The 57,671-nt window shown below is 38.2% G+C and carries 46 protein-coding genes and 1 tRNA gene (1 of these 47 running past the window's edge); 28 read left to right on the forward strand and 19 right to left on the reverse strand.

The window, feature by feature from the left end:
* Nucleotides 1-59: 59 nt before the first annotated feature.
* A tRNA-Ser gene (locus RMO03_RS05400) sits at nt 60-146 on the reverse strand.
* Nucleotides 147-426: 280 nt separating this feature from the next.
* Between RMO03_RS05400 and RMO03_RS05405 the strand changes: the two genes are divergently transcribed.
* Both RMO03_RS05405 and RMO03_RS05410 read left to right on the forward strand, forming a co-directional pair.
* On the forward strand, nt 427-1,605 hold the full coding sequence (locus tag RMO03_RS05405; protein ID WP_309641070.1) for an acetyl-CoA C-acyltransferase: 1,179 nt from the start codon (nt 427-429) through the stop codon (nt 1,603-1,605).
* A 177-nt stretch (nt 1,606-1,782) separates the two neighbouring features.
* Nucleotides 1,783-2,544, forward strand: coding sequence for a C40 family peptidase (locus tag RMO03_RS05410; protein WP_309641071.1), 762 nt, complete (start codon nt 1,783-1,785; stop codon nt 2,542-2,544).
* A gap of 123 nt (nt 2,545-2,667) precedes the next feature.
* On the opposite strand, the gene RMO03_RS05415 is transcribed toward RMO03_RS05410, so the two are convergent.
* The gene (locus RMO03_RS05415) at nt 2,668-3,951 is read right to left on the reverse strand and encodes a tetratricopeptide repeat protein (RefSeq protein WP_309641072.1); all 1,284 of its coding nucleotides are present in this window, start codon (nt 3,949-3,951) and stop codon (nt 2,668-2,670) included.
* A gap of 18 nt (nt 3,952-3,969) precedes the next feature.
* Nucleotides 3,970-6,597, reverse strand: coding sequence for a DNA gyrase subunit A (gene gyrA / locus RMO03_RS05420; RefSeq protein WP_309641073.1), 2,628 nt, complete (start codon nt 6,595-6,597; stop codon nt 3,970-3,972).
* 261 nt (nt 6,598-6,858) lie between these two features.
* Here gyrA and RMO03_RS05425 point away from each other — a divergent pair, with 261 nt between their 5' ends.
* The 4 genes from RMO03_RS05425 (at nt 6,859) to RMO03_RS05440 (ending at nt 12,246) form a co-directional block, all read left to right on the forward strand.
* A complete protein-coding gene (locus RMO03_RS05425) occupies nt 6,859-9,402 on the forward strand; it encodes an ATP-dependent Clp protease ATP-binding subunit (RefSeq protein ID WP_309641074.1) in 2,544 nt (847 codons plus the stop codon).
* A gap of 74 nt (nt 9,403-9,476) precedes the next feature.
* Nucleotides 9,477-10,859, forward strand: a complete 1,383-nt coding sequence (gene rimK, locus RMO03_RS05430) for a 30S ribosomal protein S6--L-glutamate ligase (protein WP_309641075.1) — start codon at nt 9,477-9,479, stop codon at nt 10,857-10,859.
* Between the two features lie 35 nt (nt 10,860-10,894).
* On the forward strand, nt 10,895-11,710 hold the full coding sequence (locus RMO03_RS05435; protein WP_309641076.1) for a class I SAM-dependent methyltransferase: 816 nt from the start codon (nt 10,895-10,897) through the stop codon (nt 11,708-11,710).
* On the forward strand, nt 11,710-12,246 hold the full coding sequence (locus tag RMO03_RS05440; RefSeq protein WP_309641077.1) for a YetF domain-containing protein: 537 nt from the start codon (nt 11,710-11,712) through the stop codon (nt 12,244-12,246). The genes RMO03_RS05435 and RMO03_RS05440 overlap by 1 nt, the downstream gene beginning before the upstream one ends.
* On the opposite strand, the gene hutH is transcribed toward RMO03_RS05440, so the two are convergent.
* Nucleotides 12,247-13,755 (reverse strand): histidine ammonia-lyase, encoded by a 1,509-nt coding sequence (hutH, locus tag RMO03_RS05445; protein ID WP_309641078.1) that lies wholly within the window; start codon nt 13,753-13,755, stop codon nt 12,247-12,249. It lies immediately after the preceding gene.
* Nucleotides 13,756-13,905: 150 nt separating this feature from the next.
* Here hutH and RMO03_RS05450 point away from each other — a divergent pair, with 150 nt between their 5' ends.
* From RMO03_RS05450 to thrC, 4 genes are all read left to right on the forward strand, one after another.
* A complete protein-coding gene (locus RMO03_RS05450) occupies nt 13,906-14,082 on the forward strand; it encodes a hypothetical protein (RefSeq protein ID WP_309641079.1) in 177 nt (58 codons plus the stop codon).
* A gap of 87 nt (nt 14,083-14,169) precedes the next feature.
* Entirely contained in the window at nt 14,170-16,617 is a 2,448-nt protein-coding gene (gene thrA, locus RMO03_RS05455; RefSeq protein ID WP_309641080.1) for a bifunctional aspartate kinase/homoserine dehydrogenase I, read from the forward strand.
* Between the two features lie 79 nt (nt 16,618-16,696).
* A complete protein-coding gene (locus tag RMO03_RS05460) occupies nt 16,697-17,614 on the forward strand; it encodes a homoserine kinase (RefSeq protein ID WP_309641081.1) in 918 nt (305 codons plus the stop codon).
* A 73-nt stretch (nt 17,615-17,687) separates the two neighbouring features.
* The gene (gene thrC, locus RMO03_RS05465; protein ID WP_309641082.1) at nt 17,688-18,983 is read left to right on the forward strand and encodes a threonine synthase; all 1,296 of its coding nucleotides are present in this window, start codon (nt 17,688-17,690) and stop codon (nt 18,981-18,983) included.
* Here the strand turns inward: thrC and RMO03_RS05470 are convergent.
* The gene (locus RMO03_RS05470) at nt 18,969-19,820 is read right to left on the reverse strand and encodes an NAD(P)H-hydrate dehydratase (protein WP_309641083.1); all 852 of its coding nucleotides are present in this window, start codon (nt 19,818-19,820) and stop codon (nt 18,969-18,971) included. The two genes, thrC and RMO03_RS05470, sit on opposite strands and share 15 nt — an antisense overlap.
* Nucleotides 19,821-20,120: 300 nt before the next feature.
* Between RMO03_RS05470 and gcvT the strand changes: the two genes are divergently transcribed.
* The gene (gene gcvT, locus RMO03_RS05475) at nt 20,121-21,203 is read left to right on the forward strand and encodes a glycine cleavage system aminomethyltransferase GcvT (protein ID WP_309641084.1); all 1,083 of its coding nucleotides are present in this window, start codon (nt 20,121-20,123) and stop codon (nt 21,201-21,203) included.
* Between the two features lie 174 nt (nt 21,204-21,377).
* Nucleotides 21,378-22,091 (forward strand): YebC/PmpR family DNA-binding transcriptional regulator, encoded by a 714-nt coding sequence (locus tag RMO03_RS05480; RefSeq protein ID WP_309641085.1) that lies wholly within the window; start codon nt 21,378-21,380, stop codon nt 22,089-22,091.
* Between the two features lie 120 nt (nt 22,092-22,211).
* Here RMO03_RS05480 and RMO03_RS05485 read toward each other — a convergent pair whose 3' ends face one another.
* Entirely contained in the window at nt 22,212-23,252 is a 1,041-nt protein-coding gene (locus RMO03_RS05485; RefSeq protein ID WP_309641086.1) for a cysteine synthase family protein, read from the reverse strand.
* 78 nt (nt 23,253-23,330) lie between these two features.
* Nucleotides 23,331-25,466: a S9 family peptidase gene (locus RMO03_RS05490; RefSeq protein WP_309641087.1), complete on the reverse strand. Its 2,136-nt coding sequence runs from the start codon at nt 25,464-25,466 to the stop codon at nt 23,331-23,333.
* A 73-nt stretch (nt 25,467-25,539) separates the two neighbouring features.
* Here RMO03_RS05490 and RMO03_RS05495 point away from each other — a divergent pair, with 73 nt between their 5' ends.
* Nucleotides 25,540-26,547 carry a hypothetical protein gene (locus RMO03_RS05495; protein WP_309641088.1) on the forward strand — a complete coding sequence of 336 codons (1,008 nt, stop codon included), beginning with the start codon at nt 25,540-25,542 and terminating at the stop codon, nt 26,545-26,547.
* On the opposite strand, the gene RMO03_RS05500 is transcribed toward RMO03_RS05495, so the two are convergent.
* Nucleotides 26,548-27,573 (reverse strand): GntG family PLP-dependent aldolase, encoded by a 1,026-nt coding sequence (locus tag RMO03_RS05500; RefSeq protein ID WP_309641089.1) that lies wholly within the window; start codon nt 27,571-27,573, stop codon nt 26,548-26,550. It abuts the gene before it with no gap.
* Nucleotides 27,574-27,735: 162 nt separating this feature from the next.
* Here RMO03_RS05500 and prfB point away from each other — a divergent pair.
* The 3 genes from prfB (at nt 27,736) to lpxD (ending at nt 30,526) form a co-directional block, all read left to right on the forward strand.
* Nucleotides 27,736-28,834 (forward strand): peptide chain release factor 2 gene (prfB, locus tag RMO03_RS05505; protein ID WP_309641090.1). Its coding sequence is split into 2 segments (ribosomal slippage): nt 27,736-27,798 and nt 27,800-28,834, totalling 1,098 coding nucleotides; the frame shifts between segments, so codons are not numbered across the junction.
* Nucleotides 28,835-28,876: 42 nt separating this feature from the next.
* Nucleotides 28,877-29,422, forward strand: coding sequence for a DUF1697 domain-containing protein (locus RMO03_RS05510; protein ID WP_309641091.1), 546 nt, complete (start codon nt 28,877-28,879; stop codon nt 29,420-29,422).
* Nucleotides 29,423-29,539: 117 nt separating this feature from the next.
* Entirely contained in the window at nt 29,540-30,526 is a 987-nt protein-coding gene (lpxD, locus tag RMO03_RS05515) for a UDP-3-O-(3-hydroxymyristoyl)glucosamine N-acyltransferase (RefSeq protein WP_309641092.1), read from the forward strand.
* 300 nt (nt 30,527-30,826) lie between these two features.
* Here lpxD and RMO03_RS05520 read toward each other — a convergent pair whose 3' ends face one another.
* The gene (locus RMO03_RS05520; RefSeq protein ID WP_309641093.1) at nt 30,827-32,158 is read right to left on the reverse strand and encodes an inorganic phosphate transporter; all 1,332 of its coding nucleotides are present in this window, start codon (nt 32,156-32,158) and stop codon (nt 30,827-30,829) included.
* Nucleotides 32,159-32,181: 23 nt separating this feature from the next.
* The gene (locus RMO03_RS05525) at nt 32,182-32,823 is read right to left on the reverse strand and encodes a DUF47 family protein (protein WP_309641094.1); all 642 of its coding nucleotides are present in this window, start codon (nt 32,821-32,823) and stop codon (nt 32,182-32,184) included.
* A 183-nt stretch (nt 32,824-33,006) separates the two neighbouring features.
* On the opposite strand from RMO03_RS05525, the gene RMO03_RS05530 reads away from it, so the two are divergent.
* The 3 genes from RMO03_RS05530 (at nt 33,007) to RMO03_RS05540 (ending at nt 36,910) form a co-directional block, all read left to right on the forward strand.
* Nucleotides 33,007-34,635, forward strand: a complete 1,629-nt coding sequence (locus RMO03_RS05530; protein WP_309641095.1) for a carboxyl transferase domain-containing protein — start codon at nt 33,007-33,009, stop codon at nt 34,633-34,635.
* Nucleotides 34,636-34,734: 99 nt separating this feature from the next.
* Entirely contained in the window at nt 34,735-36,387 is a 1,653-nt protein-coding gene (locus tag RMO03_RS05535) for a M1 family metallopeptidase (protein ID WP_309641096.1), read from the forward strand.
* Nucleotides 36,388-36,484: 97 nt separating this feature from the next.
* The gene (locus RMO03_RS05540; RefSeq protein ID WP_309641097.1) at nt 36,485-36,910 is read left to right on the forward strand and encodes a DoxX family protein; all 426 of its coding nucleotides are present in this window, start codon (nt 36,485-36,487) and stop codon (nt 36,908-36,910) included.
* Nucleotides 36,911-36,972: 62 nt separating this feature from the next.
* Here RMO03_RS05540 and RMO03_RS05545 read toward each other — a convergent pair whose 3' ends face one another.
* The 6 genes from RMO03_RS05545 to RMO03_RS05570 form a co-directional block, all read right to left on the reverse strand.
* Entirely contained in the window at nt 36,973-38,154 is a 1,182-nt protein-coding gene (locus RMO03_RS05545; RefSeq protein ID WP_309641098.1) for a DUF3570 domain-containing protein, read from the reverse strand.
* 21 nt (nt 38,155-38,175) lie between these two features.
* Nucleotides 38,176-38,397, reverse strand: a complete 222-nt coding sequence (locus RMO03_RS05550; RefSeq protein WP_309641099.1) for a DUF4266 domain-containing protein — start codon at nt 38,395-38,397, stop codon at nt 38,176-38,178.
* Entirely contained in the window at nt 38,394-39,341 is a 948-nt protein-coding gene (locus tag RMO03_RS05555; RefSeq protein ID WP_309641100.1) for an FAD:protein FMN transferase, read from the reverse strand. The genes RMO03_RS05550 and RMO03_RS05555 overlap by 4 nt, the downstream gene beginning before the upstream one ends.
* Nucleotides 39,328-39,759: a thioredoxin family protein gene (locus RMO03_RS05560; RefSeq protein WP_309641101.1), complete on the reverse strand. Its 432-nt coding sequence runs from the start codon at nt 39,757-39,759 to the stop codon at nt 39,328-39,330. Before RMO03_RS05560 ends, RMO03_RS05555 begins: the two co-directional genes overlap by 14 nt.
* Before the next feature lie 102 nt (nt 39,760-39,861).
* Nucleotides 39,862-40,911 carry an AMP-binding protein gene (locus tag RMO03_RS05565; RefSeq protein WP_309641102.1) on the reverse strand — a complete coding sequence of 350 codons (1,050 nt, stop codon included), beginning with the start codon at nt 40,909-40,911 and terminating at the stop codon, nt 39,862-39,864.
* Nucleotides 40,904-41,842 carry a CPBP family intramembrane glutamic endopeptidase gene (locus tag RMO03_RS05570; RefSeq protein WP_309641103.1) on the reverse strand — a complete coding sequence of 313 codons (939 nt, stop codon included), beginning with the start codon at nt 41,840-41,842 and terminating at the stop codon, nt 40,904-40,906. The genes RMO03_RS05565 and RMO03_RS05570 overlap by 8 nt, the downstream gene beginning before the upstream one ends.
* 74 nt (nt 41,843-41,916) lie before the next feature.
* On the opposite strand from RMO03_RS05570, the gene arsC reads away from it, so the two are divergent.
* The 3 genes from arsC to fumC all read left to right on the forward strand — a co-directional run bounded on the left by arsC (nt 41,917) and on the right by fumC (nt 46,855).
* A complete protein-coding gene (gene arsC, locus RMO03_RS05575) occupies nt 41,917-42,258 on the forward strand; it encodes an arsenate reductase (glutaredoxin) (protein WP_309641104.1) in 342 nt (113 codons plus the stop codon).
* A gap of 70 nt (nt 42,259-42,328) precedes the next feature.
* The gene (locus RMO03_RS05580; protein WP_309641105.1) at nt 42,329-44,788 is read left to right on the forward strand and encodes an outer membrane beta-barrel family protein; all 2,460 of its coding nucleotides are present in this window, start codon (nt 42,329-42,331) and stop codon (nt 44,786-44,788) included.
* A gap of 669 nt (nt 44,789-45,457) precedes the next feature.
* Nucleotides 45,458-46,855 (forward strand): class II fumarate hydratase, encoded by a 1,398-nt coding sequence (gene fumC, locus RMO03_RS05585; protein ID WP_309641106.1) that lies wholly within the window; start codon nt 45,458-45,460, stop codon nt 46,853-46,855.
* Between the two features lie 80 nt (nt 46,856-46,935).
* On the opposite strand, the gene RMO03_RS05590 is transcribed toward fumC, so the two are convergent.
* Together RMO03_RS05590 and RMO03_RS05595 are read right to left on the reverse strand one after the other, a co-directional pair.
* Entirely contained in the window at nt 46,936-48,114 is a 1,179-nt protein-coding gene (locus RMO03_RS05590; RefSeq protein WP_309641107.1) for a PAS domain-containing sensor histidine kinase, read from the reverse strand.
* Nucleotides 48,115-48,396: 282 nt separating this feature from the next.
* The gene (locus tag RMO03_RS05595; protein WP_309641108.1) at nt 48,397-51,822 is read right to left on the reverse strand and encodes a methylmalonyl-CoA mutase family protein; all 3,426 of its coding nucleotides are present in this window, start codon (nt 51,820-51,822) and stop codon (nt 48,397-48,399) included.
* A gap of 369 nt (nt 51,823-52,191) precedes the next feature.
* Here RMO03_RS05595 and kdsA point away from each other — a divergent pair, with 369 nt between their 5' ends.
* From kdsA to RMO03_RS05610, 3 genes are all read left to right on the forward strand, one after another.
* Nucleotides 52,192-53,010: a 3-deoxy-8-phosphooctulonate synthase gene (gene kdsA, locus RMO03_RS05600; RefSeq protein ID WP_309641109.1), complete on the forward strand. Its 819-nt coding sequence runs from the start codon at nt 52,192-52,194 to the stop codon at nt 53,008-53,010.
* 60 nt (nt 53,011-53,070) lie between these two features.
* Nucleotides 53,071-53,859, forward strand: a complete 789-nt coding sequence (locus RMO03_RS05605) for a hypothetical protein (RefSeq protein WP_309641182.1) — start codon at nt 53,071-53,073, stop codon at nt 53,857-53,859.
* 77 nt (nt 53,860-53,936) lie between these two features.
* On the forward strand, nt 53,937-54,182 hold the full coding sequence (locus tag RMO03_RS05610) for a hypothetical protein (protein ID WP_309641110.1): 246 nt from the start codon (nt 53,937-53,939) through the stop codon (nt 54,180-54,182).
* 49 nt (nt 54,183-54,231) lie between these two features.
* Here RMO03_RS05610 and RMO03_RS05615 read toward each other — a convergent pair whose 3' ends face one another.
* Complete coding sequence (locus RMO03_RS05615) at nt 54,232-55,590, reverse strand: M28 family peptidase (protein WP_309641111.1); 1,359 nt, start codon at nt 55,588-55,590, stop codon at nt 54,232-54,234.
* A gap of 216 nt (nt 55,591-55,806) precedes the next feature.
* On the opposite strand from RMO03_RS05615, the gene RMO03_RS05620 reads away from it, so the two are divergent.
* The 3 genes from RMO03_RS05620 to creD form a co-directional block, all read left to right on the forward strand.
* Nucleotides 55,807-56,415: a hypothetical protein gene (locus tag RMO03_RS05620; RefSeq protein WP_309641112.1), complete on the forward strand. Its 609-nt coding sequence runs from the start codon at nt 55,807-55,809 to the stop codon at nt 56,413-56,415.
* Between the two features lie 4 nt (nt 56,416-56,419).
* Entirely contained in the window at nt 56,420-56,716 is a 297-nt protein-coding gene (locus RMO03_RS05625; protein ID WP_309641113.1) for a transcriptional regulator, read from the forward strand.
* Between the two features lie 80 nt (nt 56,717-56,796).
* On the forward strand, nt 56,797-57,671 hold the 5' portion of the coding sequence (gene creD, locus RMO03_RS05630) for a cell envelope integrity protein CreD (RefSeq protein ID WP_309641114.1). 472 nt of this gene lie beyond the right edge of the window; the window shows 875 of its 1,347 coding nt (coding positions 1-875); its start codon is at nt 56,797-56,799; the stop codon falls past the right edge of the window.

Genomic DNA, 57,671 nt, shown 5'->3' on the forward strand with positions numbered 1-57,671 from the left:
CCTCCTGCTCCCAAAGCAGGCGCGATAACCGGGCTACGCTACACCCCGAAAGCGTAAAGCGGAGAGTAAGGGATTCGAACCCTTGGTACAGTTTCCCATACGCATGTTTAGCAAACATGTCCTTTCGGCCACTCAGGCAACTCTCCAAACTTAAAGAACGTGTGATTATTTAAGCGGTTGCAAATGTAACTTTCTATTCTATATTTTACAAATTATTCTGCACGTTTTTTTTGAGGTTAAATTAAAATCGTTAGCAATCAAATGTATAGCGTTTTGAAATGAAAAATAAAGCTATAAATTGATGTTTGAATTGGTATTGATACGATACTTTTTAGGCTTAATTTCAATAATATTATCAAAAATGTAATTTAGTATTTCTTGAAAATGATTAAATTCGCAACCAAATAAGATAAACCATTCCACGTCATGAATAAAAAAGTAGTTATCGTTTCAGCAGCAAGAACACCAATCGGAAGTTTTATGGGTGCTTTATCAACAGTCTCGGCGCCACATTTGGGTGCAGCTGCGATTAAAGGAGCATTAGAAAAAATCAATTTAGATCCGAATTTGGTTGATGAAGTGATTATGGGCAATGTGATTCAAGCTGGTGTTGGACAAGCTCCGGCACGTCAGGCAGCTTTGTATGCGGGTTTGCCTAATACTGTGATTGCAACGACTGTCAATAAAGTTTGTGCTTCAGGAATGAAAGCTGTCATGCAAGGCGCGCAAGCGATTATGGCCGGTGATGCTGAAATCGTTGTGGCCGGTGGTATGGAAAACATGAGTTTGATTCCACATTATATGCATTTGAGAAATGGCGTGAAATTCGGACCAACTGCAATGGTTGACGGCATGCAGCGCGACGGATTGCAAGACGCTTACGACAACAATGCTATGGGCGTTTCTGCTGACTTATGTGCTACAGAATATAAAATTACAAGAGAACAACAAGATGCTTTCGCTATTCAATCGTATGAGCGTTCTGCCAAAGCTTGGGAAGCCGGGAAGTTTGATAAAGAAGTAGTTCCTGTTGCAGTTCCTCAACGTCGTGGTGAACCGATTATGGTGACTAAAGATGAAGAATATACGAATGTGAAACTCGATAAGATTCCAACTTTGGGTGCTGTGTTTACTAAAGAAGGAACAGTTACGGCAGCAAATGCCTCGACTATTAATGATGGTGCGGGTGCGGTGATTTTGATGAGTGAAGAAAAAGCAAAAGCGATGGGATTGAAACCATTGGCTACCTTAGTGAGTTATGCTGATGCGGCACAAGAACCGAAATGGTTTACAACTTCACCGGCGAAAGCGTTACCAAAAGCTTTAGACAAAGCGGGTTTGCAATTGAGCGATGTTGATTTCTTTGAATTCAATGAAGCCTTTGCTGTGGTTGGTTTGGCGAATGCGCAGATTTTAGGATTGGATAATGATAAGATCAATGTGAATGGCGGTGCGGTTTCTTTAGGACATCCGTTGGGTTGTTCTGGTGTTAGAATTATCATTACTTTGATTAACGTATTGGAGCAAAACAATGCGAAGATTGGTGCAGCTGCGATTTGCAATGGCGGCGGAGGTGCTTCGGCGATTGTGATTCAGAGAAATTAAAAGTATTATAAATTGAATTTTAAAGGATTCGTAATTTGGAATTTAATGCCCTAGCCCTGATTGGAGGGAAAATCCTTGACATTGCGCCGTAAATATCAACAGATTGCTTCACTTCGTTCGCAATGACAAGATTGGAAGGAAAGCAGGAAATAGCTTCTAAAAAAGAAAAATATATTCATGTTTGGGATTTGTAATTTAGCCATTATTCCTTTGCGGGCGGAAGCTAGCGACCGAAGTGAAATTGTTTCACAAGTGTTGTTTGGCGAGCACTTTAAGGTTTTGGAAACATTGAAACAATGGGCTAAAGTTACGTTGCAATATGATGGCTATGAAGGTTGGATTGATGTGAAGCAGTTTCAAGCGATTTCTGAAGACCAATACAACCAGCTCAGTGAGGATGCCATTATTTTGAATTCTGATTTGGTCGAATATATTACTTCCACTAATAACTTATTGATGCCGATTCCGTTGGGTGCTTCGTTGTCGTTTTTGAATCACACTGATATTAATGTGTCGGGTTTTGATTTTGAGGGGATGCGTATTAGTGGTGTGAAACCAAAATCGAATTTGATTAATACGTCGTTTATGTATTTGAACGCTCCTTATTTGTGGGGTGGAAAAACGCCGTTTGGTATTGATTGTTCGGGTTTTACGCAAATGGTTTATAAACTGAACGGGTATCATTTGTTGCGCGATGCGTCACAGCAGGCTAAGGAAGGCGAAGCATTGAGTTTCATTGAGGAAAGTGAGCCAGGTGATTTGGCGTTTTTTGATAATGAGGAAGGAAAAATCATTCATGTGGGAATTATCATGGATGACAATTATATTATTCACTCTAGTGGTAAAGTACGGATTGATCGGTTGGATCATTTGGGAATTTACAATGCGGAAACGAATCGGCATACGCATAAGTTGAGAGTGATTAAGAAGATGATATAAAAAAGGTTATCACGGATTTCACGGATTAGCACAGATAAAATCCGTGTGAATTTGTGAAATCCGTGTCAAACAAAAAAGCCTGTCAATTATGACAGGCTTTTTCTTTGGAATTTATTGCGGAAATTATTTTCCCATTTTGGCTTTTAACGCTTTTTTCTTATCGGTCATTTCTAATGCACCGTATACGTTGAGCAATGTGGCAGCTACATCGGCATTGCCAGGTTCTAATTCGTATGCTTTTTCTAAATATGGAAGTGCGGAATTGAACATATCGTTTCTTTGTTTTTTCAATACTTCGTAGCGTTTGGTGTCTTTTTCGGAAGTTCCTAATTTATTCATTTCATCGATGATTTTTTTATCGGCATCGAGTTTCATAATCGCTAAATTGAGATAAGCACTGATGTAATCCGGTTTAATTTCGATCGCTCTTTTATAGTATTTCTCTGCTTCAACTACATCCGTTTTAGAAGCGATAACCCCTAAGTTATAGACCAAATCAGCATCGTTAGGATTTTTAGCCAAAACATCGGTAATCAATCTTTTATACGTCACAAAATCATTGAGTTCTAAATACACATTGGCCTCTGTCAACGTAATTGAAGTATCGTCTGGATTGGCTTCTCTAGCTTCCGCGAGTGCTTTTTTAGCTTCTTCGGTTTTGCCTTGTTGTACTAAAATTAATGCAATGTTTTTGTATATCTCGCCTCTTTTAGATGGAACTTTCTCATCTCTTGGATTGGTATACAATTTCAAACGCACTTTAGTATCACGATCCGCTTTTGCGGCAGCATTCGAACCGAAAAATTCTTCTTGATCATTTAAGGCATTTTTCGCAAAATAGCTCGTACCTTCTCCTGAAAAGTTTTGCTTTTTAAGATCCGCATATAAAGACAATGCTCTATCATAATCTTCAGCGTTGACCGCATAATTGGCGGCATAATACAATTTCTCCAGATCGGTTTTATCGAGTTCGTAAGCTTGATAAAGTAAATCTGAAGCTACTTTGTAATTTTTAGCAGTTCCTGCATCAACAGCAGCGTTAATCAACTGGCTTTTCATATCGGCTAATGCGGTTTTCGCATCGGCAGTATATTTCGATTTACCGGAAGTTTTTTCAACAGTCAACACTTCTTGATAGGCTTTTGCAGCACCTGAGAGGTTTTTGCCTGTTTCTACTTTTTTGTTGGCTAAATCTGCTAAAGCATTTCCTTTTACAAAATAGTATTGCGCTTTTTCAGCATCTGTAGCGCTACCAATGGTGGATTCCGCTTGAGTTAACGCAGCTATTGCTTCTGCAGAATTACCACTTTTCATTGCTTTTTCAGCAGCTTTGATCTGGTCTTTTTGAGCAAAGTTGCTAACTGATATCAGTAAGGCTGATGCGAGTATTACATATTTACTTTTCATGAAATTATATTTAATTAATTATTCGTCGTTATCTTCATCTGAATCATCAGCTTCTTCTTCGTCGTCAATTTCTACATCATCATCATCATCGTCATCGTCGTCAGCACCGTCGTCTTCGAGAATTTCCAATACCGGTTTTACTCTTTCGATGGTATCAGCAGGAATGATTTCTCCATCTTCACCAATGATTGGTTCCTCTTCAACAACATCATCTTTCATGACTTTGGCAACCGCGGCAATAGAATCATTTCCTTTGATGTTGATTAATTTGACACCTTGAGTAGCTCTACCCATGACGCGCAAATCTTCAACAGCCATTCTGATGGTTAATCCTGATTTGTTGATAATCATCAAATCATCATTGTCTGTTACCGAATTAATCGAAATTAATTTACCTGTTTTCTCAGTGATGTTAAGTGTTTTTACACCTTTTCCACCACGATTCGTAATTCTGTATTCATCCAAGCTCGAACGTTTTCCATAACCGTTTTCTGCCACCACTAAGATTTCACTACTCATGTCGTTTACGGTAACCATTCCGATGACTTCATCCGATTCGTCTTTTAAGGTAATGCCACGTACTCCTGAAGCGGTTCTTCCCATTGGACGGGTTTTGGTTTCTTCAAAACGCACTAATTTACCTGATTTTACGGCCATAATGATTTGACTTTCACCATTGGTTAATTGTGCGCCTAACAATTCATCGCCTTCTTTGATAGTAATCGCAGCAACTCCATTGACACGTGGTTTAGAATATTTTGCCAACGATGTTTTCTTCACTTGACCTTTTTTAGTCACCATTACCAAATTATGGCTATTGATATACTCTTGATCTTTGAGGTCTTGTGTACAAATGAATGCTTTTACTTTATCATCGCTTTCGATGTTGATTAAGTTCTGTAATGCTCTTCCTTTGGCCGTTTTGCTACCTTCTGGAATTTCATAAACACGCATCCAGAAACATTTTCCTTTTTGCGTGAAGAACATCATATATTGGTGGTTCGTGGCTACGAACATTTGCTCTAAGAAATCTTGGTCTCGAGTTCCTGCACTTTTCTGACCTACTCCGCCTCTATTTTGGGTTTTGTATTCTGTTAGATTTGTACGCTTAATGTAACCTGCGTGAGAAACGGTAATCACTACATTTTCATCGGCAATCAAATCTTCGATGCTTACATCACCACCTGAATATTCAATCGTCGAACGACGTTCGTCACCGTATTTGTCTTTGATTTCAAGCAATTCCGTTTTGATTAATTCCATACGAAGCTCTTTACTGGCTAATAAAGCTTTCAATTCTTCGATTAATTTCATAATATCTTCGTATTCCGCTCTTAACTTGTCTTGCTCTAAACCTGTCAATTGACGCAAACGCATTTCAACAATCGCTCTCGATTGAATATCGGAAAGTTTGAAACGTTCCATCAATTTTTCACGCGCTTCTTCGGTGTTTTTCGAACCACGAATTAATGCAATTACTTCGTCGATATTATCAGAAGCGATAATCAAACCTTCTAAGATGTGCGCTCTTTCTTCGGCTTTACGCAAATCGAATTGGGTTCTGCGCACCACTACATCGTGACGGTGCTCCACAAAATAGTGAATCAAATCTTTCAGATTCAACATTTGCGGACGACCTTTAACCAATGCAATATTGTTGACGCTGAATGAAGATTGCAATTGTGTGAATTTATATAAAGTATTCAACACGACGTTTGGAACTGCATCACGTTTTAATATGTAAACGATACGCATTCCGTTTCTGTCCGATTCGTCACGGATGTTGGCAATACCATCGATTTTTTTGTCATTCACCAAATCGGCAGTTTTCTTGATCATTTCTGCCTTATTCACTTGGTATGGAATTTCGCTAACGATGATTGATTCTCTACCATCAACTTCCTCGAAGCTCACTTTAGCGCGCATGACGATTCTTCCTCTACCGGTTTTGAAAGCTTCTTTGACACCTTCATAACCATAAATTACACCACCAGTAGGAAAATCAGGTGCTTTGATATAATTGATTAATTCATCAATCTCGATGTCATTATTATCGATGTAAGCCATCGTTCCGTTGATGACTTCGGTTAAGTTGTGTGGCGCCATATTGGTTGCCATACCTACTGCGATTCCAGAAGCACCATTAATCAATAAATTAGGAACACGCGTTGGCATTACTTTCGGCTCGTATAAAGTATCATCGAAATTCAATTGAAAATCAACCGTTTCTTTATCGATATCTGCCATAATGTCTTCCGACATCTTTTTCATTCTGGCTTCAGTATAACGCATTGCAGCCGGACTATCGCCATCAACTGAACCGAAATTCCCTTGTCCGTCAATTAATAAATAACGTAAACTCCATTCCTGGGCCATACGAACCATGGCGTCATATACGGAAGTATCTCCGTGTGGATGGTATTTACCCAAAACTTCTCCGACAATTCTTGCGGATTTTTTGTGAGCTCTATTTGAAAAAACTCCTAAATCATACATTCCATAAAGTACTCTACGATGTACAGGTTTCAAGCCGTCTCTAACATCTGGAAGTGCTCTTGATACAATTACCGACATCGAATAATCGATGTACGCTGATTTCATTTCATCTTCGATGTTAATAGGGATTAACTTTTCTCCGTCAGACATATTCTAGTTATTTTAAAAATTATATTGTGTAAAAAAATCTTGCTAATATAACCTTTCTCGAATATTTTTCGTATATAAATAAGCGGAAATTTCCTTGATTTATTAACAAAATGAGCGCGATTTTCAGTTGATAAGTTAATTTCAACAGCCTATTTTTTTTTAAATATTTTTTGTCTATTAGCTGACAGTAGTTTTATGAGGAATAGTTTTTGAAATGACTGTTTAGAATCATTAAATTTACAATACCAAACCTTAATAAATATGGATGATAATTTTTCACCAAGAGTCAAAGATGTAATTACGTACAGTAAAGAAGAAGCCTTACGTCTAGGCCACGATTTTATTGGTACGGAACATCTAATGCTAGGGATTTTAAGAGATGGAAACGGCAAAGCAATCACGATTTTAAATAATCTATCGATTGATTTAGATCATTTGCGCAGAAAAGTGGAGATATTAAGCCCAGCCAATCCTAACGTAATCGTTAGTAACGAAAAGAAAAACTTACATTTAACAAGACAAGCTGAACGCGCTTTAAAGACTACTTTTTTAGAAGCAAAAGTATTCCAAAGTACTTCTATCAGTACGGCCCACTTGTTACTTTGCATTTTAAGAAACGAAAACGACCCAACAACCAAGCTATTGAATAAACTCAAAATCGATTATGATGTAGCTAAAGAACAGTACCTCAATATGACACCAAACGAAGATAATTTTTTAGAAAACTTGCCAAAAAACGAATCGTTTAATGATGATTCTGGACAAGATGACAGTTTAAAAGAAAGCAATTTTAATAATCCTGCCAACAAATCGAATAAAAAATCTAAAACACCGGTTTTGGATAATTTTGGTAGAGATTTAACTGAAATGGCCGAAGAAGGAAAACTCGATCCAGTAGTTGGTCGTGAAAAAGAAATTGAAAGGGTTTCTCAAATCCTTAGTCGACGTAAAAAAAACAATCCTTTATTGATTGGTGAACCGGGCGTTGGTAAATCCGCAATTGCAGAAGGTTTGGCATTGCGTATTACACAAAAGAAAGTTTCCAGAATCTTATTCAATAAAAGAGTTGTAACACTTGATTTGGCTAGCCTTGTGGCCGGAACTAAATACAGAGGACAGTTTGAAGAACGTATGAAAGCGGTGATGAATGAACTCGAGAAAAACGACGACATCATTCTCTTCATTGATGAAATTCACACGATTGTTGGTGCCGGTGGTGCAACAGGTTCTTTGGATGCATCGAATATGTTCAAACCCGCTTTAGCACGTGGCGAGATACAATGTATTGGTGCTACAACTTTAGATGAGTATCGTCAATACATAGAAAAAGATGGTGCTCTCGAAAGACGTTTTCAAAAAATTATTGTAGAGCCAACTTCTGTTGAGGAAACCATCACCATTTTGAACAACATCAAAAACAAATACGAAGACCATCATAATGTAACGTATACTCAAGAAGCCATTGAAGCTTGTGTAAAGTTGACCAATCGTTATATGTCAGAACGTTTCCTTCCGGACAAAGCCATTGATGCTTTAGACGAAGCGGGATCACGTGTTCACATCACCAACATTGAAGTGCCTAAACAAATTTTAGAGTTAGAACGTCAGCTCGAAGAAGTGCGTGAATCGAAAAACTCAGTCGTTAAAAAACAGAAATATGAAGAAGCCGCTAAACTTCGTGATGATGAAAAACGCATCGAAAAAGATTTAGCTATTGCTCAAGAACAATGGGAAGAAGATTCGAAAAGCAACCGTATTGTTGTGACCGAAGACAACGTCGCTGATGTGGTTTCGATGATGACAGGAATTCCCGTAAATCGTATTGCACAAACGGAAAGCAATAAATTAGCTAAACTTCCTGAACTTATTGAAGGTAAGGTTATTGGTCAAAAAGATGCTGTTTTGAAAATCGCACGTTCGATTCAAAGAAACCGCGCCGGATTGAAAGACCCGAACAAACCCATTGGCTCGTTTATTTTCCTCGGACAAACCGGAGTTGGTAAAACACAATTGGCGAAAGTTTTAGCGAAAGAACTATTCGATTCTGAAGATGCATTAATCCGTATCGACATGAGCGAATACATGGAAAAATTCTCCATCTCAAGATTGGTCGGTGCGCCTCCGGGATACGTAGGTTACGAAGAAGGCGGACAATTAACCGAAAAAGTTAGAAGAAAACCATATTGTGTTGTGTTATTAGATGAAATCGAAAAAGCGCATCCCGATGTTTTCAATATGTTATTGCAAGTCTTGGATGACGGTTATTTAACTGATAGTTTGGGTCGAAAAATCGATTTTAAAAACACGATTGTAATTATGACTTCGAATGTCGGAGCACGTCAACTCAAAGATTTCGGTCAAGGTGTTGGTTTCGGAACTGCAGCGAAAACGGCTCAAGCCGACGAGAATTCGAAAAGCATTATCGAAAATGCCTTGAAAAAAACTTTTGCTCCGGAATTCTTAAACAGAATCGATGATGTGATTGTTTTCAACGCTTTAGAGAAAGAACACATCGATTTAATTATCGAAATTGAACTCAAAAAACTGTACGCTCGCGTAGCGGAATTGGGCTATCAATTGAATCTTTCCGACCAAGCCAAAGCGTTTATCGCAGAAAAAGGTTTCGACCGTCAGTTCGGTGCCAGACCTTTAAAAAGAGCCATTCAAAAATATGTTGAAGATACTTTAGCCGAAGAAATTATCACATCAAAAATTGGTGCCGGCGACGAGATTTTCATGGATATCGAAGAAGGCGCACAAGAACTCACCGTTAAGGTTCAAAAAGCAGAAAAGCCTGCTAAATAAATATTTCTTAGCCACGAATTTTCCAAAATTATATACTGTATAATTTTTGAATTTGTGGCTAAAATTTTATAATCATGACACAAAACAAAGTTGTCTTCGGAAGCGAAGAATGGTTTTCCTTTCCTGAATTAGGCATTCCAACCATCAAAGCGCGTGTCGATTCTGGTGCAAAAACTTCTGCATTGCACGCTATCAATATCACTCCGTTTTTGAAAGACGGTGCCAATTGGGTAAAATTTGATATCAACCCGATTCAAAACAATTTAAAAACAGTACTGCATTGCGAAGCACCACTCGTAGATAAACGCATCGTCAAAAGTTCGAGTGGTTTCAGGGAACAGCGTTATGTCATTCAAACCACTTTAGATATCGGCGATGACCGTTGGCCTATTGAAATGACATTAACGAACCGTGACTCGATGGGTTTCAGAATGCTGTTAGGTCGTGAAGCCATGAGCGGTCGTGTTCTAGTTGATCCTGAGCAAATTTATATGTTAGGTCAATCGACAACCGATAGCTTAAAAGAAATTTATAAAGACGCAGAGAAAGCAGCCACAGGACTTCGGATAGGTGTTTTAGCCAGCAATCCCGAATTGTATAGCAACAAACGCATTATGGAAGCCGGTGAAATGCGCGGGCATGAAATGCATTTTTTGAACATCAAAGAATGTTATATGAAATTGGATGCTACCAAACCAGAAATTCACTATCGTGGCGGTAAAAAACTCAATGACTTAGACGCTATCATTCCCCGTATTCGACCAAGCATTACATTTTATGGTTGTGCTTTAACCCGACAGTTTGAAGCTTTGAAAGTATATTGCTTGAATTCATCTACAGCAATTACACAATCGCGAGACAAATTATTTTCCTTGCAATTACTATTAAATCACGGCGTTGAAATTCCAACTACGGGCTTCGCCAATTCGCCTTTAGATACTGATGATTTGATTAAAATGGTTGGCGGACCACCACTAATTGTAAAATTATTGGAAGGTACTCAAGGCAAAGGTGTTGTCATTGCTGAAACCAAAAAAGCAGCAGAAAGTGTTATCAATGCATTCAAGAGTTTGAATGCCAATATTTTAGTGCAAGAATTCATCAAAGAAGCCAACGGGAAAGACATTCGTTGTTTCGTGATCGATGGAAAAGTTGTTGCTGCTATTCAGCGCGAAGCTTTGCCGGGTGAATTCAGAGCCAATATTCATTTGGGTGGAACTGCATCGATTATAAAGCCTACATCAGAAGAAAAACGAATCGCTATTAAAGCCGCCAAAGCTATGGATTTGAAAGTGGCTGGTGTCGATATCATTCGTTCTTCAAAAGGGCCATTATTATTAGAAGTGAATTCATCTCCCGGACTAGAAGGCATTGAAGGCGCTACCAACAAAGATATTGCAGGAGAAATGATCAAAGCTATCGAGAAAAATTTTAAATTAAATAAAAACAGAAACTAACTATATTTGCACCAAATAGCAAGCATACAAAACCAATGAAAAGCACCGAAGACATATTAGAAATTAACAAAAAGCAAAAAGAATTTTACAATTCAGATGCTAAAGGAAAAACCAATTTTGCCTCCACACTTTGGTCGAATTTCAGAAATGGTGCCTTGAGTGATTTCAGAAAAAAATTCGACATCAAAGACCGGGTTTATGATCAACATAAAATCTGGCTCGGCGACATGAGCGATAAGAAAATACTTGATTTAGGTTGTTTGCGCGGTAATGCTTTGTCGCTTTATATGGCAGAAAATGCGAAAGAATACATCGGAATCGATTTGAGCGATGTGGCTATTGCAAGCCTTCAAAAAAATATTGAAAAACACCATTACAAAAACGCACAAGCCATTGCAGTTGATTTTTTTTCACCTGATTTTGACCATACAGATTTCGACATTGTCTATGCTTACGGTGTGTTGCATCATTTTGAAAACTTCGATTTATTGGTTTCAAGGCTTCAAGAAAAATTAAAACCAAACGGAATTATCATTGCTTACGATCCGTTAGAAACCAGCTTTCCAATCAAAGTGCTTCGTGCCATGTATCGCCCATTCCAAAGTGATAAAGATTGGGAATGGCCGTTTACAAAATCGGTTTTAAATAAAATCAACAACAACTTTAAAATAGAGGAAATTCGCGGTGTTTTGGGAAAAAGCAAGTATGGCGTACTGTTGAATTTATTGCCATTAAATGATGCTTACAAATCGAGAGTGATTGCCAAAATGGTAGAAAAAGATTGGCACATTACGCGATTGAAAGATATTTATTCGTGTATGCACACTACGATGTTACTTCGTAAAATATAATGACTTACTTTCCTGTTATAGAGAATCCTTACCTTGATGTGATGTTGCGTAGCGTTGCAGTGTATTTCTTTATGATTGCCGCTTTGCGAATTTTTGGAAAGAAAGAACTTTCACAACTCAACACCGCCGATATCATTTTGATTTTGCTGATTAGCAATTCCGTTCAGAATGCGATGGTTGGAAGCAATACTTCATTAACCAGTGGAATCATCGCTGCTTCTGCTCTTTTCGTGATTAATTTGATTTTCAAAAAAGTGATGTTGAAATCGGGATTCATCAAGAATTTAATTCAAGACAAACCTGAAATCCTGATTCACGATGGCAAAATCGATTTTAAAAGTATAGCCAGACTTGGCATTACATCCGAAGAACTTGAAGAAGCAATGCGCGAACATGGCGTTGAACATTACAAAGACGTGAAGCTAGCCATGTTCGAAATCGACGGCAATATCAGTATCATTTCGGGAAATGAAGCTTTAAAACAAACTCGTCATAAAAGGAAGATTCATAAAACTTTGGGAAGTTTGAACAATTAATTATTCGAATATACTTTCATCAAGAAGGAAACTATTCAAAAACGCTACAGAATTTTCAATATCATAATGCAAGATTCTGTCTTCTTTGACCAATGACACTTCACTGCGGTATGATTTCAAAAACAATTCTATAAACTCACTTGATTTTAATGGGTTTCTAAACGCAATCGCTTGTGAAGCATTCATCAATTCAATCGCTAAAATGCGTTCAAGGTTATCCATGATTCTCAAACATTTTGTAGCCGCATTCGCGCCCATACTCACATGATCTTCTTGTCCGTTGGACGAAACAATACTATCAACGCTAGCTGGCGTAGCCAATTGTTTGTTTTGACTAACGATGCTCGCAGCAGTATATTGTGGAATCATAAAACCTGAATTCAATCCTGGATTATCCACCAAAAACGCTGGTAATCCTCGCAAGCCTGAAATGAGTTGGTAGGTTCTTCTTTCTGAAATACTACCCAATTCTGCTAAAGCAATACCAAGAAAATCTAAAGCCAAAGCCAATGGTTGTCCGTGAAAATTACCGCCTGATATGATGACGTCGCTTTCAATAAAAACATTCGGGTTATCCGTAACAGAATTGACTTCAGTTTTGAAAACTTTTCTCGCATAATCCAACGCATCTTTCGAAGCGCCATGCACTTGAGGAATACATCTAAAGGAATACGGATCTTGAACTTGTACTTTTTCTTGAGCCATGATTTCGCTGCCTTCTAAAAAGTCAAGTATACGCTTTGCCGTTACGATTTGCCCTTTGTGTGGGCGTATGTAATGAATCAATTCGTTGAATGGTTCTTTCCTGCCGTCGAATCCTTCGAGTGAAATTGTTGCAATCAAATCCGCCAGCCAAGAAAATTTTAATGCTTTTATTAAGATATGAACACCGTAAGCGCTCATGAATTGCGTCCCGTTGAGCAATGCCAAACCTTCTTTTGATTGCAATGTAATGGCTTCCCAACCGAACTGTTTTAATATGGCACTGGCAAGTACTTTTTCGCCTTTAAACCAAACTTCACCTTCGCCTAATAATGGCAATGATAAATGTGCCAATGGAGCCAAATCGCCTGAAGCGCCTAGTGAGCCTTGATTAAAAATAACAGGCAAAATATCATGATTGTAAAAATCAACCAAACGTTCAACAGTGATCAGTTGCACGCCGGAGTATCCGTAACTTAAAGATTGTATTTTCAAAAGCAACATCAATTTGACAATCTCCTGCGGCACGTATTCTCCGGTGCCACAAGCATGCGATTTTACTAAGTTTTCTTGTAGTTGCGACAAATTTTCATTCGAAATCTTGACATTACACAACGAACCAAAACCCGTATTAATGCCATAAATCGGATCCGCATGCGATTGCATTTTATTATCCAAATATTCGCGGCATTTCTGTATGTTGATTTTCGCTTCTTCAGAAAGAGACAACGTAAAATTTTGACTGATGATTTGCTGAATATTCTCTAATGAAAGTACATCAGAAGTGATGTAATGTATGTTCTCCATGTGGCTGTTTGATTGAAGTTTCAAAATTCCATAAACGATTGTTAAAAAGCAAGTGTTGTTGATAATATTCTATAAATAATTGAAGATTTCCCAATTTTAGAAGCTTCTGTTCCGCAAATGTCAATGTTATCAAAGCGAGAACAACTCAAAATGAAAAATTCGCAAAAATGGATTTCAATTTTTTATACTCAACTAAATTACATTACATTTGAAATTCTGAATACAAAAATGATGGCTAATAACAGTTCAAACACAAACTTCAACACTACAACCAAAACTTTGGTAGTGACTACTGTTACATCAACGACTACAACCCCGTTGGGGTAAAAAATCACATATCATCCTTTGTTTTTTGCTTCTTATGAGAAAAAGTTAAACTTGTCTTTAAAACACCTTACCTAAAATAGATTGAAAATGAACGTATTAAAATTTGGTGGAACTTCAGTAGCCAATGCCCAAAATATTAATCTTGTCCTTGATATTGTTGACAAAACCTCAAAAAGTGATAAGCTCGTTGTAGTGGTCTCTGCCTTTAGTGGTGTCACTGATTTGTTGGTTTTAGCAGCTTCGAATGCAGCGGCGAAAGACAAAAACTACAAAGAAATCGTCAACCAAATCGAAAAGAAACACAAGGAAGCCATTGAGCAATTGATTTCTTTATCCGAACAAAGCGAATTGATTGACACCATCAACAGCAACATCAATCACTTAAAAACCTTACTCGACGGTTGTTACCTTTTGGGTGAATTATCAAATCGTACCTCCGATACGATATTGAGTTTCGGTGAATTATTGTCATCCCAAATCATCGCCAAAGCTTTACAGCAAAAAAATAGTAATGCAGGTTATAAAGACAGCCGCGAAGTCATCAAAACCAACAACCATTTCGGAAAAGCAGTGGTTAATTTTGATGTAACCAATCAATTGATTGCCGATTTCTTCAAATCAACTTCCAATACCGTAACCGTAATGCCTGGTTTTATTGCTTCTTCAGAAGATGGCAACACCACAACTTTAGGTCGTGGAGGTTCAGATTATACAGCGGCGATTGTGGCCGGTGCTTTAAACTCATCGCAATTAGAAATTTGGACGGATGTTAACGGTATGTTTACTGCCAATCCAAAAATCGTAAAGCAAGCACAACCGATTGAAACGATTTCGTATCAAGAAGCTATGGAATTGTCGCATTTCGGAGCGAAAGTTTTGTATCCGCCAACGATTCAACCGGTTTTGAAGAAAAATATTCCCATTTTAATTAAGAATACATTTGAGCCAGAAGCTGCCGGAACCTTGATCACATCTACCGTTAGCGGCAAAGAAAATCCAATCAAAGGAATATCTCATATCGATAAGATTGCTTTGCTTACACTCGAAGGTTCTGGAATGATTGGTGTTTCAGGTTCATCAAAACGTTTGTTTGAAGTATTGTCGCAGGAAAGTATCAATGTGATTTTTATTACACAAGCTTCTTCTGAGCATTCGATTTGTATTGGTATATTAAATTCTGATGCTGATAAAGCCGAAGTTTCGATTAATAAAGCATTTGAACTCGAAATCGCCCAAAACAAAATCGATCCATGTATTGTTGAAAAAAATCTTTGCATCGTAGCATTGGTTGGTGAAAGTATGAAAAACCATCAAGGCTTGAGCGGTAAAATGTTCAGCACTTTAGGAAAAAACAATGTCAACATTCGCGCGATTGCGCAAGGTGCTTCTGAACGCAATATTTCTGTCGTGATTAACGAGCGAGATGTCAAGAAAGCACTCAATACTTTGCACGAACGTTTCTTTGAAGACAACACCAAACAGTTGAATTTATTCGTCATGGGCGTTGGAAATGTAGGCGAAAAATTCATCGATCAAATCCACCAACAAAAGAAATTTTTGAAAGACAATTTAAAAATCAACGTGCGTGTGATTGCCATTTCGAATTCAAGAAAAATGCATTTTGATGAAGAAGGCATTGCATTGAAAGATTGGGCAACATTAATAGAAAACGGTGAAACCGCCAATAAAGACAACTTCATTTCTAAAGTAAAAGACCTCAATTTGCGCAACAGTATTTTCGTTGATATTACAGCCAATGAAGCGATTGCGAATACTTATGATCAATATTTAGAAAAGAATATCGCTGTTGTAACGTGTAATAAAATTGCGTGTTCATCAGCTTATGATAATTACAGTAACTTGAAACAATTGTCGCGAAAATACAATGCGCCATTTTTGTTTGAAACCAACGTTGGTGCCGGTTTACCAATCATCGATACATTGAAACATTTGATTGCTTCGGGTGATAAAATCAATAGAATCAATGCCGTTTTATCAGGAAGTTTGAATTTTATTTTTAATAATTTTAGTGAAACTTATAACTTTCACGATGTAGTTAAAGAAGCAGGTGTTCAGGGCTTTACAGAACCTGACCCGAAAATTGATTTAAGCGGCGTTGATGTGGCTCGCAAGATTTTAATTCTAATTCGCGAAAGCGGTTACGAAATGGAAATGGAAGACATTCAAAACAATTCGTTCTTGCCTGTTGAATGTATGAATACAACGAATAATGAAGACTTCTTCAAATCGTTAATCAAACATTCCAGTCATTTCGAAAACCTATTAGCCGAAGCCAAACAAAAAAACAGTCGACTCAAATTCGTAGCTTCTTTTGAAAACGGTAAAGCTAGCGTTGGATTGCAATTCATCCCTTCAGACAGTCCGTTTTACAATCTAGAAGGAAAAGACAATATTGTGCAATTTTACACCGACCGTTATATCGACCAACCTTTATTAATCAAAGGCGCCGGAGCCGGAGCCGCAGTTACAGCTTCTGGAATTTTCGCGGATGTTGTTCGAATTGGAAATGTGTAAAATAAGGTGCTAAGGCACTAAGGTTCTAAGGTACTAAGGCCTCAGAACCTTAGACCCTCAGAACCTCAGAACCTAAAATATGGAAATAAAACTCTTCTGCCCAGCCACAATCGCCAACCTTTCGTGCGGCTTCGATGTCATGGGATTATGCCTTGACGGTGTTGGCGACGAAATGATCATTCGAAAATCGGATATAAAAGGCATTCGCATCACCAAAATCGAAGGTGCTGATTTGCCTTTGGAAACTGAAAAAAATGTTGCCGGTGTGGCAGGTTTGGCATTGCTAAAGGAATTGAATATTGATTTTGGATTTGAAATCGAAATCTATAAAAAAATCAAAGCTGGTAGCGGTATTGGAAGCAGTTCAGCAAGTGCAGCCGGTGCCGTTTTCGGAATTAATGAACTTGCCGGCAAACCATTTACCAGAAAGGAACTAGTGCAATTCGCGATGCAAGGTGAAGTTTTAGCCAGCGGAAGTGCGCACGCAGACAACGTAGCTCCTGCCCTTTGCGGTGGATTTACGATCGTCAGAAGTTCCAATCCTTTGGATATTATTAGAATTGAAAGCCCGAGTGAATTGTATGCAACAGTAATTCATCCACAAATAGAATTGAAAACTTCTGAAATGCGTGCGGTTTTACAACCGATGGTTTCTTTAAAAAGCGCTATTACACAATGGGGCAATGTCGGTGGATTGGTTGCCGGATTGTATACCAGCGATTATGATTTGATTGGTCGCTCTTTACATGACGATATCGTTGAACCTTTGCGCGGCAAATTCATTCCGCATTTTGATCAAGTGAAACAAGCTGCATTGGATAATGGTGCTTTAGGTTCGGGAATTTCAGGTTCCGGCCCATCGATTTTTGCGTTGAGTAAAGGAATCGATACTGCGCAAAAAGTAGCTGATGCAATGCGTAGTATATTTGATGGAACGGGGATTCCATATGAAATCCACGTTTCAAAAATTAATTCTGAAGGTGTAAAAATAATCTAACACAGATTTCACGGATTTACACGGATGAAAAAATCTGTGATAATCCGTGAAATCCGTGTTTAAAATATACAGTATGAAATATTATAGTTTAAACCACAATACTCCCAAAGTTTCATTTCAAGAAGCCGTAATTCAAGGATTGGCGCCTGATAAAGGTTTGTATTTTCCGGAAAGTATTGCAAAACTTGACACTGATTTTTTCAACAACATTGAGAATTTAAGTAATGAAGCAATCGCTTATGAAGCCATCCGTCAATTTGTTGGTGATGAAATTCCAGAAGCCAATCTCAAGCAAATTATTGCTGAAACTTTGTGTTTTGAATTTCCAACGGTAAAAGTCGAAAATAATATTTATGCTTTGGAGTTGTATCACGGACCAACCATGGCATTTAAAGATGTTGGTGCGCGGTTCATGTCGCGTTGTTTGGCTTATTTCAATCAAGATAAAAAAGACAATAAGAATACTGTGCTCGTTGCTACTTCCGGTGATACCGGAGGTGCTGTCGCGAGTGGTTTTTTAGGCGTTGAAGGTGTTGATGTAGTGATTTTATATCCGTCGGGAAAAGTCAGTGATATTCAGGAACGACAGCTCACAACATTGGGTCAAAATATTAAAGCGCTTGAAGTCGATGGTGTTTTCGATGATTGCCAAGACATGGTCAAAAAAGCTTTTTTGGATGAAAGCTTAGAGTATAAAAAACTGACTTCCGCAAATTCTATCAATATTGCACGTTGGTTGCCGCAAATGTTTTACTTTTTCTTTGCGTACAAACAATTGAAATCACAAAACAAGCCGATGGTTTTTTCTTGCCCGAGTGGGAATTTTGGAAATATCTGCGCCGGCATTATGGCCAAGAAATTAGGATTGCCCATTGAACATTTTGTTGCTGCCACTAACGTGAATGACACAGTGCCGCAATTTTTGGTTACCGGAAAATACGAACCGAAGCCATCGAAAGCCACCATTTCAAACGCTATGGATGTTGGAAATCCGAGCAATTTTATCCGCATTCAGGAATTGTATAACAACGATTTGAATGCCTTCAAAAAAGATTTTACTTCGTTTTCTTATGACGATGAAACTACAACTCAGGCTTTAAAAGACATTTATAAAAACTCAGGATATATTGCCGAACCTCACGGTGCTGTAGGTTATTTGGGATTGAAAAAAGAAATGCAAAATCATCCTGATGCGATTGGAATTTTTCTAGAAACGGCGCATCCCATAAAATTTCTTGATATTGTTGAACCGGTTTTACAGATTGAACTGCCGATTCCAACGCAGATTGAAAGTGTTTTGAATAAAGAAAAAATTAGTGTGAAGATTAAAACTTACGTTGCACTCAAAGCGTTTCTACAAAGTTCCTAAACTCAAATAAGCTCTTCCTATATTGGCAATAATATCGGAGGCGATAAACGATTGATAGCCCATTTCGGGCATCGCAATATCGGCTGTTTTTCCGTGTAAGTAGACACCCAGAATTGCTGCGTCAATTGGTGTGTAAGATTGTGCCAGTAAACTCGTAATGATTCCTGTCAATACATCGCCACTTCCGGCTGTGGCTAGTGCCGCATTTCCAGTGGTATTTTGATAGATCATTTCGTCGTTGATGATTTTGGTTGGTGCACCTTTGACCACAATAATCAAATCGTATTTAACACAGAAATTAACTGTTTTTTGCAATTTTTGATTTTCTGTATCCCATTTTCCGATAAGTCTTTCAAGTTCTTTAAGATGTGGCGTTAGAATCGTTTTGGGTTTTAGTAATGAAAGCCAATCCGGATTTTGTGCAATACAGTTTAAGGCGTCAGCATCGATAACTAATGGAATTTGATTGGTTTTAAAAAATTCGTACAGCGCCTTTTGAGTTTTAGGCTTCTGCCCTATTCCCATACCGATTCCGATGGCTTGCGGTTCGATTTTGAAATTGATGTTGAAAATGTATTTTTCTTCTGAATCTGTGATGACCATGACTTCCGGAATAGCAGTTTGGATGATGTCATAACCACATTTAGGAATGAAAGCGGTTACCAATCCACAGCCGGTTTTGAGTGCGGCTTTTGAAGCTAGACTTACGGATCCCATTTTGCCGTAGCTTCCACCGATGATTAGTGCGTGACCTTGCAGGCCTTTGTGGGTTTTGGGTTGCATCGGTTTGTATCGTTCGACAACTTCTTTGTGACGGATTGGAAATGGACGACTCATAAGATTGCTATTGAAAGTTATTCGTTAAAATTACAACATTTTTGATTGGAAACGTGTTGCCCTAGCCCCGATGGCAACGATATCCTTTTGTGCCGGCGTTCGGCGCAAAAGATTTACCTCACTTTACTTTTATTTTATTTGTGTTCGGTGAATGCTTTGCATTTAGTGGACAGCGGGAAGTAGCTACTGAAATAAATTCAGCATAAATCCTAAAAAATAATCCGTTTTTTACATTTTTGGGCCTTATAAATTGAGATTTTTTGAATAAATTAGCGGCTTTAAATTTAATTCCACACCAAAATGAAAAACACAGCGCTTACCCATATCCACGAAAGTCTTGGAGCTAAAATGCTTCCGTTTGCCGGTTACAATATGCCGATTTTATATGAAGGTGTCAATGCCGAGCACGAAACGGTGCGCAATGGCGTTGGTGTTTTCGACGTGTCGCATATGGGTGAATTTTTGTTGACGGGAGAAAATGCTTTGGCGTTGATTCAGAAAGTGACCTCGAACGATGCATCGACTTTGACGATTGGGCGAGCTCAGTATTCTTGTTTGCCGAATCGCGATGGTGGAATTGTGGATGATTTGATTGTGTATCGCATGAAGGAAGACCAGTATTTGCTTGTGGTGAATGCTTCGAATATTGATAAAGATTGGGAATGGATTTCGAGTTTCAATGATATGAATGTGGAAATGCGGAACCTTTCGGATGATTATTCGTTGTTGGCGATTCAAGGGCCTAAAGCGGTTGAAGCGATGCAGTCGTTGACTTCGGTTGATTTGAGTTCGATTGCTTATTATCATTTTGAAGTCGGCCCTTTTGCCGGTGTTGACTATGTAATTATTTCTGCGACTGGTTATACAGGTTCGGGTGGATTTGAAATTTATTGCAAAAACTCGGAAGTAGAAATGGTTTGGAATAAAGTTTTTGAAGCAGGAAAGGCTTTTGGAATTAAGCCGATTGGTTTGGCGGCGCGTGATACGTTGCGTCTCGAAATGGGATTTTGCTTGTATGGCAATGATATTAATGATAATACTTCGCCATTAGAAGCCGGTTTGGGTTGGATTACGAAATTCAATAAAGATTTTGTGAATTCGGAAAGTTTGAAAAAGCAAAAAGAAAAAGGTGTTTCTAGAAAACTCGTAGGTTTTGAAATGCAAGAACGTGCGGTGCCGCGTCACGATTATGAAATTGTGGATGCGAACGGCAATGTGATTGGTGTTGTGACTTCGGGTACAATGTCGCCTACTTTAGGAATCGGAATTGGCTTGGGTTATGTGACTGTAGCGCATAGTGCGGTGGATAGTGAAATTTATATTAGAATTCGTAAGAATGATGTCGCTGCGAAAGTGGTGAAGTTGCCTTTTTATAAGAAGTAAAGGGAGTTGCTGAGATACTTAGTTGCTGAGTGACTGACCCGAGCGAGTATTGCGATGCGACACGAGGCTTTAGCCGAACTGGCGAAGCAATTGTATGGAGCGTAGCGGAGTAAGTTGCTGAGTTTTGAGAATTGATTTAAAAAATTATTTTTGCACTATAAATAAAAATTAGAAATGGGAAGAGCGTTTGAATTCCGTAAAGGAAGAAAAATGAAGCGTTGGTCAGCGATGGCAAAAGCGTTTACAAGAATTGGAAAAGACATCGTGATGGCAGTCAAAGAAGGCGGTCCGAATCCCGAGGCTAACTCGAGATTGCGTGCTGTGATTCAGAATGCGAAGTCTGCCAATATGCCAAAAGAGAATGTTGAAAGAGCCATTAAAAAAGCTACTGATAAAGACACTGCGAATTATAAAGAAGTATTGTTTGAAGGTTATGCGCCTCACGGAATTGCCATTTTAATTGAAACGGCTACTGATAACAATAACAGAACCGTGGCGAACATCAGAAGTTATTTTAATAAATGCAACGGAACAATGGGAACGCAAGGTTCTGTGGAGTTTATGTTTGACCATACGTGTAATTTCCGCATTCCTTCTGCCGGTATAGATCCTGAAGAACTCGAATTAGAATTGATTGATTTTGGTGCTGAAGAAGTGTTTGAAGATGAAGACGGGATTTTGATTTATGCGCCTTTCGAAAGTTTTGGTGCGATTCAGAAAGAACTTGAAAACAGAAAACTCGAGATTTTATCGTCAGGTTTTGAAAGAATTCCACAAGTAACCAAAGGTTTGACAGAAGCTCAAGTAGCAGATGTTGAAAAATTATTGGAGAAGATTGAGGAAGATGATGATGTGCAGAATGTGTATCATACGATGGAGGAGAATTAGATCGTAAGACTGTAAGATTTTAGGATTGTAAGATTCAGAAATGCATAAAATAAAAAACTCCAATTTTGAATTGGAGTTTTTTTTATGTCTTATAGTCTTAAAATCTTACGATCTTGCAAACTATTTAATAAATTCTATCTTCTGCACTTCCTCAGCATTCACACTGTCAAAGAAACCTTGAGCATTCATCCATTCGTCACTGAAAACTTTACTCATGTAACGCGAACCGTGATCCGGGAAAATAGCAATGACATTACTGTCTTCGTTAAATTCTCCTTCTTCGGCGTATTGTTTTATCGCTTGCATTACTGCTCCTGAAGTGTATCCTACGAACAATCCTTCTTTTTTGGCGATTTCACGGGTTACGTGGGCGCTTTCTTCGTCGGTTACTTTGGTGAATTTATCAATCATGTCGAAATCGGTAGCCGTTGGAATTAAATTTTTCCCTAAACCTTCAATCCTGTATGGGTAAATTTCGTTGTTGTCGAACTCTTTGGTTTCGTGGTATTTTTTCAATACTGAACCGAAAGCATCAACTCCTAAAATACGAATATTTGGATTTTGTTCTTTCAAATATTTAGCGGTTCCCGAAATGGTTCCGCCTGTTCCACTACAAGCCACCAAATGCGTGATTTTTCCTTGTGTCTGTTCCCAGATTTCAGGGCCGGTGGTTTGGTAATGCGCGTCAATATTAAGTTGATTGAAATATTGGTTGATGTATACCGAACCTTTGGTTTCTTCATGCAAACGTTTGGCAACGCTGTAATAAGAACGGTCGTCATCCGCGGAAACATGCGCCGGACAAACATATACTTTGGCTCCCAAACTGCGGAGCATATCAATTTTATCTTTAGACGATTTTGAACTTACAGCAAGAATACAGCTGTAGCCTTTGATGATGCTTACCATCGCCAAACTAAAACCAGTATTTCCAGATGTAGTTTCTATGATGGTATCACCCGGAGAAAGAATGCCTCGTTTTTCAGCTTCTTCAATGATATATAAAGCGATTCTATCTTTAGTTGAATGACCCGGATTAAATGCTTCTACCTTTGCATAAAAATTACCTTCTAAATTCTCGGTAACTTTATTGAGCTTAATAAGAGGTGTATTTCCTATTAATTCCAAGACATTATTGTAGGCTTTTATTTCTTCTTTCATAAAAAAATAGTTAATCAAGGTTTTTGTATCAATAACGGGCAACCTCAAATCCTTGCAAATCTAACAAAAAAATTCGAATTACTTTTTAATTTTTTCTAAATCTAATAAAAATGTAAATTCTTTGGCGAGCTCTTTCAACGCTTCAAATCTTCCTGAAGCACCGCCATGACCGGCATCCATGTTCGTATCGAGGAACAATTGCTTGTCATTGGTTTTAGTAACTCTTAATTTAGCAACCCATTTTGCAGGTTCCCAATATTGTACTTGTGAATCGTGTAAACCGGTAGAAACATACAAGTTAGGATAGGCTTGTGCTACAACATTATCATAAGGCGAATAAGAACGCATATAATCATAAGATTCTTTTTCATTCGGATTCCCCCACTCGTCATATTCTCCGGTCGTTAATGGAATCGAATCATCGAGCATTGTGGTCATCACATCAACAAAAGGAACTTGTGCAATCATACCATTATAAAGCTGCGGCGCCATATTGGCAACTGCGCCGATCAACAATCCACCGGCTGAACCGCCTTCGGCATACAAATGCTCCGCAGACGTCCATTTTTCTGCGATAAGGTATTTAGAACAATCAATAAAATCAGTGAATGTATTTTTCTTTTTCAACAACTTCCCGTTTTCATACCATTGTCGGCCCAAATCTTCACCGCCACGAATGTGTGCAATTACATAAACAAATCCACGATCTAAAAGCGACAAACGTGTTGAGGAGAAATACGGATCCATCGACATTCCGTAAGAACCATAAGCATACTGTAGTAACGGATTCTTTCCGTCTTTCTTTATTCCTTTGCGATAGACGATTGACATGGGTACTTTGGTTCCGTCGTTTGCAGTCGCCCAAATGCGTTCTTCGATGTAATTGTTCTTGTCGAACTTTCCGCCGAGAACTTGTTGTTCTTTCTTGATTTCTTTCGTTTTGGTTTTCATATTAAAATCGATTACCGAAGAAGGTGTCGCCATCGATTGGTAGCCATAACGCAAAATATCCGTATCAAAATCGACGTTGGTTGTCGTGTAACAAGTATACGTTTCAATTTCAAAAGGCAAATAATATTCCCCTTTCCCACTCCAAGGCATGATGCGAATTTTGTTGAGTCCGTTGCTTCTTTCAGAAACTACCAAATAATCCTTGAAAATATCAATCCCTTCAATCAAAACATCTTCGCGATGTGGAATCAAATCTTTCCAATGATCTTTCGATGTAGCATTTTCAGTCGTTTTCATCAATTTGAAATTGGTAGCATCATCTGCATTCGTAACAATATAAAAGCTATCGCCGTAATGCGAAATGCTATACTCCAATCCGCGTATTCTTTCCTGAAACACTTTAAATTCACTATCGGGTTCATCCGCCAAAATCGTTCGGTACTCATCGGTCAATGTGCTCGAAGAACTAATCGCAATGTACTTTTTCGATTTTCCTTTCATCACAGTGACATTGAAGGTGTCGTCTTTTTCAAAATACACCAACACATCTTTTGAAGTATCATCGCCTAATTTGTGCTTGTAAACTTTATCCGAACGCAAGGTTTTCTCATCTTGTCGCGTATAAAAAATCGTTTTATTATCATTCGCCCAAGTCACATTTCCCGTAGCATTCTCCATTTTGTCGACAAGGATTTCGCCGGTAACTAAGTTTTTGATTTGTAATGTATAAATTCTACGACCCACAACATCCAAAGCAAAAACCGCAAACTGATTGTCATTGCTGATGCTAATGCCACTCAATTGGAAAAATTTATGCCCTTTAGCCATTGCATTGCCATTGAACATGATTTCTTCGGGCGCCGCCAAACTGCCTTTCTTTCTCGAATAAATTGGATAATCCTGCCCTTTTTCAAAACGCGTGATGTAGTAATAACCATTGTATAAGTATGGCACCGACTCATCGTCTTCCTTGATGCGGCTTTTCATTTCAGCAAACAATTCGGTTTGAAAAGTTTTGGTATGCGCCGTTGCCGTATTGTAGTAATCGTTTTCTTTATTCAGATAATCAATAACTTCAGGGTTTTCTCGGTCATTGAGCCAGAAATAGTTGTCGATTCTGACGTCGCCGTGTTTTTCTAAAGTTTTAGGTTTTATAGTGGCAATAGGTGGTTTAGCTGAATTCGACATTGATTTTGTTTTGTTTTGAGAATATGAGATTGCAAAAATAAGACAAAGACAATTCAAAATAAGGCGTTTTTTCATCTTTTAAGTTTTGATTGTGACTTGGCAATTTAGGGATTTTAAAACTTTGTAACCTTAAAAATTATTAACATATTTGCTACTATTTTTAAAATTCATCTCAGAACCCATCAACATGCGAGACAAAGTATTGGTATTATTTGCATTAATCAATTGTGCTTTTTGTTTTTCTCAAAATGAAATACTGATTGCCAAATCCGGAATCATAACAATGGCTTCCAATCAAAAAGTAAGCTTTAATAATCTGAGATTACGAACAACCAAATTTGCTTTTTTTGATGTTGAAACCAACAACGAAAAAGAAATTTCTACCAATACGGTAAAATATATTGAAGATGAAAAAATGTCGAGAGTGTTTTCTAATAAAAAAGTGCTCGACAGTACTCAAAAAATTGATTTGAAAGAAAAAGAAATCCAAAAACAAATCGATTACGAGAAGAGAACAAAACTTGCAGAAGAAAAAAAGAAAGCGGAAGAAGAAGAAAGCAAACGAATAGCTTTTAATCATTACCCACCGGGAATATATAACACCAAGGAAGATTTTCTCAAGAAGCAGCCCAATGCTATTGTAACCATAGTACCGCAAGGTTTTGAAGGTGTTGAAAAGCCTGCTTCACAATACACGCCTGACAACTGCTTTTTTAATTTTGCCGACACCGATAAAAAAGTCAAAAATGTCTTCGCAGTTTCTTATAGAGGATGTCTCTATTTTCAAATCGGTGCTATTTTAAAGAATAAAAACAAAACAGACAGAGCGCAGGATAATGACCAACCAAACCGGTTCGTGAAGGTTTTATCTGGTGGTGAAAACTATTATTATACAGAAGCTGATTTAGGAAATATTTGGGCTCAGGGCGTAGGTTACGGAGTTGGCGGTGTTGCAGGTGGAATCATTGCCGCCAATGGAATGCCACAACCAAAAGGATTGGTTTGGGATATTAAAAACAAAGAATTTAATATTTTTAAAAACTGCAAAGATTATAACGAATTCATTAAAACAATAGATCCTATTGGCATTCAAGAATGTATAAACCAACAACCCAATTTAAATGCTATTCGCTTAGCCATTGAAAGAATAAAATAACTAAAACGCCATCTTCTCCAAAGTCTCCAAAACATAAGTATGCATCACTTCTTTATAATCGAGATGCGTGACCATTCTTAATGTTCCTTTAGCCATCAAACTAATCGCAATGCCTTTTTGAGCCAGTTTCTCAATGACTTCTTTGTCTTCAATACTGGGTTGCACCGAGAATATAATAATGTTTGTTTCCACCTGTTCTACTTTCGCGACCCAAGATAATTTTTGCAATATAGCACCCAATTCTTTGGCTCGGCGATGGTCTTCTTCTAACCTGTTGATATTATTCTGCAAAGCATAAATACCTGCCGCTGCCAAATAACCCGATTGACGCAAATTACCACCAAATATTTTACGAATACGAAGTGCTTTCTTCATCGTTTCAGCATCAGAGAGCAATACCGAACCAATCGGTGCGCCAAGTCCTTTAGAGAAACAAACCGAAATCGTATCAAACAATGCCCCAAACTGTTTAGGATGTTGCTTTTTGGCAATCAAAGCATTCCACAAACGCGCGCCATCCAAGTGGTATTTTAAATTGTGATCCACACAAACCTGCTTGATTTCCTGCAATGTTTCAATGTCATAACAAGCACCACCGCCTTTATTAGTTGTGTTTTCAATGCCCACCATTTTCGACAAAGGCGCATGATAAAACTCAGGATCATTAATACCATTTTTAACTTGCTCAGCGGTAATCATCCCGCGATGACCATCAAGCAAATTGAAATTCACACCGCTATTAAAAGAAGCGCCACCAGCCTCATACAAATGAATGTGCGACCATTTATCACAAATAATCTGATCGCCTGGATTCGTGTTGAGCTTGATTGCCGTTTGATTCGCCATCGTTCCCGAAGGAAAAAATAACGCGGCTTCCATGCCGAATAGATTAGCCACTTTGCTTTCAAAGTCATTAACAGTCGGGTCTTGTTTAAAAACATCATCGCCGACTTTCGCATTAAACATCGCTTGCAACATTTCAGCAGATGGTTTGGTTACCGTATCGCTGATTAAATTTATTTCCATATCAATTGTAGATAGTTTACTTTTGTTTTCGATTTTGCTCAGGAGCTAATCCCGCTGTCCACTAAATCTTTTGCACCGAACAACGGCACAAAAGGATATCGTTCCCATCGGGGCTAGGGTTCTGGGTTAACTCACAAACATCGCCAAAATTAAATATAATTTATGACAACTACCGAACAAATAAAAGGTATTGTAGAACGCCTTGGTGCGTTGAGGAGGTATCTTTGACATTGATGCCAAGCTTATAGAAATATCCAACGAAGAAGAAAAAACTTTCGCCCCAAACTTTTGGGACAACGCGAAGGAAGCCGAAATCTTAGTTAAAAATCTGCGCTCCAAGAAAAAATGGGTCGAAGATTACGAAAAAGCCATTGTCTTAACCGACGAATTACAACTCGCTTTCGAATTTTACAAAGAAGGCGAACTCACTGTAGACGAACTAGATGAACAGTTTCAACTAGCCAATGCATTTATAGAAAATATTGAGTTCAAAAACATGCTTTCCGACGAAGGTGATGCACTGAGTGCCGTGATTCAAATTACTGCCGGTGCCGGCGGAACAGAAAGCTGCGATTGGGCCGAAATGCTCATGCGCATGTATATGATGTGGGCCGATAAATCCGGTTATAAAATCAAAGAACTCAACTTTCAAAAAGGCGAAGCTGCCGGAATTAAAACCGTCACACTAGAAATAGAAGGTGATTTTGCATTCGGTTATCTTAAGGGCGAAAACGGCGTGCATCGTTTGGTGCGCATCTCGCCTTTCGACAGCAATGCCAAACGCCACACTTCTTTTGTTTCCGTATACGTTTATCCTTTGGTCGATGACACGATAGAAATCGACATCAATCCAGCCGATATTGAAATCATTACATCGCGTTCGAGCGGCGCCGGTGGTCAAAACGTCAATAAAGTGGAGACTAAAGTGCAGTTGTTTCACAAGCCAACCGGTATTCAAATTCAATGCTCAGAAACGCGTTCACAGCAAGACAATAGACAACGTGCAATGCAAATGTTGAAATCGCAGTTGTATGAAATTGAACTCAAAAAACAACAGGAACAACGCAACGACATCGAAGCCGAAAAGATGAAAATCGAATGGGGATCGCAAATCAGAAACTATGTCATGCATCCGTATAAATTAGTCAAAGATGTGCGAACAGGTTACGAAACCAGCGATGTTGATGGCGTAATGAATGGTGATATCGATGCGTTTTTGAAAGCATTTTTGATGATGATGGGACAGAAAGAGGAAAGTTAGATGGTTAGACTTTTAGATTGTAAGACTGTAAGATTTTAAGATATGGCGACCTATATTGCTTTGTTGCGCGGAATTAATGTTAGTGGTCATAACATTATTAAAATGGAATTGTTGCGGAAAGTTTTGGGTGAACTCGACTTTGAAAATATATCGACCTACATCCAAAGTGGCAATATTATTTTTGATAGTTCCATTGCTGATGTTGCCGTTTTAGAAAACCAGATTGCCAAAAAAATCGAAGAACATTTTGGATTTCTGGTTCTTGTGCGCATTACGACTATACAGGAATTAAAAATGATCGTATTTGAAAATCCTTTCGTTCAAGAAAATCTATTAGACGACAAACAACCCTATGTTGCTTTTCTTTCTGAAGTTCCTGTTTCCAATAATCTAGAACAATTGCAAGCCATCGATTTTGCCAACGATCGGTTTGTCAATAAAAACAAAGCACTTTATTTATGGTATGCGGATTCTGCAGCCAACACTAAACTCAACAATGTTATCATTGAAAAAAAGTTGCTTTTAAAAGCCACTTCACGCAATTGGAAAACGATTTTAAAACTGATTGCATTGGTTGAAAATAATTAAGGTTATTATACGTTGTTACATTTCGCTTTAACTTCCCAACTGCATTAAGAATTAGGTAATTTCATTCTTATTCTTTTTATTTGGGAATTCAACCATTAACCAAACCCAAATCGAATCATGAAATCTTTCTCTTTACTAGAAATCAACGAAGTCCTTAAAGGCGTTATATCCGGATCAACTTCCAAAATCATTACTGCGCCTGAGCAATTAAGTATGGCAACCGATTCTGAAATTTCCATTATAGGAAATAAAAAATACGAAAAACAATGGGCGACTTCCAAAGCCTGCGCAGCGATTGTCAATGAAAATATTTCGATCGAACCCGGCGAAAACCGTGCTTTCATTAAAGTAAAAGATGCCGACTTAGCCATGTCGTTGATACTCGAAATGTTCGCTCCTGCTCCACCCATATTTCAAGTCGACATTCATCCCACAGCCGTAATCGACGCTTCTGCCATCATTGGTCAAGGCGCAAAAATTGGCGCCGGATGTTATATCGGTCCAAAAGTGACGCTTGGTGAAAACACCATTATCTATCCTAACGTCACCATTTTAGATGAAACTACAATTGGCAAAAACACCGTAATTTGGTCAGGTGCAGTGGTTCGCGAACGCTGTCATATTGGCAATGATTGCATCATTCACCCAAATGCTACAATTGGTGCTGACGGTTTCGGATTCAGACCTTGCGCGCAAAGAGGCTTGGTTAAAATTCCGCAAATCGGCAATGTTGTGATTGGCAACAACGTAGAAATCGGTGCGAACTCAAATGTTGACAGAGGAAAATTCAGCTCCACCGTTGTTGGCGACGGCTGTAAAATCGATAACTTGGTGCAAATCGGCCACAACAGCCAACTCGGTAAATTCTGCATCATGGCGGGCCATAGTGGTTTGGCTGGTTCGGTAACACTCGGAAATGGCGTTATCATTGGCGGCAGTGCTTCTATCAAAGACCATCTGACACTTGGCGATGGCGTAATGGTAGGTGCCGGTTCCGGAGTTGCTGCAGATGTCGAAGCCGGAAAAACCGTTTTAGGTTACCCTGCGGTAGATGCGCGCGATGCATTAAAGCAATGGGCTGCTATAAAACGTTTGATTAAATAAGCTATTTTTTATCAGGAGCTAATCCTGCTATCCGCTAAATCTTTTCCTGCTTAAAGAAAGCAGAAAAAGGATAACGCTGCTATCAGGGCTAGGGTTGCATTGTTCAAAATTAGCATTTCCTAAATAATAACCTCACTTTTTCTTTGTGTCTTTGCGTCTTTGCGAGATATAATTTTTTAGCTCGCAAAGACGCAAAATTTTTATATTCCAATTTCAACTTGGAAACACCAATACCAATTGCTCTAATAGTTCTGTTATAATATGCAGCTTATCAAAATTGACTTACGTATTGGTTTTGGTTTATAAAAATAAATTCAAGATGTAATAAATCAATGCAGCTAAGATTCCAGAAACCGGAATCGTCAGTATCCAAGCCCACAATAATTTTACGGTAATTCCCCAACGAACGGCTGATACTCTTTTGGTGATTCCAACACCAATAATAGATCCTGCAATCGTATGGGTTGTAGATACCGGAATTTTAAAATGCTCTGTTGAAAACAATGTCAATGCACCTGCAGATTCTGCTACAACGCCTTCAAACGCTGTTACTTTCGTAATTTTAGAACCCATGGTTTTTACGATTTTCCAACCGCCACTCAATGTTCCTAAAGCAATTACGGTATAACATGTTAGTGGAATCCATTGTGGCATGATACCATCGATTTTGACACCGTCTTTTTCGGATGGCAGTACTACATTCAAGTCAAACCAACCCACCGACATATCCATATGCGGATTCGCTTTGATGTATACAGCAACCGCTGCTGCAATGATTCCCATTACTTTTTGTGAGTCGTTTCCACCGTGCCCTAAACTGAAAGCGGCTGATGATAACAACTGCATTTTCTTCAAAACGGCTTCCGCTTTGGCAGTAGAAAATGTACTGAAAAACAAATTGAAAATCGCCAGACTATAGAATACTATAGCGACCAAAAACCATTTGATATTGGCCGGCTCGCATAAAAAACTAAATGTTTCACTTTCAAATCTTGGCTTTTTAATATCAGCATACGAAGTCAACACACTACTTAAAAACCAAGCCACCAATACCATTAAAACAACGGTAAGTATTTTGGGATAGATGTTCTTTTTCGAGGAATACATTAACCATAAAGACAAAAAATACGAAATAATCATTCCGAGCAATGGTGCAAATACAATAAATAAAAGAACAACCATCACCCCAGAAGGCAACAATTCTCCTGCTTTAGCATCCTTAAGCCAATTGACAATTTTGAATCCGGCGTGTTCGGGATCAGTCACACCTGTAAAACCATGAGCAATCGCTGCTCCGGCAAATCCACCGATTAGAGTATGCGATGATGATGATGGAATTCCTTTCCACCACGTGATTAAATTCCAAATAATCGCGGCTATTACTCCGGACAATATCACGACCAGATTGATGCTGCTGGTGTTGGCAGTTTTTGCGACTGTATCAGCCACACCAAATCCGAAAACCCAATACGCCATAAAGTTGAAAAGCGCTGCCCACAAAACGGCTTGAAAAGGGGTTAAAACTTTAGTAGCCACAATAGTTGCTATCGAGTTGGCGGCATCGTGAAAACCATTAATATAATCAAATATCAACGAAAGAACTATAATGATAATGAGTAAAGTAAAATCCATAAAAAGAAATTTAGTTAATCAGTTTATGAATGTTTTACTGAAATTTGCTCCATAACATTCGATACACTTTTACATTTATCTGATGCAGATTCTAGTGCCGACAATACTTCTTTATATTTGATGATGTTTTTAGCATCGGTTTCGTTTTCGAAAATATCAGCTACCGCTTTGTCAAAAACGTCGTCTGCTTTGCTTTCTAATTTGTTGATTCTTTTGCAAGTTTCTTTGATGGCTTTGTTGTTCATCACTTTCAATTCTTTGATGCCGACACCGATGAGTTGACAGGCTTCTAAATTAATTTCAGTTAATTTACGAATCGATTTAGTGATTTTCTCCACTTGATACAAACGCATTCTGCTCGCTGCACCTTGCATAAAGTCCGCCACATTATCAATAGACTTTATCAACATATGAATGTCTTCTCGGTCAAATGGTGTAATGAAATTTCTGCTCAATTCTAAATGGGTTTTGTGCGTGATTTCTTCAATCGTAACTTCTAAATCCGTTATTTTTTTGAAATACTCTTCTCTTTCTTCTTTTGGAGCATTGACAGCTTCGTGCAATGTTTCTGCCAAAAGAATTAGATTGGCTGAAGCTTCTTCAAACAATGGAAAGAATTTTTTATCTTTAGGAACTAAAAACTGAAAAATGCTATTTAATGTCATGTCTTGTGGTTTAGATTTTCAGCAAAAGTAAATCGTTCATGTTAATTTAACATTAAATTAGAAACAATAATCTGTTATCGACTTAACCTTTTCTTAAAGATAAATTTACATTAGTTTTTAATAACCCATACCATAATTCAAACGTTTTCGTATTTTAGCCAATGAATAAATAGTAAGCTTTATATGGACATCAACTTCAATAAAAACGAAGATCACAACAAACTTTTACTTTCCGATTTAAAACAAAGATTTGCAAAAGTCCGATTGGGTGGCGGTGAAAAAAGAATCGAAAAACTGCATGCCGAAGGTAAAATGACCGCACGCGAACGCATCGATTATTTGCTCGATCCAAAAGCCAAAAGTATAGAAATTGGTGCTTTTGTTGGTGACGGAATGTATGCAGAACACGGTGGTTGTCCATCTGGCGGAGTGGTTGTTAAAATCGGTTACATCAAAGGAAAACAATGTATTGTTGTGGCGAATGATGCTACTGTAAAAGCTGGTGCCTGGTTTCCAATCACCGGAAAAAAGAATTTAAGAGCGCAGGAAATTGCCATTGAAAATCGTTTGCCTATTATTTATTTAGTCGATTCAGCCGGTGTTTATTTACCGATGCAAGACGAAATTTTCCCTGACAAAGAGCACTTCGGAAGAATTTTTCGCAACAACGCCGTGATGTCGAGTATGGGTATTACCCAAATCGCTGCTGTCATGGGAAGTTGTGTTGCCGGTGGCGCTTATTTGCCGATTATGAGTGATGAAGCTATGATTGTTGATAAAACCGGAAGTATTTTTCTGGCCGGAAGTTACTTAGTCAAAGCTGCTATTGGGGAAACCATCGATAATGAAACGCTTGGAGGTGCAACTACGCATTGTTCGATTTCGGGAGTTACCGATTATAAAGCCAAAGACGACCAAGATGCGTTAGATAGAATTAAAAGTATCGTGGGTAAAATTGGCGACTATGATAAAGCAGGTTTTAATAGAATGAAATCAGAAAAACCGGCTTCAGATGAAAAAGAAATCTACGGTATTATTCCAAAGTCACGTGCCGACCAATACGATATGTATGAAATCCTCAAACGATTGGTTGACAATTCAGAATGGGACGAATACAAAGGCGACTATGGCAAAACATTAATAACAGCTTACGCCAGAATTGATGGTTGGGCAGTTGGAATTGTTGCCAATCAACGTAAAGTGGTGAAAACTGCTAAAGGTGAAATGCAATTTGGCGGTGCAATTTATTCTGATTCTGCTGATAAAGCCACACGTTTTATTGCGAATTGCAACCAGAAAAAAATTCCATTAGTGTTCGTGCAAGATGTTACCGGATTTATGGTAGGCTCCAAAAGCGAGCACGGTGGCATCATTAAAGATGGCGCAAAAATGGTCAATGCGGTTTCTAATTCTGTGGTGCCAAAATTTACCGTCATTGTCGGAAATTCTTACGGTGCCGGAAATTATGCGATGTGTGGAAAAGCTTACGACCCAAGATTAATATTCGCTTGGCCAAGTGCCGAACTAGCTGTAATGGGCGGAACACAAGCGGCGAAAGTACTCGCGCAAATTGAAGCTTCATCACTGAAAGCCAAAGGCGAAGTGGTTGATGAAGTCAAAGAAAAAGAATTGTTTGATAAAATAAAAGCGCGTTACGACGCACAAGTTTCTCCATATTATGCGGCATCAAGATTATGGACCGACGCCATCATAGATCCAATCGACACAAGAACTTGGATTTCTATGGGTATTGAAGCGGCCAACCACGCTCCTATTGAAAAGAAATTTAATATGGGTGTGATTCAGGTTTGATTTTAGATTTTAGATTTACAAAAATTAAAATATTCCCTTTAAAATCTGTGAGAATCTTTTAATCTGTGGCAAAAACGCGGTTCCTAAAAAAATATTAACATGAAACACTTTGCGTCTTGGCGTCTTGGCGAGCACATCTCCATAGTATTACTTTTGTTTGGTTTTACTATCAATGCGCAAGAAATATTTACCCGAAAAGATTCTCTTCATGGTAGTTTACGATTCGAAAGAACTTGCTTCGATGTGTTGCGCTACGACTTGAATATTAAAATCAATCCACATGAAAAGTCGATAGTTGGTTTCAACGATATTACGTTTAAAATTACTGAAAACACGACCAAAATCCAACTAGACTTATTCGATAACATGACAATTGACAGCATTGTTTTCGATGCGAAAAAGTTAACTTACAAAAGAGAATTCAATGCCGTTTTCATTGATTTTCAAAAACCATTAATCAAGGATTCTGAGCAAAAACTGCGCTTTTATTATTCCGGAAATCCACTAATTGCGAAGCATGCCCCATGGGATGGCGGATTTGTTTTCGATAAAGATTCGAGCGGAAAAGATTGGATTGGTATTGCAGTGCAAGGAACTGGTGCGAGTTTGTGGTTTCCTTGCAAAGATTCTCAAACTGACGAACCGGACAATGGAGCTTCCATAAAAGTTGCTGTTCCGAATGGTTTGATGAACGTTTCCAACGGTCGATTTATCGGTCAAGAAGATATGAAAAATGGGGATACACGTTGGGATTGGGAAGTCAAAAATCCGATCAACAGTTATGATATTACAATCAACATTGGCGACTATATTCACTTTGGTGAAAACTACAAAGGCCTCGATTTAGATTACTATGTATTGCGTGAAAACGAAGCCAAAGCACACACACAATTCGAACAAGTAAAACCCATGATGGATTGCTTTCAAAGCAAATTCGGCACTTACCCTTTTGCAGAAGACGGATACAAATTAGTGGAAACGCATTATTTAGGTATGGAGCACCAAAGCGCTGTGGCTTACGGAAATAAATATCAAAATGGTTATTTAGGAAGCGATTTGTCGGGAACCGGAATCGGGCTGTTATTCGACTTTATCATTATTCACGAAAGTGGTCACGAATGGTTCGGCAACAGCATCACATCGAAAGATATTGCCGACATGTGGATTCACGAAGGTTTTACTTGTTATACCGAAAGTGTTTTTCTGGAATGTCAGTATGGCTATGAAAAAGCGCAACAATACATCAATGGTTTAAAGAGAAACATTCAAAGTGACAAACCTATTATTGGTCAGTATGGTGTTGGGAATGAAGGCTCAGGCGATATGTATTATAAAGGTGCATTGATGCTCAATACGATCCGACACATCATCAATAACGATGAGCGATGGTGGAAAATAGTATTGAAGTATTCCGAAACGTTCCGACACAAAATCATCGACACACCAACAGTGATTGCTTTCTTTAATCAAGAAACCGGGCTCAATCTTACGCCTATTTTTAATCAATATTTGAAACACAAAGAACTTCCCAATTTGATTGTAAATCTTGACAAAAAAAATCGATTGTCACTGAAATGGAGCACAGACGAACCCAATTTTGAAATGCCTGTTGAAGTCATCATTAATGGGAAAAACAAAAGAATTCAAGTCACCAACCAATCGATTAAAATCAAAGAGAAAATCAAGCATGGCTTTGGTGGCAAAAACTTCAATACCAACAAATTTTTATACCAATTTGCAATTCGGCCTTAATACTTTTGTGAATTAAATTGTTTAAATGTTTTGCTAAAACAGAAACGTATTTCGCTAATAAATAGTAACTTAGTCTTCAATTCTAAACTTATTTATTATGGATACTTCGGTAAAAGGTTTGAACAAATGGGCCAATGCCCACACCAATTATGGATTGGACGCGCTTCGCATCGTTTTGGGTGTTTTCTTAATCTACAAAGGCGCAACATTCATTACACACAGTAGGACGTTTGAAGATCTCATTGCACCCATCAGTAATTTTATGGGCGGCATGCTAACTTTTCACTACATCGCTGCAGCTCACATTATGGGTGGCATTATGATTGTTTTCGGATTGCTTACGCGTTGGGCAATTATAGCGCAACTTCCTATTTTGCTTGGTGCGGTTTTGATTAATTTCATGGGAGAAATGAATCCCAACAACCTCATTCTAGCCACTGCTATATTTGGAATTAGCGTCTTCTTCGTATTCTATGGCGGCGGAAAACATTCAGCAGATTATTATTTTAAAATGGAAAAATAAAATATAAAAAGCGCACTAAATTTATGATAGTGCGCTTTTTTTTATGCATTTTAAATCAAAATCTATTTGTATTTAATATTGATACTAACAATATCAGAAACCATATTCGTCGTTTTGGTATAATGTCCATATCGCATTTCTAAAGTGTGAAAATGTTTGATACCAAGCACCCCTTTGAGTGGCGTAAACTTCATACCCATTCCTAAAAAACTACTGTTAAATTGCGATAAATCATAGTTGCTGGTGTAAAATTCTTCCGCAGCAGTATGCTCTTTATACCCTTTAAAATATTTGATGTCACTTTGCGTATAATATCTGTAAAACGGGCTCAAAGAGAAAAACGGTGACAATTTTACCGGAACTTCAAGGTTGGCGGTATGCGAAGTGAGTTTCCAATCGTCGGTGTAATAACGATAATAAGCCCGGATAATCACATTATCACCAAGGAAATAACTCGTGCGAACCGCCAACGGAATTTTGAGTCGTGTGTCAGGCAGATTCTCTTGATGCACAGTTCCATCATTAAAATAAACCCTATGAAACGGTAAACTCAAATATCCTTGTTGCGTAATGACATCGGCCAAAAACATAATCTGAAAATTCTGATTCACGATTTGAGAATAACTCAACGATGCGGCAAACGTGTTTCGGTTTTCAGTTCCGTAACCTTCTCCCGGATTACGCAATTCAACCGGTTTTATGATTTTAACTTGATCGAGAAACGCTTGAAATTTCGCAGTGAATTCACCATTTCTATCTTTCGTTTTTTTAGAATAACTCGTATTGGCTCCGAACGATTGGTAATCAAATTCTGTTGACGAAGACAATCCGACACCCAAAGTATTGCCTTTGGCTTCGTTCTCAATCGTATAACTGAGTGAAGGATAAAAGCGAACATCTTCTGATGACGCTGAAGAGTTGGCTTGCATATCGATTCTATCAGAAGAAGCGGAAGTATAACGATCTATACCCACTTCAACATCTAAAGTTTGCTTTTTTCCTGATTTACTGTATTTGATTAATTTGACATCAATAGTATTTGAAATATCTGTCAATTTTTCTGTACCAATACCACCAGTCACTGCTGATTTATCGCCATCTTGCTTGTAATAACTCGACACCAAATTGATTTCATCGAGTTTCAATTTTCGACTTTTATATCCGGTAGAATCTGTAGGTGTTGATTGTGAATAAGCTTGAAACAACCCAAGCAAAGCCAATCCTGTAATCAATATTCTTTTCATTTTTAGTCTTTGATTTGGGGATTAATTACAACCACAACCGCCACCTACTTTTCCAGCATTGGCTCCTGACGCACCTTCACGATAGGCTTGAAAACTCAATTCTGTTTTTTCGATTTTTCTGTTCGAAAGCACCATTTCAGAATCGTTTACTTTTCCTTTTTGGTATTCTTTGACGGGCTTGCACGATACTGATAAGATCACAATACCTATGAGCAGCATTAATTTGGTGTTACGTTTTTTCATTGTAGGTGAATGTTTTTAGAAGTGTACATTTTATTATTGTCATCAATGATGATGCAGTGTAAATCTTGTATTTGATTGATGAGGAAAAGTCCGGCTTGAATACCCATTACAGCAATTGGCGTAGCCATGGCATCGGCAAATTCGGCATTATTGCTAATTACGGTAACGCTTTTAATTCCTGAAATCGGCAATCCTGTTTTAGGATCAATCGTATGCGAATATTTTTTTCCATCAATGAGAATGTACTTTTCATAATTGCCAGACGTCGCTACCGCTTTGTTTGAAATTTCGATGTATGAAAAAGCCGCTTGTGGCTTGTCAGGATCTGCAATACCAATAGTCCAAGGCTTTTCAGTAGGTTGATATCCCCAAGTTGTCAAATCTCCACTGGCGTTGATGATACCGCTTTTAGCACCGTTTTTCATCAATAACTTTTTGGCCATTTCTGCAGCATAACCTTTTCCAATTCCACCAAAACCAATGCGCATGCCTTTTTGTTTTAGAAAAACTGTACAATTAGAATTGTCGAGAATGATGTTTTTATAATTGATCAAGTGCACCATTTTTTTGGCTTCATCAAGACTTGGGAGTTGGGTCATGGTTTTATCAAAATTCCACAAACTTTTGTCAATGCTGCCATAAGTAATGTCGAAGGCGCCTTGTGTGATTTTTGAAATGGCAATGCTTCTTTCAATCAAATCGAAAACTTCCTGATCTACGATTACCGGTTGTATTCCTGCATTGTCATTGATCAAATTGGTTTGACTGTCGCTTTTGAATGTCGTCAACAGTTGCTCAATTCTTTTAATTTCTTCTATGGCAGTTTGAATGTGTTGATTGGCAGCAGATTCCTCTTCATCCACAACACTAATCGTGAAATTGTTGCCCATCAATTTTAAAGACTTAGAATACACCTGCATACAAGCAATACTATTTGTTGGCATCACAAATGGTTTTGATTTCATCAGTCCAGGCATCAACGGAAACTTCAGGTTTTCCAATCCAAGTTTTTAATACTTTTCCATCGGCATTGAGTAATAATGTGAATGGAAAATTACCTTGTTTGTTGTATTGCTCAGCCAAAGCTTCATTTCTTTTAATCAATTCCGCGCTGCCTTGATTTTTCTTCTTTCTCGGGAAATCGGCATTCACCAAAACCAAACGATCATTCGCTAATGCTGTAAATGTTTCGCTTTCGAGATAGTCTTTTCTGAGCAGAATGCATGGTCCACACCAATCCGAACCCGAAAAGTTCAGTAGAATGAGTTGGTGTTTTTCTTTGGCCGTTTTCTTGGCATTCTCAAAATTGGGTTCCCATTGAATAGGGAGCAGAAACAGTAACGAAAGCAGTAAGAGTTTCATAAATAATTGAATTTTATTAATTAAACAAGGAACGATTTATATTGGTTTTTATTACCTTTTTAAGAGTGACTTGTTTTAAAATAAATTCAAAAAACAATAACACTACATAACCATTTTCAATGTTTCTTTTCTGATAATCTTGCCATTGTCGGTTTCTTTAAATTTAGGAACAAACAAAATCTCTTTCGGCTTTTCATATTTATCGAGAACATCAAAAATGCTTGGGTCGATGGTTTGCTTTTCACCTTCTACAATCAACACCAATTTTTCGCCTAATTTTTCATCGGGTTTTCCGGCAACAAAAAATCGTGGTTCCATTTTGCTGATAAGCTTTTCTTCAATTTGTTCGGGAATCAATTTGATGCCACCGCTATTCACGACATTATCGTATCGACCTAAAAACACAAATTGATTTTCATTGACCAATTCAACAATATCATTAGTCACAATGACTTCATCTGAAATTCTCGGTGCATGAATCACCAAGCAGTTATGATCATCGTAAGATATTGTTACATTAGGTAACACGGTAAACGCCTTTTCCCCTACTTTTTTTGCAGCAATATGTGTAATGGTTTCTGTCATGCCATATGTTTCGTAAACAATCGTAGGCAATTTCGACAACTGTTTTTCGAGTGTATTATTAACTTTTACGCCGCCAATAATCATTTTTTTAACAAGCTTCAATTCTTTTAATGAATGTTGCGCTTGCAACGGAACCATCGCTACAAAATCGTATTCCGTATCGTTGTTGTATAAAGGTGTTGAATTGGGTTCAACCAAATCCATATCCAATCCTAAAATAAAACCTCGTACGAACATCATTTTACCGGCGATATATTTCACGGGTAAACATTGCAATACTTTGTTTCCGGGGTACAAATCGAAAAAATCGCCAGTTGCTAAAGCCGAATTCACCATGGCTTGTTTATCAACACGAATGACTTTCGATTTTCCTGTCGTTCCCGATGTATTCATTTCGATGTAAGATTTGTCATCAAACCAATCCAAGATGAAATTGCCTACCGGCTTTTCAAAATCTTCGCCTTCTTTGATAAAACTATAGGCAACACGGCACAAGTCTTCACGATTGAGATGAAATCCATCCAATTTAAAACTGTTATGTACGTTGTGATAAGTCAATTCATTCATGATTTCCTATTGTTTCTAAAGTTATTTTTCCTGTTAATTTTCCTTTCCAATCGAGCCAATGGTATTTTTTACTAAAGATAAATAAAAGTATAGGATATATAATCACGACAGGCAAGATTGTATCAATAAACACTGACGGTTCCGAAATGTCTTTTAAAACAGAATTCGTTTGAAACACCGACCAATCAGTGGTGACCAACAACGCGCCGATAAGGTTGTTCGAAGCGTGAAATCCGAGCGATAATTCCATGCCTTCATCCATGAGTGTGATGATGCCGAGAAACAATCCGGTTCCGATGTAATACACCAAAATAACATAACCGATTTTATCCACTTCCGGATTTAAAATATGCATGGTTCCAAAAATAATCGAAGTCATCGCCAACGGAAACCATTTCGTCATGCCTAAGTTCCCAAAACCTTGCATCAAATAACCGCGAAAGACCAATTCTTCGCAAGTGGTTTGTATCGGAATCATAACGGTTGCGATGATTAATAAACATAAAAACGGCAGTGGTTTGAAATTGACAACAAAGTCATTCGGGTTTAAATAATAATCCACAACCGTAGCAAATACTGTCAATACCGCCCAGATCATAAACGAAAATCCAATTCTATTCCAATCGATTTTACGTCTGGTGGTGATGATTTCTTGCATCGATTGTTGGTGTATAAAACGCAGCACAAAGTAAATTCCGGCAATCGCGAATACAAAAGAAACCATGATTAAAAAAAGCGTTACATTCGAGTCGAATATCGTCATCACTTCATTCTGATCAGTAGGAAAAGTTCTTCCTTCAAAAAAAGTTTTAACTTTAATAGCTACTACCAATGGAACTTGCCCAATCATTGAAGCGATAATAATCAACAATGATCCGACCAAATATTTCCAAAATTTATTTTCCTTGCGAATGCCTTGTTCTATAAACACGTGAATGATTTTCGACTAATTTAGTGTATTTTTTCAGAATTAATTCAATTCCTTTGCTAAAAAATAGTACACTTATGATTACGATTTATCACAATGGGCGATGCACAAAATCGAGAGAATGCATGGCTTTTTTAGAAGATTCGAACCACAAATTTCACATCGTCAAATATTTAGATAACCCACCGACTTTTGATGAACTCACCGAAATCATCCGCAAGTTAAACATCAAACCCATTGAACTCGTACGCCAAAAAGAACCGATTTGGGTGGCACTATTCAAAAACAAAAAGCTGACGGATCAAAAAATTATTCAAGCCATGATTGATCATCCCATATTAATCGAAAGGCCGATTGTAGTGAATGGCGACAAAGCCGTGATCGCAAGACCTTTCGAAAAAGTTAATGCTATCATTTAACAAACCTTTGTGAAAGGTACTTTAAACCAAAACTTATTTTTGTCTTCTATAAGTACAAACTTATTTTGCTATGACCAATCTAAAATTCGCACTTTTCCTATTTTTACTGCCCATCATAATCTACGCCCAAAACAGACCTGATATCAAAAAAATAAAAATCACTGGTGTCATCATTGAAAAAGTAAGCAAACAACCATTAGAATACGCTACCATAACCTTCATCAATACCAAAAATCCTAAACTCATCGGAGGCGGAATTACCAATGCCAAAGGCGAATTTGATGTGTCGCTCATACCCGGAAATTATACCGCCAAAGCGGAATTTATCTCATTCAAAGCTTTAGAAATTGCTGCAAAGGATTATCAGGAAAGCAGTTCACTCGGCACCATTGCTTTAGATGAAGATGCCACGCAATTAAAAACCGTCGAAATTCGTGCACAAACCACGAGTATCGAAATCAAACTCGATAAAAAAGTGTATAATGTTGGCCAAGATTTAATGGTCAAAGGCGGAACAGTAAGCGATGTGCTTGATAACATTCCGTCTGTAACCGTCGATGTTGATGGCGCGGTAAGTCTTCGCGGCAACAGCAATGTTAGAATTCTCATCGATGGAAAACCATCAAACGCTGTGAATATTTCCGATGCATTGCGACAAATTCCGGCCGATGCGATTGATAAAGTAGAAGTCATCACCAATCCATCCGCACGATACGATGCTGAAGGTGGTGGTGGTATTTTGAATATTATTCTCAAACGAGGCAAAAACCAAGGTGTCAATGGCAGTGTAATTGTTTCTGCGGGTTCGCCTGAAAACACCGGAATTTCCGGAAACTTTAATAGTAAAAATACTGGCTCCAATTTCTTCACCGCTTTGGGTTACAGTAAAAGTAACGGCCCCGGAAATACCAAAATCAATCAGGAAAATTATGACGATACGGGAAATTTTGTTTCCTATATCGAAGAACGTAGAAAAAACAAACGATCAAGAGAAGGTTTCAATGGCAGTTTTGGAATGGAATTGTATCTAGACAAGACTTCATCCTGGACGAACACACTGTCACTTCGAAAAAACAAAGGCGGAAATCCCGAAGATGTGATTTACTCGATTTACTCCGCCAATCCATTCGAACTACGCGAACGCTACAACGATCTTTACCGTTCGAGTCAGGATGTAGAATACACCACAAATTTCATCAAGAAATTCAAAAAAGATGGTCACAAATTCACCATTGATGGCGCGTTTTCTGTGGATACCGATTTAGAAAATTCTAACATTTACGGAAATGCTATCTTGCCTACACCTGCTTTTATTTCGTCAGAACGAACGACCAATAAGCAAAAGCAAAGTCGAAATCTGGTACAATCTGATTATGTATTACCATTCGGAAAAAACAGCCAATTTGAAATGGGCATTAAAGGAAATTATTTAACCTTACTCTCTGACTATAAAGTAGAAGAAGATGTTTTAGGAAATGATAACTTCACCATCAATCCGAATTTTACAAACACGCTAGAATACAAAGAAAACATCAATGCGGCTTACATTCAATTGGGTACAAAAATTAAAAAATTCTCTATTTTGTCGGGCTTGCGATTTGAAGATTCGAACATCAAAATCAACCAACTTGCCACGCAAGATTTCAACAACAAACACTACAACAACTTTTTTCCAAGCGCTTTCTTGACATACGAAATCAACGGAAGCACGAACATTTCGCTCAATTACAGCAAACGCATCAACCGACCGCGCGACCGTTTCATCAATCCGTTTTCATCCTATTCGAGCAACGTCAATTTATTTGTCGGAAATCCCGATTTAGATCCGGCTTTGAGCGATGCTTATGATTTAGGATTTTTGAAAAAATGGAGCAAAGTCACGTTAAGTACTTCTTTTTACATCAACAATACTAAAGATTCTTTCCAAGTGATCCGCAAAGAACGCGGCGATAAAATCAATGGTATTCCCGTGATTGTCAACACACCATTCAATTTGTCCACCGACAACAAACTTGGATTTGAATTCACGCTCAATTTCACACCTTACAAATGGTGGAAACTCAACGGCAATTTCAATTACTTCAGCAACAAAACCGACGGAAGTTATGCTTATATCAAAACCGATAACACCGCACAAACCATCGATCTTTATAATACTTCATCCACATGGTTCACGCGTTTGACCTCTAAAATCACATTGCCTTATAAAGTCGATTTTCAAGTTAACGGAACCTACAACGCTGCACAAAAAATTGCACAAGGCACCAACAAAGCCAATGCTAGTATGAACTTAGCCATGAGCAAAGACGTATTGAAAGACAAAGGAACGATTGCGTTTAATATCAATGATGTTTTCAATTCGCGAAAAAGAATCAATGATTTAAGCACCGCAAACGTCAATTCATACAGCGAAATGCAATGGCGCGAGCGACAAATCACAGTATCATTCACGTATCGATTCAACAAACAGAAAAACGAGCGTGAAAAACAACCGAAAAAAGAGGGTGATAATGGTGGCGATGACTACTAGAAATAAAAAAAGGAACTCAATTGAGTTCCTTTTTTATTCTAAAATCTAAAACTAATTAGATTCCGCTTTTTTCGCTTTTCTCTCTTTATACATTTCCCAAAGCGCGCCTCCAACCCAATACTGGACGAAAGCCACCAAGAAAAACATCAACCAGAACCCTATAGTTAGTACGGTCAAGAAAAGTAAAAAGCCTAAATACTGTGAAAATTCAAACATGTTTTCCGGAATTTTTTTGAATTATGAGCAAATGTAAGTGTATTATTTTTTCTTACCAATTAATTCCAAATCAATTTTTATAAAATAGTATTTATGCGTAATTTTGGGCAGGATTTTGAGGATTTATCCTGAATTTATTTCAGGAGCTGTTTCCCGCTATCATTCCAATCTTGTCATTGCGAACGAAGTGAAGCAATCTGTTTGTCGCATACGGCGCAATGCCAAGGATTTTCCCTTCAAACGAAGTTCACTGAACTCCTATGAAAAATATAAACCAGTGAAGTAATCGGGGCTAGGGTTTTCTGGTAAACCGAAGACCGCGTTAGGGATTGAGGCTTTGTTTGAGCTCTTTTTGTGCTGGCGTTCAGCACAAAAAAGCGAGTGCCGAAAGCCCGACCCGCAGGGGAACGCCCAAACATACAACTTACAACATACAACAAATAAATAACAACAATGGAATACAGAATTGAAAAAGACACCATGGGCGAAGTAAAAGTCCCAGCCGATAAATATTGGGGTGCGCAAACCGAACGCTCTAGAAACAACTTCAAAATCGGGCCATCGGCTTCTATGCCTAAAGAAATTATTGAAGGTTTTGCGTATCTTAAAAAAGCAGCGGCCTATGCCAATTGCGACTTAGGCGTATTAACTACCGAAAAACGCGACGCGATTGCAGCCGTTTGTGATGAAATCTTAGCCGGAAAACTCGACGACCAATTTCCTTTAGTAATCTGGCAAACCGGCTCGGGAACACAAAGCAACATGAACGTCAATGAAGTGATTGCCAATCGTGCTCAAGTGCTTGCTGGTTTCAAAATCGGTGAAGGCGAACCTGTCGTAAAAGCCAATGATGACGCAAACAAATCGCAATCGTCTAACGATACGTTTCCAACCGGAATGCACATTGCAGCCTACAAAGCCGCAGTCGAAATCACGATTCCGGGTGTAGAAAAACTACGCGATACACTGCAAGCCAAAGCCACAGAATTCAACACTGTTGTAAAAATCGGACGCACCCACTTGATGGACGCTACACCGTTGACACTTGGACAAGAAATTTCTGGTTACGTAGCGCAATTAAACTACGGCATCAAAGCATTAAAAAATACTTTATCGCATTTATCAGAATTAGCATTGGGCGGAACCGCAGTCGGAACAGGATTGAACACACCCGACGGCTATGATGTGAAAGTGGCGGAATACATCGCCAAATTTACAAACCATCCATTCGTAACTGCTCCCAACAAATTTGAGGCTTTGGCTTCACACGACGCAATTGTGGAAAGTCACGGTGCTTTAAAACAATTGGCAGTTTCACTAAATAAAATAGCCAACGATATCAGAATGTTAGCTTCAGGACCACGTTCTGGAATTGGCGAAATCATCATTCCTGAAAACGAACCGGGTTCCTCGATCATGCCCGGAAAAGTAAATCCAACCCAATGTGAAGCGTTGACGATGGTTTGCGCGCAAGTGATTGGTAATGATGTTGCAATTGCTGTCGGCGGTATGCAAGGCCACTATGAACTCAACGTTTTCAAACCCGTCATGGCAGCCAACTTCCTGCAATCTGCGAGATTGATTGGCGATGCGTGTATTTCTTTTGAAGAGCATTGCGCGAGCGGTATCGAACCCAACTACAAACGCATTAAAGAATTGGTTGATAATTCATTGATGTTGGTCACTGCATTAAACACCAAAATCGGTTATTACAAATCAGCTGAAATTGCACAAACTGCGCACAAAAACGGAACAACTTTAAAAGAAGAAGCAGTTCGTTTGGGTTATGTTACCAGTGAAGATTTTGATGCTTGGGTGAAACCGGAGGAAATGGTCGGAAGCTTGAAATAATTAATAATGAGAACCGGTATTGACATTGCCGGTTTTTGTTTTTTATATGGAATCGGAAAGTTAGATATGTTTTATATGCTTTAATCAACTTCTGTTTTCTCTAACCGATCAATGTTTTTTGAAGGTTTATCAATGGGTAATGTAAAATAAAAAGAAGATCCTTTGCCTACTTCACTTTCAACCCAAATTCGACCACCGTTTTTTTCTAAAAAGCCTTTGACTAATAATAGTCCAATACCAGCCCCTTTGTTTTCTTCTACTGCTTTGGAAAGCGATTTTACTTGAGGCGTAAAAAGTTTGTCTTGTATTTCTTTAGACATTCCAATACCTGTATCTTTTATTACTACAATCATCATATCGGTGCTTTTTTTGGCTGATAACGTAATTTCTCCTCCGCTATGTGAATGTTTTATAGCATTAGAAACTATGTTTTGAAGAATAGAAAGCAACATTTTTTCATCGGCAAACACATTGCAATTTTCTTCTATATCATGATGAAGATTTATAGTATTGATGGCTGCTGTTTCTTTTAATGATTGAAAAACTTTTTCAACAGAATGAATGAGTTCAATTTTAGCGGGAACAAATGCATCGGCTGCATACTTGATTCTTGCCCATTCAACAAGATAATCCAACATATTCAATTCGTTTATTGTTGCCTTGTGAAATTCGTTCAGCAAATCTTTTGCTAAAGCAGGAGCAATGGTGTCAAAATTTAATTTGAGATATTCAGCTGCTTGAATAATACCCGCAAGTGGACTTCGCAAATCGTGAGATAAAATAGCCAGTACATTTTCTTTATGCAAGTTAAGTTCCTCTAACTCTTTTGAATACTTTTTTATTGCGTCTTCTGAAATCTTTCGAGATGTGATATCGCGTAATATTTTTACATAACCTATTACTTCACCATCGATACTTTTTAATGGAAAAACCAAACCATCTGCATAAAAAATTTTTCCGTCTTTACAAGCATGCCATCTTACATCTACTGACCTTCCCATTTTTAAAGCTAGGTCTATTTCTTGTTTAGGAACACCTGCTATTTTATCTTCTTTTGTAAAAATAACCTCGAATGGTTTGCCTATAATTTCATCGGTTTCATATTGAAATATTTTTGTAGCACCTGAATTCCAACTATTGATATTCAATTCTTTATCGACCGTAAAAATGGAATAGTCTTGTAGACTATCTATAATTTGGCTGTAAAATTCAGCAGTAGGTACATATTGCTCTTTAAGAACTTTAGTGGTTTTTTGCACAGTGTTAATTTTGATTTTGCTAAAGGTTAGATAAGTTTTGTATGCAAAACAGATTGAGCAAAGGTGCGTGTTTAATTTTTAGATGTGTTACATTATTTTTTTAATTTGTTGCATTATTATGGTAAATAACCCTGCTTCTAAAAATTAATCAATCAGATATACATAGTGCGTAATTAACTGATTTACATGTTTTTAAAATACAATTTTAATCAAAATTTGCTTTATTTCAAAAAACAAACCTTCCAATACTGAAAGGTTTGTTGCTTTAAATTTTATACTGAATTACATGTTTCTGCGATACTGACCGCCAACTTCAAATAGCGCACTCGTGATTTGCCCTAACGAACACACTTTAGTTGCTTCCATCAAACGCTCAAAAATATTTTGATTCTTAATGGCAGCTTCTTGAATGATGTTGAGTTGTTCTTCCACTTGATGCTGATTGGTTTGGTGCAATTCGTTGAGCATTTCAATCTGATATTGCTTTTCTTCTTCAGTCGCACGAATGACTTCCGCCGGAATTACCGTTGGTGATCCTTTTGAACTCAAGAATGTATTCACACCAATAATTGGAAATTCTCCTGTGTGTTTCAACGTTTCATAATACAAACTTTCTTCTTGAATTTTCGAACGTTGGTACATCGTTTCCATCGCGCCCAATACTCCACCTCTTTCAGTAATGCGATCGAATTCCTGCAACACGGCATCTTCAACCAAATCAGTTAATTCTTCTATAATAAAGGAACCTTGAATCGGATTCTCATTTTTCGCCAATCCCAATTCTTTATTGATAATGAGTTGAATGGCCATCGCACGACGCACGGATTCTTCGGTTGGTGTTGTAATTGCTTCATCGTAGGCGTTGGTATGTAAGGAATTACAGTTGTCATAAATCGCATATAAAGCCTGCAATGTCGTACGAATATCATTAAAATCGATTTCCTGAGCATGCAGCGAACGTCCTGAAGTTTGAATGTGGTATTTGAGCATTTGTGCTCTTTCGTTGGCACCGTATTTATTCTTCAACGCTTTTGCCCAGATTTTACGAGCAACTCTACCAATCACAGCATATTCAGGATCAATACCATTCGAGAAAAAGAATGATAAGTTGGGCCCGAAGTCGTTGATGTTCATGCCTCGACTTAAGTAATATTCCACATACGTGAATCCGTTCGATAACGTAAATGCCAATTGTGTAATTGGGTTCGCTCCTGCTTCGGCAATGTGATAACCTGAAATCGAAACCGAATAAAAATTACGAACATTTTTTTCGATGAAATATTCTTGAACGTCGCCCATCAACCTTAACGCAAATTCTGTGGAGAAAATACAAGTGTTTTGTGCTTGGTCTTCTTTCAAAATATCAGCTTGCACCGTGCCTCGAACTTGAGAAAGTGTTTTGGCTTTGATGTCATTGTAAACTGCAGCCGGTAAAACCAAATCGCCTGTAACGCCCAGCAACATCAATCCCAATCCGTTGTTTCCTTCGGGTAAATCGCCTTGGTATTTCGGACGAGCCGTGCCTTTCTTTTTATAGATTTCGTTGATTTTTTCTTCCACTTCCATTTCCAAATTATTGGCTTTGATGTAATGCTCGCATTGTTGGTCAATCGCAGCATTCATAAAAAAACCTAATAACATTGGCGCCGGACCATTAATCGTCATACTGACTGAAGTCATGGCATGTACCAAATCGAAACCCGAATATAATTTTTTAGCATCGTCAAGACAGCAAATCGAAACACCGGCATTACCGATTTTTCCATAAATATCAGGACGAATGTGTGGATCGTTTCCGTATAAAGTCACGCTATCAAAAGCGGTTGAAAGTCTTTTTGCCGGCAAACCTGCACTTACATAATGGAAACGCTTGTTGGTTCGTTCCGGGCCGCCTTCTCCTGCAAACATTCTTGACGGATCTTCACCTTCGCGTTTGAATGGGTACAATCCTGAAGTAAAAGGAAATTCACCCGGCACATTTTCCTGCAAACACCAACGCAAAATATCGCCCCAAGCTTGGTACTTAGGCAAGGCGACTTTTGGAATTTGAGAATGCGAAAGCGATTCGGTGTGCGTCGCAATTTTGATTTCCTTGTCACGAACTTTAAACGAATAAATCGGGTTTTTATACTTATTGACTTTCTCGTCCCAAGTTAAAAGAATTTCCCAATTGTACGGATCTAAATCCATTTTGACGCGGTCGAATTCTTTGGTTAATAATGAAAGAAAATCTTTGTTTTGTTCGTTTATAATTAAGGATTCTTCTACGATTCCGGCTTTGTTGAAAGAAGGTAATTTTCTCGAAACCGTTTCTATTGTTTTGAAGATTCCGTATAATTTCTGTGCAACTTGTTCTTGGCTTAAAGCTATTTCGTCGTATTTGCGATTGTTCTCGGCAATTTCAGAAAGATAACGTGTGCGGTGCGGAGGAATCACAAAGATTTTCTCGCTCATTTCACGTGTAATCTGAAAAGTGGATTGCAAATCAGATTGTGTTTTCTCATGCACTTTATCCATGATGGCTTTGTAGAGCGTGTTCATTCCCGGGTCATTAAACTGGGAAGCGATGGTTCCGAAAACAGGTAAAGTATCTAAGTTGGCATCCCACAATTGGTGGTTGCGTTGGTATTGCTTTTTTACGTCGCGCAAGGCATCGAGCGAACCGCGTTTGTCGAATTTATTGATGGCAACCAAATCAGCGAAATCCAACATATCGATTTTTTCTAATTGGGTGGCGGCTCCAAATTCTGGTGTCATTACGTATAAGGAAACATCCGAATGATCCATGATTTCAGTGTCGGATTGCCCGATTCCTGAAGTTTCTAAAATAATGATGTCGTATTTTGCAGCTTTCAACACTTGAATCGCTTCTGCTACATATTTCGATAATGCTAAGTTGGATTGACGTGTTGCTAATGAACGCATGTAAACTCTAGGATTGTTGATCGCATTCATTCTGATTCTATCGCCTAATAAAGCGCCACCTGTTTTTCTTTTCGATGGATCGACAGAAATTAAACCAATCGTTTTTTCAGGGAAATCGATTAGGAAACGACGTACTAGTTCATCAACTAATGATGATTTTCCTGCGCCTCCGGTTCCGGTGATTCCGAGTACGGGTGTTTTGCAATCTTTATTTTTGGTGTGAATAATATCTAGTGTTTCTTTGGCCACTTCGGGAAAGTTTTCTGCGGAAGAAATGACGCGCGCGATTGCGGTTGGGTTTTTCTCTTCGAGGTGGTTGATTTCTCCATTGAGCACATCGCCGACAGCAAAATCAGAACGTTTTACCAAATCGTTGATCATGCCTTGCAAACCCATAGCGCGTCCGTCATCGGGAGAATAAATTCTGGTGATACCGTATTCGTGAAGTTCAGCAATTTCGGAAGGCAGAATTACACCGCCACCGCCACCAAATATTTTGATATGCCCTGCTCCTTTTTCTTGCAGCAAATCGTACATGTATTTGAAATATTCGTTGTGCCCGCCTTGGTATGAGGTCATGGCAATGGCATTCGCATCTTCTTGAATCGCGGTATTGACTACTTCTTCCACGCTGCGGTCGTGACCGAGATGAATGACTTCAACACCGGTCGATTGGATGATACGGCGCATGATGTTGATCGCTGCATCGTGGCCATCGAAAAGAGAAGCGGCAGTTACGATTCGGACTTTATGTGTTGGGATATACGGTTGGGCTTGTTCCATGTTTAAAAGATTCGCTTTTTAGAGCGTGCAATTTACAGAATTTTCAAAAAAATGCCTATTAAATAAGCTAAAACATAAAATTATAATCGATTGCCTTTTTTGGAAGAAATTGATTTTAGATTTGGGTGTTGTGAGAACCGAGAAACCCTAGCCCCGATTACTTCACTGGTTTATATTTTTCATAGGAGTTCAGTGAACTTCGTTTGAAGGGAAAATCCTTGGCATTGCGCCGTATACGACACACAGATTGCTTCACTTCGATCGCAATGACAAGATTGGAATGATAGCGGGAAACAGCTCCTAAAAAAATCCCAAACTTCATTTAAAATTCATATATCATGAGTATCTTTGCGCCATCAAAAACAGATTATGAACATACAACATATCCCACAAATTAAGCATACAGACAGCGGCAATTTTTTTCTATTGGCTGGGCCGTGTGCGATTGAAGGTGAAGAAATGGCGATGCGTATTGCTGAGAAATTGGTCGGCATTACCGATAAGCTAGAAATTCCATACGTTTTTAAAGGTTCGTTTAAGAAAGCCAATCGTTCTCGTATTGACAGTTTTTCGGGCATTGGCGATGAGAAAGCGTTGAAGATTTTGCGTAAGGTTTCAGAGACTTTCCACATTCCGACCGTTACGGATATTCACACGAATGAAGATGCGGAAATGGCGGCGCAATATGTAGATGTGTTGCAAATCCCAGCATTCCTAGTACGTCAGACTGATTTGGTCGTTGCGGCTGCGAATACAGGCAAAGTCGTGAATTTGAAAAAAGGGCAATTTATGAGTCCCGAAAGCATGAAACACGCCGTGCAGAAAGTATTGGATTGTCATAATGAAAATGTGATGGTGACCGATCGAGGTTCGATGTTTGGCTATCAGGATATGATTGTTGATTTCCGTGGGATTCCTACCATGCAACACTATGCTACTACGGTTTTGGATGTGACGCATTCGTTGCAGCAACCCAATCAAATGGTTGGCGTTACCGGCGGAAGGCCTGATATGATTGAAACTATTGCCAAAGCGGGAATAGCCGTTGGTGTTGATGGGATTTTTATTGAAACTCATTTTGATCCTGCTCATGCCAAAAGCGACGGTGCGAATATGTTGCATTTGGATCTTTTTGAAGGTTTGATGACGCGGTTGGTGGCGATTCGCAAAACGATTAATTCATTTTAATTTTTGGGCGCTTTGAAAAAAAATTTACTATTAGTTCTTTTATTCCTTTCTGCTAAAAGCATGGCACAGGAAACGATTAAAGTTCAAGATAAATATACTGCACACAACAAAGGGAAATACTTTGTTTCTTGGGGTGGCAATCGCGACAGTTATACCAAATCGAATATCAATTTTCGAGGTGATGATTATGACTTTACGATTTATGATGTGACCGCGCATGATAAACCAAAAGGTTGGCATGTTGATTATGTGAATCCGGGAAGGATGACGATTCCGCAGACGAATTTCAGAGCCGGTTATTTCATCGACGACCATTACAGTATTTCTGTTGGTTGGGATCATATGAAATATGTAATCTACCAATACAAAGCCGTTGACATTAATGGTTATTATCCGAATCCAGGAACTTATGATGAAACGTTGCCCAACAATCAGGTTTTATTGACAGAAAAATTTCTAACGTTTGAGCATACTGACGGTTTGAATTATGTGAATACGGAATTCTCAAGATTTGATGATGTTTCTAAATATATAGGAATCAACAATACCGATAAATTGCAAATTAATTTAACGGAAGGTGTTGGCGCCGGATTCTTGTTTCCAAAAACCAATACGAAATTATTAGGGAAAGATCGTCATGATGATTTTCACGTTTCGGGTTATGGTGTTTCTTTGAAAGCCGGTATTAATGTTACTTTCTTGAAGCATTTTTATGTTCAAGGTGAACTCAAAGGCGGTTACATCAACATGCCCGATATTCGCACTACTAAAGACCCGGCGGATCGTGCTTCACAGGAATTTTTCTTTTTCCAGAGAATTATTGCATTTGGCGGTATCTTCAAAATTTAAGTTTTTTTTAGCGTTCTGTAAGTTACCGATTTCAAATAGTTTGCTACTTTAGCTACTCAATCATAAACTTTAAAAAAATGAAAAAAGTAGTTTTAACCGTAATTGCTGTTTTAGGTTTTGCCTTAACAGGATTTGCACAAGAAGGCGTTAAGAAAGCCGTTAAGAAAACAGAAGCTGTTGCTAAAGATGCTAAAAAAGCAGACGCGAAAGTCAAAGAAACCAAAGTCGTTTTGAAAAAAGACGGAACTCCTGACAAACGATATAAAGAAGCTAAAGAAGTCGTTTTGAAAAAAGACGGAACTCCCGATAAAAGATATAAATAAGATTAAAAAAAAAGCCACTTCAATCGAGTGGCTTTTTCATGTCATACTATTACTGATCCATGAGGTATATAAAAGTGGCCATGGTAGCGGCTCCCAATTCGAGTTCTCTTTTATTGACCCCATCAAATTTGTCGGTGGCGGCGTGATGGTAGTCGAAATAGCGTTGTGAATCGGGGCGCAATCCAGCTTTTACTAAATGCGTTCCTGTGAGTGGTTCAATATCGGAACCCGTGTGCCCTTTTTCAAAAAGATGGATGAAGTATGGTTCAAATAATGGTTTCCAACTTAAGATTTTTTTGAAACTTTCATCATCTGATTCGATGTTAAAACCTCTTGGGGAAAATCCTCCTGAATCGCTTTCTAGTGCAAAAATGTGGTTTTCATTGTTGGTTTTTGAAAGTTCTTCGTATTTACTTCCGCCTCGACCGCCGTTTTCTTCATTCATAAACAACACTGCGCGAATCGTATTTTTGGGTTTGTAGTTGATGCTTTTGAATAAATGCAACACTTCCATACTTTGCACTACACCAGCTCCGTCGTCTTGTGAACCGTCGGCCAAATCCCACGAATCGAGATGACCGCCAACGACCATGATGTTTTCGGGATGTGCGCTGCCTTTGATTTCACCGATGACATTATATGACTTTACTTCTTCCAATTGCTCACAAGATTGTTTGAAATAGAAGGTCAATTTTGGATTTTCTTTGAGTTTTTTGCTTAATAATTCCGCACCGTTTGTACTGATAGCAGCAGTTGGAATGTATTGCGATTTTGGAATATCACCATAACCTTGATTACCTGTGTGCGGATAATCATCGAGGCGGAAATTCATCGAACGAACGATGGTTCCGACAGCACCAAATTTTGATGCTTCACGTGCGCCGGCATAGCGTTGATCTACTGCGTGACCGTAGGAAGTCATGGCTTCAATATTTCCTGTTTCGAATGGGCGATTGTAGAATACGATTTTACCTTTGATTTTTTCTAAACCCAATTCAGCCAATTCTTTAATCGAATGCACTTCGATAACTTCGGCAGTTAATCCGTTTTTTGGAGTGGCAACAGAGCTACCCAAAGCGCAAATCGGCACATTGATTTTTTCTTTATTGCTTTTGATGTATGCTGTTTCCTTTTCGCCGCGTACCCAATGTGGTACCATGAGTTCTTGAAGGTAAACGCGATCTAGACCTAAAGTTTCCAATTGTTCCTTCGTATACAAAACTGCTTTTTGAGCGTTCGCCGAACCCGAAAGCCTCGCTCCTATTTTGTTCGATAAATCATCGAGCCAACTGTAGCATTTTGAATTCGACAAAGCGGTGTCGTAGATTTCTTTGATGGTTTTTTCATCATTTTGAGAAAAGACAATGACTGTTTGCGATACAAATAGGGCAATTAAAAATTTTTTCATTGGGTTTTATGGTTTTGGATTCCTAGATTATTCGATTGTTAGATTAAAAGTTCTGTGTAAGATTGTCGCTTATTTTAAAATGGTCGAATCTAAAAATCTAACAGTCTAAAAATCTTCCATAAAAATAATCTACATTTTATTCATTTTGAAAAAAAGTGAGATTTTATTTTTTTATTCGAATGAAATTAATTTACTTTGTTTTTCAAAGTACTTTATATGGAGACAAAAGATTATTTAAAAGACATTCAGGAAATCAAAAACATGATGTCGCAATCGACACAATTTATTTCCCTTAGTGGACTTTCAGGAGTATTGGCCGGTTTTTACGCTTTGATTGGAGCAGCCATAGTCAACGAATTGATTGCAAACGATAATGCAGAATTCATTACATTAGAAAGTACAACCTTCAAACAAATCCTTCTTACTGCAGCCATCGTGCTACTTTTATCTTTAGGAACTGCCTATTTAATGACGGCACGAAAAGCAAAAAAAATCGGAGAAACGGTTTGGAATGCTTCGTCTAGAAGATTATTGGTCAATTTTTTCATTCCATTATTTACCGGTGGCATCTTCGCGATATTGTTATTGAAACAAGGCACTTACGGTTTGATCGCACCGATAACTTTAATTTTTTACGGATTGGCTTGTGTCAATGCGAGTAAATATACTTTGAGAGATGTCCGCTATTTGGGCATTACCGAAATCATTTTAGGATTGATAGCCGTTGCGTTTTCAGGTTATGGATTGTATTTTTGGATTTTAGGTTTTGGTGTATGTCACATTGTGTATGGTTCCGTAATGTATTTCAAATACGATAGAAAATAATATTTTGAAAGACATCATCAAAAATATCAACAAGGCTTTCGACCACAGAATACGTTTGGGTATGATGTCGGTTTTGATGGTCAATGAAAACGCCGACTTCAATACGCTGAAAGAACTTTTGGGCGTTACGGACGGTAATCTTGCGTCGCATATCAAGGCTTTGGAACTTGAAAGTTATATTAGTGTCGAGAAACAATTCATCGCTAAAAAACCCAATACCAAATACAGTATTACTGCATTGGGCAGGAAAGCATTCCAGGAACATATCGAAGCGTTGGAAAAATTAATCCAAAAAAGTTAGTCTATTTTTTTAATCAATTACTTTGAAATACAAAGTACTTTTAATTCAAAATTCATATTAATCTAAAATCAAAAACAACAATGGAAACACCAGAAAATCAAACACAATCAATTTTTCAAACAACAACAGCAAAAATGATTTTGGTCGGAGTACTCACACTCGCCTTACTGATTCCACTTGAATTCGTAAAAAATTTAATTTCAGAACGCTCACAACGTCAGGAAGAAGTCACTTCAGAAATCAATGACAAATGGGGACAAAGTGTGTATTTCTGCGGGCCCATTTTAAAAATACCTTACACCTATTTTGAAGAATCCGTTTCCATCAACGAGAAAACTAAAGAAAGTGTCAAAGAGAAAATAGCGCATACGAGTTATGCATATTTCTTTCCTGATACGTTGCAATCGACCGCCCATGTTACAACCAAAGTATTGAATCGCAACAACTACGAATCGGCGGTATTCAGTAACGCGATGAAATTCAACGGAACTTACATCGAGCCCGATTTCAGCAGTCGCGAAATTGCCGATGAAAACATCCAATGGGATAAAGCGACGATTCTGATTCAAACCACGAATTTGAAAAGCATCAAAAATGAAGTCAAAATCCGTTTTGGAAACAGTGATTTTACTTTCGAACCCGTGTATAGCAGCAATTCGAAAGACAGCACAGAATCGCTCGAAACGGGTTACATCGATTTGAAAAAACAATTGGCCAGCGGTGCGCATTTCAATTTCGACATTACCTACAACGGCAGCAAGCAAATCAAAATGGTTCCTATTGGAAAAACTACGCAAGTTCAAATGCAGTCGAATTGGGCTTCACCTAGTTTTACCGGAAATTTTCTACCCGATGATAAAACCAAAAAAATCACAGCGAATGGTTTCACTGCGAATTGGAAAATTCTGCACATCAATCGAGCATTTACACAACAGGTTTTTGATACATTACCGAA

The sequence above is a fragment of the Flavobacterium sp. genome (assembly GCF_031411595.1).
Lineage (GTDB): Bacteria > Bacteroidota > Bacteroidia > Flavobacteriales > Flavobacteriaceae > Flavobacterium.

What these genes read in the sequence shown, in the direction of transcription:
- thrA (WP_309641080.1), top strand. Translation starts at nt 14,170, where the DNA reads ATGAACGTATTAAAATTTGGTGGAACTTCAGTAGCCAATGCCCAAAAT.
- RMO03_RS05620 (WP_309641112.1), top strand. Translation starts at nt 55,807, where the DNA reads ATGGAGACAAAAGATTATTTAAAAGACATTCAGGAAATCAAAAACATG.
- RMO03_RS05500 (WP_309641089.1), bottom strand. Translation starts at nt 27,573, where the DNA reads ATGGAAATAAATTTAATCAGCGATACGGTAACCAAACCATCTGCTGAA.
- lpxD (WP_309641092.1), top strand. Translation starts at nt 29,540, where the DNA reads ATGAAATCTTTCTCTTTACTAGAAATCAACGAAGTCCTTAAAGGCGTT.
- RMO03_RS05485 (WP_309641086.1), bottom strand. Translation starts at nt 23,252, where the DNA reads ATGAAAGAAGAAATAAAAGCCTACAATAATGTCTTGGAATTAATAGGA.
- thrC (WP_309641082.1), top strand. Translation starts at nt 17,688, where the DNA reads ATGAAATATTATAGTTTAAACCACAATACTCCCAAAGTTTCATTTCAA.
- RMO03_RS05410 (WP_309641071.1), top strand. Translation starts at nt 1,783, where the DNA reads ATGTTTGGGATTTGTAATTTAGCCATTATTCCTTTGCGGGCGGAAGCT.
- RMO03_RS05540 (WP_309641097.1), top strand. Translation starts at nt 36,485, where the DNA reads ATGGATACTTCGGTAAAAGGTTTGAACAAATGGGCCAATGCCCACACC.
- kdsA (WP_309641109.1), top strand. Translation starts at nt 52,192, where the DNA reads ATGAACATACAACATATCCCACAAATTAAGCATACAGACAGCGGCAAT.
- arsC (WP_309641104.1), top strand. Translation starts at nt 41,917, where the DNA reads ATGATTACGATTTATCACAATGGGCGATGCACAAAATCGAGAGAATGC.
- RMO03_RS05520 (WP_309641093.1), bottom strand. Translation starts at nt 32,158, where the DNA reads ATGGATTTTACTTTACTCATTATCATTATAGTTCTTTCGTTGATATTT.
- RMO03_RS05565 (WP_309641102.1), bottom strand. Translation starts at nt 40,911, where the DNA reads ATGAATGAATTGACTTATCACAACGTACATAACAGTTTTAAATTGGAT.
- RMO03_RS05470 (WP_309641083.1), bottom strand. Translation starts at nt 19,820, where the DNA reads ATGAGTCGTCCATTTCCAATCCGTCACAAAGAAGTTGTCGAACGATAC.
- RMO03_RS05615 (WP_309641111.1), bottom strand. Translation starts at nt 55,590, where the DNA reads ATGAAAAAATTTTTAATTGCCCTATTTGTATCGCAAACAGTCATTGTC.
- RMO03_RS05425 (WP_309641074.1), top strand. Translation starts at nt 6,859, where the DNA reads ATGGATGATAATTTTTCACCAAGAGTCAAAGATGTAATTACGTACAGT.
- RMO03_RS05525 (WP_309641094.1), bottom strand. Translation starts at nt 32,823, where the DNA reads ATGACATTAAATAGCATTTTTCAGTTTTTAGTTCCTAAAGATAAAAAA.
- RMO03_RS05450 (WP_309641079.1), top strand. Translation starts at nt 13,906, where the DNA reads ATGAAAAATTCGCAAAAATGGATTTCAATTTTTTATACTCAACTAAAT.
- gcvT (WP_309641084.1), top strand. Translation starts at nt 20,121, where the DNA reads ATGAAAAACACAGCGCTTACCCATATCCACGAAAGTCTTGGAGCTAAA.
- gyrA (WP_309641073.1), bottom strand. Translation starts at nt 6,597, where the DNA reads ATGTCTGACGGAGAAAAGTTAATCCCTATTAACATCGAAGATGAAATG.
- RMO03_RS05560 (WP_309641101.1), bottom strand. Translation starts at nt 39,759, where the DNA reads ATGAAACTCTTACTGCTTTCGTTACTGTTTCTGCTCCCTATTCAATGG.
- RMO03_RS05405 (WP_309641070.1), top strand. Translation starts at nt 427, where the DNA reads ATGAATAAAAAAGTAGTTATCGTTTCAGCAGCAAGAACACCAATCGGA.
- rimK (WP_309641075.1), top strand. Translation starts at nt 9,477, where the DNA reads ATGACACAAAACAAAGTTGTCTTCGGAAGCGAAGAATGGTTTTCCTTT.
- fumC (WP_309641106.1), top strand. Translation starts at nt 45,458, where the DNA reads ATGGAATACAGAATTGAAAAAGACACCATGGGCGAAGTAAAAGTCCCA.
- RMO03_RS05480 (WP_309641085.1), top strand. Translation starts at nt 21,378, where the DNA reads ATGGGAAGAGCGTTTGAATTCCGTAAAGGAAGAAAAATGAAGCGTTGG.
- RMO03_RS05580 (WP_309641105.1), top strand. Translation starts at nt 42,329, where the DNA reads ATGACCAATCTAAAATTCGCACTTTTCCTATTTTTACTGCCCATCATA.
- RMO03_RS05435 (WP_309641076.1), top strand. Translation starts at nt 10,895, where the DNA reads ATGAAAAGCACCGAAGACATATTAGAAATTAACAAAAAGCAAAAAGAA.
- RMO03_RS05490 (WP_309641087.1), bottom strand. Translation starts at nt 25,466, where the DNA reads ATGAAAAAACGCCTTATTTTGAATTGTCTTTGTCTTATTTTTGCAATC.
- RMO03_RS05545 (WP_309641098.1), bottom strand. Translation starts at nt 38,154, where the DNA reads ATGAAAAGAATATTGATTACAGGATTGGCTTTGCTTGGGTTGTTTCAA.
- RMO03_RS05530 (WP_309641095.1), top strand. Translation starts at nt 33,007, where the DNA reads ATGGACATCAACTTCAATAAAAACGAAGATCACAACAAACTTTTACTT.
- RMO03_RS05605 (WP_309641182.1), top strand. Translation starts at nt 53,071, where the DNA reads ATGGCACAGGAAACGATTAAAGTTCAAGATAAATATACTGCACACAAC.
- RMO03_RS05460 (WP_309641081.1), top strand. Translation starts at nt 16,697, where the DNA reads ATGGAAATAAAACTCTTCTGCCCAGCCACAATCGCCAACCTTTCGTGC.
- RMO03_RS05555 (WP_309641100.1), bottom strand. Translation starts at nt 39,341, where the DNA reads ATGCCAACAAATAGTATTGCTTGTATGCAGGTGTATTCTAAGTCTTTA.
- RMO03_RS05595 (WP_309641108.1), bottom strand. Translation starts at nt 51,822, where the DNA reads ATGGAACAAGCCCAACCGTATATCCCAACACATAAAGTCCGAATCGTA.
- RMO03_RS05550 (WP_309641099.1), bottom strand. Translation starts at nt 38,397, where the DNA reads ATGAAAAAACGTAACACCAAATTAATGCTGCTCATAGGTATTGTGATC.
- RMO03_RS05510 (WP_309641091.1), top strand. Translation starts at nt 28,877, where the DNA reads ATGGCGACCTATATTGCTTTGTTGCGCGGAATTAATGTTAGTGGTCAT.
- RMO03_RS05415 (WP_309641072.1), bottom strand. Translation starts at nt 3,951, where the DNA reads ATGAAAAGTAAATATGTAATACTCGCATCAGCCTTACTGATATCAGTT.
- RMO03_RS05440 (WP_309641077.1), top strand. Translation starts at nt 11,710, where the DNA reads ATGACTTACTTTCCTGTTATAGAGAATCCTTACCTTGATGTGATGTTG.
- hutH (WP_309641078.1), bottom strand. Translation starts at nt 13,755, where the DNA reads ATGGAGAACATACATTACATCACTTCTGATGTACTTTCATTAGAGAAT.
- RMO03_RS05610 (WP_309641110.1), top strand. Translation starts at nt 53,937, where the DNA reads ATGAAAAAAGTAGTTTTAACCGTAATTGCTGTTTTAGGTTTTGCCTTA.
- RMO03_RS05535 (WP_309641096.1), top strand. Translation starts at nt 34,735, where the DNA reads ATGAAACACTTTGCGTCTTGGCGTCTTGGCGAGCACATCTCCATAGTA.